The organism is Microbacterium sp. LWO13-1.2 (assembly GCF_038397725.1).
Lineage (GTDB): Bacteria > Actinomycetota > Actinomycetes > Actinomycetales > Microbacteriaceae > Microbacterium.
This window is the reverse complement of the sequence record NZ_CP151634.1, coordinates 2,260,034-2,317,704: the sequence shown is the minus strand read 5'-3', so window position 1 is coordinate 2,317,704 and position 57,671 is coordinate 2,260,034. Positions and strand designations below refer to the sequence as shown.

47 protein-coding genes, 1 tRNA gene, 3 rRNA genes and 1 pseudogene (2 of these 52 running past the window's edge) are annotated in these 57,671 nt (G+C 65.5%); 23 read left to right on the top strand and 29 right to left on the bottom strand.

Annotated elements, in window-relative coordinates; all coding sequences use genetic code 11:
- From MRBLWO13_RS10940 to MRBLWO13_RS10905, 8 genes are all read left to right on the top strand, one after another.
- A protein-coding gene (locus MRBLWO13_RS10940; RefSeq protein WP_341974017.1) for a S8 family serine peptidase crosses the window boundary here: on the top strand, positions 1-1,431 show its 3' portion. 393 nt of this gene lie to the left of the window's left edge; only the last 1,431 of its 1,824 coding nucleotides appear in the window; its start codon lies off the left edge, out of view; the stop codon is at positions 1,429-1,431.
- A gap of 130 nt (positions 1,432-1,561) precedes the next feature.
- Positions 1,562-3,250 carry a glucose-6-phosphate isomerase gene (gene pgi, locus MRBLWO13_RS10935; protein WP_341974016.1) on the top strand — a complete coding sequence of 563 codons (1,689 nt, stop codon included), beginning with the start codon at positions 1,562-1,564 and terminating at the stop codon, positions 3,248-3,250.
- A 147-nt stretch (positions 3,251-3,397) separates the two neighbouring features.
- Positions 3,398-3,595 (top strand): antitoxin VbhA family protein, encoded by a 198-nt coding sequence (locus tag MRBLWO13_RS10930; protein ID WP_341974014.1) that lies wholly within the window; start codon positions 3,398-3,400, stop codon positions 3,593-3,595.
- Positions 3,592-3,981: a hypothetical protein gene (locus MRBLWO13_RS10925; protein ID WP_341974013.1), complete on the top strand. Its 390-nt coding sequence runs from the start codon at positions 3,592-3,594 to the stop codon at positions 3,979-3,981. Before MRBLWO13_RS10930 ends, MRBLWO13_RS10925 begins: the two co-directional genes overlap by 4 nt.
- Before the next feature lie 393 nt (positions 3,982-4,374).
- Positions 4,375-4,980, top strand: a complete 606-nt coding sequence (locus tag MRBLWO13_RS10920; RefSeq protein ID WP_341974012.1) for a toll/interleukin-1 receptor domain-containing protein — start codon at positions 4,375-4,377, stop codon at positions 4,978-4,980.
- A 52-nt stretch (positions 4,981-5,032) separates the two neighbouring features.
- The gene (locus MRBLWO13_RS10915) at positions 5,033-5,569 is read left to right on the top strand and encodes a hypothetical protein (protein WP_341974011.1); all 537 of its coding nucleotides are present in this window, start codon (positions 5,033-5,035) and stop codon (positions 5,567-5,569) included.
- 111 nt (positions 5,570-5,680) lie between these two features.
- Positions 5,681-7,351: an SIR2 family protein gene (locus tag MRBLWO13_RS10910; protein ID WP_341974010.1), complete on the top strand. Its 1,671-nt coding sequence runs from the start codon at positions 5,681-5,683 to the stop codon at positions 7,349-7,351.
- A 140-nt stretch (positions 7,352-7,491) separates the two neighbouring features.
- Positions 7,492-8,781 carry an RES domain-containing protein gene (locus tag MRBLWO13_RS10905; protein WP_341974008.1) on the top strand — a complete coding sequence of 430 codons (1,290 nt, stop codon included), beginning with the start codon at positions 7,492-7,494 and terminating at the stop codon, positions 8,779-8,781.
- Positions 8,782-10,039: 1,258 nt separating this feature from the next.
- Here the strand turns inward: MRBLWO13_RS10905 and nrdF are convergent.
- Genes nrdF through nrdH form a run of 4 tightly spaced genes read right to left on the bottom strand, consistent with a single transcriptional unit; the run spans position 10,040 to position 13,873 of the window.
- Entirely contained in the window at positions 10,040-11,020 is a 981-nt protein-coding gene (gene nrdF, locus MRBLWO13_RS10900) for a class 1b ribonucleoside-diphosphate reductase subunit beta (RefSeq protein WP_341974007.1), read from the bottom strand.
- Positions 11,021-11,051: 31 nt separating this feature from the next.
- Positions 11,052-13,151 carry a class 1b ribonucleoside-diphosphate reductase subunit alpha gene (nrdE, locus tag MRBLWO13_RS10895; protein ID WP_341978354.1) on the bottom strand — a complete coding sequence of 700 codons (2,100 nt, stop codon included), beginning with the start codon at positions 13,149-13,151 and terminating at the stop codon, positions 11,052-11,054.
- Between the two features lie 41 nt (positions 13,152-13,192).
- Positions 13,193-13,633 carry a class Ib ribonucleoside-diphosphate reductase assembly flavoprotein NrdI gene (nrdI, locus tag MRBLWO13_RS10890; protein WP_341974006.1) on the bottom strand — a complete coding sequence of 147 codons (441 nt, stop codon included), beginning with the start codon at positions 13,631-13,633 and terminating at the stop codon, positions 13,193-13,195.
- Between the two features lie 6 nt (positions 13,634-13,639).
- On the bottom strand, positions 13,640-13,873 hold the full coding sequence (gene nrdH, locus MRBLWO13_RS10885) for a glutaredoxin-like protein NrdH (protein WP_102191535.1): 234 nt from the start codon (positions 13,871-13,873) through the stop codon (positions 13,640-13,642).
- Between the two features lie 367 nt (positions 13,874-14,240).
- On the opposite strand from nrdH, the gene MRBLWO13_RS10880 reads away from it, so the two are divergent.
- The 6 genes from MRBLWO13_RS10880 to MRBLWO13_RS10855 all read left to right on the top strand — a co-directional run bounded on the left by MRBLWO13_RS10880 (position 14,241) and on the right by MRBLWO13_RS10855 (position 20,268).
- The gene (locus MRBLWO13_RS10880; protein ID WP_341974005.1) at positions 14,241-15,452 is read left to right on the top strand and encodes an MFS transporter; all 1,212 of its coding nucleotides are present in this window, start codon (positions 14,241-14,243) and stop codon (positions 15,450-15,452) included.
- On the top strand, positions 15,449-16,357 hold the full coding sequence (locus MRBLWO13_RS10875) for a sugar kinase (RefSeq protein ID WP_341974004.1): 909 nt from the start codon (positions 15,449-15,451) through the stop codon (positions 16,355-16,357). The genes MRBLWO13_RS10880 and MRBLWO13_RS10875 overlap by 4 nt, the downstream gene beginning before the upstream one ends.
- A gap of 50 nt (positions 16,358-16,407) precedes the next feature.
- The gene (locus tag MRBLWO13_RS10870) at positions 16,408-17,166 is read left to right on the top strand and encodes an alpha/beta hydrolase (RefSeq protein WP_341974003.1); all 759 of its coding nucleotides are present in this window, start codon (positions 16,408-16,410) and stop codon (positions 17,164-17,166) included.
- Complete coding sequence (locus MRBLWO13_RS10865) at positions 17,163-18,323, top strand: acyl-CoA dehydrogenase family protein (RefSeq protein ID WP_341974001.1); 1,161 nt, start codon at positions 17,163-17,165, stop codon at positions 18,321-18,323. Before MRBLWO13_RS10870 ends, MRBLWO13_RS10865 begins: the two co-directional genes overlap by 4 nt.
- 86 nt (positions 18,324-18,409) lie before the next feature.
- Positions 18,410-18,877, top strand: coding sequence for an Lrp/AsnC family transcriptional regulator (locus MRBLWO13_RS10860; protein WP_341974000.1), 468 nt, complete (start codon positions 18,410-18,412; stop codon positions 18,875-18,877).
- A complete protein-coding gene (locus MRBLWO13_RS10855; RefSeq protein WP_341973999.1) occupies positions 18,874-20,268 on the top strand; it encodes an aspartate aminotransferase family protein in 1,395 nt (464 codons plus the stop codon). Before MRBLWO13_RS10860 ends, MRBLWO13_RS10855 begins: the two co-directional genes overlap by 4 nt.
- Positions 20,269-20,307: 39 nt before the next feature.
- Here MRBLWO13_RS10855 and MRBLWO13_RS10850 read toward each other — a convergent pair whose 3' ends face one another.
- The 10 genes from MRBLWO13_RS10850 to MRBLWO13_RS10805 form a co-directional block, all read right to left on the bottom strand.
- Positions 20,308-21,951 (bottom strand): amidohydrolase, encoded by a 1,644-nt coding sequence (locus tag MRBLWO13_RS10850; protein WP_341973998.1) that lies wholly within the window; start codon positions 21,949-21,951, stop codon positions 20,308-20,310.
- Positions 21,952-21,953: 2 nt separating this feature from the next.
- Positions 21,954-22,808 carry an ABC transporter permease gene (locus tag MRBLWO13_RS10845; RefSeq protein WP_341973997.1) on the bottom strand — a complete coding sequence of 285 codons (855 nt, stop codon included), beginning with the start codon at positions 22,806-22,808 and terminating at the stop codon, positions 21,954-21,956.
- The gene (locus MRBLWO13_RS10840) at positions 22,805-23,710 is read right to left on the bottom strand and encodes an ABC transporter permease (protein WP_341973995.1); all 906 of its coding nucleotides are present in this window, start codon (positions 23,708-23,710) and stop codon (positions 22,805-22,807) included. The genes MRBLWO13_RS10845 and MRBLWO13_RS10840 overlap by 4 nt, the downstream gene beginning before the upstream one ends.
- Positions 23,682-24,863: a spermidine/putrescine ABC transporter substrate-binding protein gene (locus MRBLWO13_RS10835; protein ID WP_341973993.1), complete on the bottom strand. Its 1,182-nt coding sequence runs from the start codon at positions 24,861-24,863 to the stop codon at positions 23,682-23,684. The genes MRBLWO13_RS10840 and MRBLWO13_RS10835 overlap by 29 nt, the downstream gene beginning before the upstream one ends.
- A gap of 50 nt (positions 24,864-24,913) precedes the next feature.
- Positions 24,914-26,074, bottom strand: coding sequence for an ABC transporter ATP-binding protein (locus MRBLWO13_RS10830; RefSeq protein WP_341973992.1), 1,161 nt, complete (start codon positions 26,072-26,074; stop codon positions 24,914-24,916).
- A 164-nt stretch (positions 26,075-26,238) separates the two neighbouring features.
- The gene (locus tag MRBLWO13_RS10825) at positions 26,239-26,976 is read right to left on the bottom strand and encodes an FCD domain-containing protein (RefSeq protein WP_341973991.1); all 738 of its coding nucleotides are present in this window, start codon (positions 26,974-26,976) and stop codon (positions 26,239-26,241) included.
- On the bottom strand, positions 26,973-27,752 hold the full coding sequence (locus tag MRBLWO13_RS10820; RefSeq protein WP_341973989.1) for a 3-oxoacyl-ACP reductase: 780 nt from the start codon (positions 27,750-27,752) through the stop codon (positions 26,973-26,975). The genes MRBLWO13_RS10825 and MRBLWO13_RS10820 overlap by 4 nt, the downstream gene beginning before the upstream one ends.
- A gap of 59 nt (positions 27,753-27,811) precedes the next feature.
- Positions 27,812-29,173, bottom strand: coding sequence for an aldehyde dehydrogenase family protein (locus MRBLWO13_RS10815; RefSeq protein ID WP_341973988.1), 1,362 nt, complete (start codon positions 29,171-29,173; stop codon positions 27,812-27,814).
- Positions 29,170-29,928 carry a gamma-glutamyl-gamma-aminobutyrate hydrolase family protein gene (locus tag MRBLWO13_RS10810; protein WP_341973987.1) on the bottom strand — a complete coding sequence of 253 codons (759 nt, stop codon included), beginning with the start codon at positions 29,926-29,928 and terminating at the stop codon, positions 29,170-29,172. The genes MRBLWO13_RS10815 and MRBLWO13_RS10810 overlap by 4 nt, the downstream gene beginning before the upstream one ends.
- Positions 29,909-31,264 carry a glutamine synthetase family protein gene (locus MRBLWO13_RS10805; RefSeq protein WP_341973984.1) on the bottom strand — a complete coding sequence of 452 codons (1,356 nt, stop codon included), beginning with the start codon at positions 31,262-31,264 and terminating at the stop codon, positions 29,909-29,911. Before MRBLWO13_RS10805 ends, MRBLWO13_RS10810 begins: the two co-directional genes overlap by 20 nt.
- A gap of 159 nt (positions 31,265-31,423) precedes the next feature.
- Here MRBLWO13_RS10805 and MRBLWO13_RS10800 point away from each other — a divergent pair, with 159 nt between their 5' ends.
- A complete protein-coding gene (locus MRBLWO13_RS10800) occupies positions 31,424-32,968 on the top strand; it encodes an amino acid permease (protein WP_341973983.1) in 1,545 nt (514 codons plus the stop codon).
- Between the two features lie 45 nt (positions 32,969-33,013).
- On the opposite strand, the gene MRBLWO13_RS10795 is transcribed toward MRBLWO13_RS10800, so the two are convergent.
- Positions 33,014-33,286: a metal-sensitive transcriptional regulator gene (locus MRBLWO13_RS10795; protein ID WP_102191548.1), complete on the bottom strand. Its 273-nt coding sequence runs from the start codon at positions 33,284-33,286 to the stop codon at positions 33,014-33,016.
- A gap of 34 nt (positions 33,287-33,320) precedes the next feature.
- On the opposite strand from MRBLWO13_RS10795, the gene MRBLWO13_RS10790 reads away from it, so the two are divergent.
- Together MRBLWO13_RS10790 and MRBLWO13_RS10785 are read left to right on the top strand one after the other, a co-directional pair.
- Complete coding sequence (locus tag MRBLWO13_RS10790) at positions 33,321-34,598, top strand: DUF445 domain-containing protein (protein ID WP_341973979.1); 1,278 nt, start codon at positions 33,321-33,323, stop codon at positions 34,596-34,598.
- A 1-nt stretch (position 34,599) separates the two neighbouring features.
- Positions 34,600-34,989, top strand: a complete 390-nt coding sequence (locus MRBLWO13_RS10785; RefSeq protein WP_341973978.1) for a YrdB family protein — start codon at positions 34,600-34,602, stop codon at positions 34,987-34,989.
- On the opposite strand, the gene hutI is transcribed toward MRBLWO13_RS10785, so the two are convergent.
- The 3 genes from hutI to hutH are packed head-to-tail and all read right to left on the bottom strand — an operon-like array spanning position 34,986 to position 39,332.
- Positions 34,986-36,149 carry an imidazolonepropionase gene (gene hutI, locus MRBLWO13_RS10780; RefSeq protein WP_341973977.1) on the bottom strand — a complete coding sequence of 388 codons (1,164 nt, stop codon included), beginning with the start codon at positions 36,147-36,149 and terminating at the stop codon, positions 34,986-34,988. The genes MRBLWO13_RS10785 and hutI overlap by 4 nt on opposite strands.
- Positions 36,149-37,798 carry a urocanate hydratase gene (hutU, locus tag MRBLWO13_RS10775; protein WP_341973976.1) on the bottom strand — a complete coding sequence of 550 codons (1,650 nt, stop codon included), beginning with the start codon at positions 37,796-37,798 and terminating at the stop codon, positions 36,149-36,151. The genes hutI and hutU overlap by 1 nt, the downstream gene beginning before the upstream one ends.
- Positions 37,791-39,332, bottom strand: coding sequence for a histidine ammonia-lyase (gene hutH, locus MRBLWO13_RS10770; RefSeq protein ID WP_341973975.1), 1,542 nt, complete (start codon positions 39,330-39,332; stop codon positions 37,791-37,793). The genes hutU and hutH overlap by 8 nt, the downstream gene beginning before the upstream one ends.
- A 58-nt stretch (positions 39,333-39,390) precedes the next feature.
- Between hutH and MRBLWO13_RS10765 the strand changes: the two genes are divergently transcribed.
- Complete coding sequence (locus MRBLWO13_RS10765) at positions 39,391-40,158, top strand: IclR family transcriptional regulator (RefSeq protein ID WP_341973973.1); 768 nt, start codon at positions 39,391-39,393, stop codon at positions 40,156-40,158.
- A gap of 112 nt (positions 40,159-40,270) precedes the next feature.
- Here MRBLWO13_RS10765 and rrf read toward each other — a convergent pair.
- From rrf to galU, 7 genes are all read right to left on the bottom strand, one after another.
- Positions 40,271-40,387, bottom strand: a 5S ribosomal RNA gene (gene rrf, locus MRBLWO13_RS10760).
- Positions 40,388-40,494: 107 nt separating this feature from the next.
- Positions 40,495-43,598: ribosomal RNA gene (locus MRBLWO13_RS10755) — 23S ribosomal RNA — on the bottom strand.
- A gap of 430 nt (positions 43,599-44,028) precedes the next feature.
- Positions 44,029-45,551, bottom strand: a 16S ribosomal RNA gene (locus MRBLWO13_RS10750).
- Together the 16S, 23S and 5S rRNA genes form the textbook arrangement of a ribosomal RNA operon.
- An 869-nt stretch (positions 45,552-46,420) precedes the next feature.
- Positions 46,421-46,493, bottom strand: a tRNA-Ala gene (locus MRBLWO13_RS10745).
- 49 nt (positions 46,494-46,542) lie between these two features.
- Complete coding sequence (locus MRBLWO13_RS10740) at positions 46,543-47,388, bottom strand: hypothetical protein (protein WP_341973972.1); 846 nt, start codon at positions 47,386-47,388, stop codon at positions 46,543-46,545.
- Between the two features lie 113 nt (positions 47,389-47,501).
- Positions 47,502-48,131 (bottom strand): GNAT family protein, encoded by a 630-nt coding sequence (locus tag MRBLWO13_RS10735; protein WP_341978352.1) that lies wholly within the window; start codon positions 48,129-48,131, stop codon positions 47,502-47,504.
- Between the two features lie 22 nt (positions 48,132-48,153).
- Positions 48,154-49,041, bottom strand: a complete 888-nt coding sequence (gene galU, locus MRBLWO13_RS10730) for a UTP--glucose-1-phosphate uridylyltransferase GalU (protein ID WP_341973971.1) — start codon at positions 49,039-49,041, stop codon at positions 48,154-48,156.
- A gap of 39 nt (positions 49,042-49,080) precedes the next feature.
- On the opposite strand from galU, the gene MRBLWO13_RS10725 reads away from it, so the two are divergent.
- Genes MRBLWO13_RS10725 through mscL form a run of 3 tightly spaced genes read left to right on the top strand, consistent with a single transcriptional unit; the run spans position 49,081 to position 50,400 of the window.
- Positions 49,081-49,677 (top strand): 5-formyltetrahydrofolate cyclo-ligase, encoded by a 597-nt coding sequence (locus tag MRBLWO13_RS10725; RefSeq protein ID WP_341973970.1) that lies wholly within the window; start codon positions 49,081-49,083, stop codon positions 49,675-49,677.
- Between the two features lie 14 nt (positions 49,678-49,691).
- Entirely contained in the window at positions 49,692-49,964 is a 273-nt protein-coding gene (locus MRBLWO13_RS10720; RefSeq protein ID WP_341973969.1) for an FmdB family zinc ribbon protein, read from the top strand.
- A 25-nt stretch (positions 49,965-49,989) separates the two neighbouring features.
- Positions 49,990-50,400 carry a large conductance mechanosensitive channel protein MscL gene (gene mscL, locus MRBLWO13_RS10715; protein WP_341978349.1) on the top strand — a complete coding sequence of 137 codons (411 nt, stop codon included), beginning with the start codon at positions 49,990-49,992 and terminating at the stop codon, positions 50,398-50,400.
- A gap of 66 nt (positions 50,401-50,466) precedes the next feature.
- Here mscL and MRBLWO13_RS10710 read toward each other — a convergent pair whose 3' ends face one another.
- Together MRBLWO13_RS10710 and MRBLWO13_RS10705 are read right to left on the bottom strand one after the other, a co-directional pair.
- Positions 50,467-50,664 carry a hypothetical protein gene (locus tag MRBLWO13_RS10710; RefSeq protein WP_341973968.1) on the bottom strand — a complete coding sequence of 66 codons (198 nt, stop codon included), beginning with the start codon at positions 50,662-50,664 and terminating at the stop codon, positions 50,467-50,469.
- Positions 50,657-54,322: an AAA family ATPase gene (locus tag MRBLWO13_RS10705; RefSeq protein WP_341973967.1), complete on the bottom strand. Its 3,666-nt coding sequence runs from the start codon at positions 54,320-54,322 to the stop codon at positions 50,657-50,659. The genes MRBLWO13_RS10710 and MRBLWO13_RS10705 overlap by 8 nt, the downstream gene beginning before the upstream one ends.
- Before the next feature lie 231 nt (positions 54,323-54,553).
- On the opposite strand from MRBLWO13_RS10705, the gene MRBLWO13_RS10700 reads away from it, so the two are divergent.
- A complete protein-coding gene (locus tag MRBLWO13_RS10700) occupies positions 54,554-55,081 on the top strand; it encodes a methylated-DNA--[protein]-cysteine S-methyltransferase (protein ID WP_341973965.1) in 528 nt (175 codons plus the stop codon).
- A gap of 72 nt (positions 55,082-55,153) precedes the next feature.
- On the opposite strand, the gene MRBLWO13_RS10695 is transcribed toward MRBLWO13_RS10700, so the two are convergent.
- Together MRBLWO13_RS10695 and MRBLWO13_RS10690 are read right to left on the bottom strand one after the other, a co-directional pair.
- Positions 55,154-56,788, bottom strand: a complete 1,635-nt coding sequence (locus MRBLWO13_RS10695; RefSeq protein WP_341973964.1) for a cation acetate symporter — start codon at positions 56,786-56,788, stop codon at positions 55,154-55,156.
- Positions 56,785-57,131: pseudogene (locus tag MRBLWO13_RS10690) on the bottom strand (DUF485 domain-containing protein). Before MRBLWO13_RS10690 ends, MRBLWO13_RS10695 begins: the two are co-directional and overlap by 4 nt.
- A 110-nt stretch (positions 57,132-57,241) precedes the next feature.
- Between MRBLWO13_RS10690 and MRBLWO13_RS10685 the strand changes: the two are divergent.
- Positions 57,242-57,671, top strand: partial view of a LuxR C-terminal-related transcriptional regulator gene (locus tag MRBLWO13_RS10685; RefSeq protein ID WP_341973963.1) — the 5' portion only. The gene runs 425 nt beyond the window's last position; only the first 430 of its 855 coding nucleotides appear in the window; it begins with the start codon at positions 57,242-57,244; its stop codon lies off the right edge, out of view.

Below are 57,671 nucleotides of genomic sequence, written 5' to 3'. Positions count from 1 at the left end.
GTCAGCCCGCCGAACTGGGGCGATGACCGCATCGATCAACGCGACCTGCCCCTCGATCAGAGCTACACCTACCCCGCTTCGGCAGGTGCGGGAGTGAACGTCTACATCGTCGACACCGGCATCCGCAGCTCCCACTCGGAGTTCACCGGGCGCATGAAGCCCGGCTTCGACGCGGTCACCCCGGGTGGAACCGCCCAGGACTGCAACGGTCACGGCACGCACGTCGCCGGCACTGCTGCGGGCAGCACATACGGCGTGGCCAAGAAGGCCACCGTCCACCCGGTGCGCGTGCTCGACTGCCAGGGATCCGGCTCCAGCGCCGACATCATCGAGGCGATCGAGTGGCTCACCGAGAACGCAGTGAAGCCCGCGACGGCGAACTACAGCATCGGCTGCCGCACCGCGTGCTCCAGCCCGGCAACCGATCAGGCCGTCAAGAACCTCGTCGCCTCCGGCGTCACCTGGGTTCAGGCAGCTGGCAACAGCAACGACGACGCGTGCCGCTACAGCCCGCAGCTCGTGCCGGAAGGCATCACCGTCGGCAACTCGACGCGCACTGACGCCAAGGCTGGAACGAGCAGCTGGGGCTCATGCCTCGACGTCTGGGCGCCAGGCACCGAGATCCTGTCGGCCTGGCCGACCGGCGATGACGCGACGAACACGATCTCCGGCACGTCGATGGCTTCGCCGCACACGACGGGTGCCACCGCCCTGTACCTCGGCGAGAACCCTGGCGCTACGCCGGCGCAGGTGCAGGCAGCCATCGTCGACAACGCGTCGACCGGCAAGCTCTCCGGCCTCACCTCCGCGTCGCCGAACCGCCTGCTGTACACCGGCTTCCTGAACTCCGGCGACCCGGAGCCGGTCGCGGTCGACCTCGCCGCAATCGGCGATCAGACCGGCAAGGTCGGCCAGGCCGTCGACCTCGCTGTTTCCGTCACGGGCGGCACCGCTCCGTATGCGTTCTCCGCGACCGGTCTTCCCGCGGGTCTCGCGATCGACGCCTCCACGGGCACGATTTCAGGGACGCCGACTGCGGCGGGCACGTCGAACGTGACGGTAACGGTGACGGATGCGTCTGCTCCCGTCTCGACGGACTCAGCGGCGTTCGCGTTCACGGTCACGGCTGTCGACCCTGGCGTCTGCTCTGGCGCGACCGTGTCGTCGGGCTCACTGAGCAACGGGCAGCAGGTGACATCGCCGACCTTCTCTCGCACCTCCGGCGCGCTTGAGGTCTGCCTCGACGGGCCGACCGGCGCGGACTTCGACGTCTACCTGCAGAAGCGGTACTCCTTCGGCTGGTACACCGTCGCCCAGGGCACCTCGGCTGACGCCGACGAGAAGTTCACGTACAACGCCTCGTCTGGCACCTACCGCCTCGTCGTGAAGTCGTACGCGGGATCGGGAGCGTACACCGCGACCGTGAAGTGACGACTGAGCCGGTGTGAAAGAGCGGATGCCGCGGGGGCGAACGAACCCCCGCGGCATCCGTCGCTCACTCCGGATGAGTGCCGCCGTCATCCGGCCGGAAGACCTCCCGCCGTGGGGGTACCTTGGACGCATGACCGCCCCGATCGATCCCACCCGCACCCCCGCCTGGGCCGAGCTCAGCGCTCTGCACGCGTCCTTCGAACCCGACCTCCGCGCCTGGTTCGCCGCAGATCCGTCCCGCGCCGAGCGGCTGTCCTTGCCCCTCGGCGATCTGCACGTCGATCTCTCGAAGAATCTCGTCACCGACGACGTGATCGCCGCGCTCCTCCGCCTCGCGGAGCAGACCGGAGTGGCCGACCGCTTCGCCGCGATGCTCGCAGGCGAGCACATCAACACCACGGAGGATCGCGCCGTACTGCACACCGCGCTGCGGCGCCCGGCCGGTGCCGCGCCCGCGCTGGTCGTCGACGGCCAGGACGTGGATACCGACGTGCACTCCGTGCTCGATGCGCTCTCCGCCTTCGCCGATCGCGTCCGCTCCGGAGACTGGCTCGGTGTGACCGGCAAGAAGGTCACGCATGTCGTCAACATCGGCATCGGCGGTTCCGACCTCGGGCCCGTCATGGTCTACGAAGCGCTCAAGCCGTACGCGGATGCAGGCATCCAGGCTCTCTTCGTCTCCAACATCGACCCGACCGACCTCGCGCAGAAGACCGCCGACCTCGACCCCGAGACCACACTGTTCATCGTGGCGTCGAAAACCTTCACGACTCTGGAGACGCTCACCAACGCGCGGCTCGCCCGCGACTGGCTGTGGGCCGGGTTGACGGCATCCGGAGCGATCTCGGGCGATGACGCATCGCGCGTCGACGCCGTGGCGCACCACTTCGTCGCCGTGTCGACCGCCCTCGACAAGGTGGCCGCCTTCGGCATCGACCCCGTGAACGCCTTCGGGTTCTGGGACTGGGTGGGCGGCCGCTACTCCGTCGACTCCGCGATCGGCCTTTCCTTGGCGATCACTCTCGGCCCCGACGCGTTCCGCGATCTGCTGGCTGGTTTCCACGCGGTCGATGAGCACGTGCGGACGACGCCGCTGGAGCGCAACGTGCCGGTGCTGATGGGGCTGCTGAACGTCTGGTACGTGAACTTCTTCGACGCGCAGTCGCACGCCGTGCTCCCCTACGCTCAGCAGCTCAGCCGATTCCCGGCCTACCTGCAGCAGCTGACGATGGAGTCCAACGGCAAGTCCGTGCGCTGGGACGGCAGCCCGGTGACCACTGACACCGGCGAGGTGTTCTGGGGAGAGCCGGGCACCAACGGACAGCACGCTTTCTACCAGCTGATCCATCAGGGAACCCGCCTGATCCCGGCGGACTTCATCGCGTTCGCCAACCCCGCGTACCCGCTGCAGGACGACGGCCGCGACGTGCACGGGCTGTTCCTGGCGAACTTCCTGGCTCAGACCAAGGCGCTCGCCTTCGGCAAGACCGCCGAAGAGGTCGAGGCCGAAGGCACCACCGGTGCCCTCGTCGCCGCCCGGACTTTCGCCGGCAACCGACCGACGACCTCGATCTTCGCGCCGGCTCTCACCCCGCAGGTGCTCGGTCAGCTCATCGCGCTGTACGAGCACATCACGTTCACGCAGGGCACGATCTGGGGGATCAACTCGTTCGACCAGTGGGGCGTCGAATTGGGCAAGCAGTTGGCGACGCAGATTGCTCCGGCGATCGAGGGTGATGCGGCGGCGATCGAGGCCCAGGATGCGTCGACGAAGGCGCTGCTGGCGTACTACCACGCGAACCGGAAGCAGCAGGAGTAACCGCTCCGCTACGCTCGCGGGAGCAGCCTGAACCGACCGACAAGGAAAGACTTCGTGTGACCTCACGCATCGGTCGTCCCGGGACTGAGCGGCGCGACCGCGATGGTTGGATCGGCGTATTCTGTGGCGGCCATAGGAACTACGGCGATGAACGACTTGGCTGACGAGGCGCGGCGACGGCGCGGCGTAGAGAATGCGTTCGCCGACCTGCGCCTGGACGGCCGGTCCCCAAGCCCCGGAGCGCTGCAAGACGCTGCGGACTACATCTACGGCCGCCGCACCCTCGACGAGATCATCGAAGATGTTCGGCGCCGTCATACCCGCCTACCGTTGGACGAGCAATGACCGACGAGTCACCGAACCCTTGGGCCGAAATCATCGGCCCGTGCTACACCGCGGCGTCGCTTGCCCGCGAACTTGGCTGGAGCGAATCAGACGTGGCCGAGGCGACTGCGTCGCTGACTGTGCTCGAAGTCAAGACAAGTGACGGCGTCCTGCTGTACCCGGCTTTTCAGGTGTGGAATGGCGCTCTAGTCGAGGGCCTCGATGCTGTCCTTCATATACTCAGCACGGGCACCGAATCGCGATGGACATGGGCGCAGTGGCTCAACGTCCGTGTCGATGACGAATCGGGCGAGGAGGCTTCGAGCGCCATCGAGCAGCTTCTGACCGGTCAACTGGACGCGGTACTCCGAGACGCCAGACACACCGCATGGGCGTGGAGCAACTGACCTCGAGGACCACCGGGCGTACCCGTGTTCGCAGTGGGTGTCGGATGTCGAAAGTAGAGTTGAACTACCGTTCGACGAACTTGAAAAGCGACCCGCGTCGGCGGAGCCGGGCGCAGGTCGCAGTTCTCTTGGCAGAGACCTACAGCCTAACTCGCTCTCGGCAACCTGGGTCGCGGATCGGAACAACCGTATGAGCGATCAGCTCACCTCGGGCGGCATGGGCCCGGCTTCGAGAGAGAGATCACACTGATGGGGCGCGGATACGGCCAGTGCACCGCCCCCGTCAGAGGACATATCCGCGGCGGCGGTGCGGATTGCCCAGTACACGGCAGAGGCGGTGGCTACGGTTACAGCTACTCGAGGCCGTCCTACCCGCAATACTCTCCCCCGCCTGTGACTCCGGCGGTGCGGAGCGGAGGCAGCGGTGGAGGTTCGCGCTCTGCCCGGCCGAGTTGGTCACCAAGCTCATCGACCGTCTCCTACACCGCGCAGCAGGTTCGCGATCTGCAGCCGGTCCGAAGCGCGGCGATCAGCCGGACCCAACCGCACGATGTGTTCCTTTGTCACGCCTGGCCCGACCGCAAGGAAGACGCGAAGGACCTTTACGACCTCCTGGTCGACGAGAGCGTCTCGGTGTGGTTCAGCGAGGTGAGCCTCAGGGTCGGAACGGATATGCGCGTCGCCATCGACCGGGGCCTCGTCAGTTCCCGAATCGGTATCGTGCTCGTGACTCCCGCGATGCTCGAGAAGCTGCTCACGGATCGAAGCATCGCCAGCAACGAGCTGAGCGCTTTGCTTCGCCGCAACCTCCTCATCCCCGTGATGCATGGCGTGACATTCGAGCAACTCGACCAGGTCAGCCCCACTCTCGCGTCCCGCGGTGGATTCAGCACCGCGGAAGAACCTCTTGAGGACATCGCTGTGAAGATCGCTGAACTCGTTGGCGAACTGAATGATGAAGAGGCTGACGAGCTCAGCATGAAGCGGGCATCCGAGTAGCGGACTAGAACGCTGGGCGCCGTGACTCGACTTCGAGTCACGGCGCCTTCTCGTGCTTCTCGGTGCCGCGCATAGGGCGGGTATGACCAGCCTGAACGCCACCCCCTTCCCCCTCTTCCTCACCTACGAAGAAGTCACCGCCCACATCGGCGATGTACCGCTCGATGACACGCTCACCTTCGCGGGCCGCCGCGTCGTGCCCGCGCCATTCCTCGCTCCCGGCATGGCCCCCGAGGATATCCACGAAGCCATCCGGCTCACGGAGCGAGACAACGTCGATTTTCTGAACACGACGGACGGTCGCCTCTCGTTCGAATACGCCGAAACGCACCTTCTCATCATCGTCGGGCTCGCAGAGCAGGAGGGCATCCGCGCTCTAGGCGCGGCAGCCTACATCGCCCAACAGATCTTCCCGCAGCTAACCGTCCTCGACTCGACGGGCACCGCCGTGACCACGCTCGACGCGCTGCCGAGGCACGAGGGAGTCGACCAGCGCTCGTTCCACTGGCTGTCAAACTTCCCGCTGAGCGTCGTGCCGCCGGCGTGGTTTCCGAGGGACGGGATGCCGAGCGTTACCTTCAGCGCTTAGCGCTAGCCTTGCAGATCCTTCCGCAGAAGCCGACGAACGTTGCGATCAAGCGCGTTGACGCACGAGCGACATGCAAAGCTAGCGATAGTGACAGACTGGTGCGGCTCCTCCATGGGCGCCGGCATCATCGGCGGGCAGATGGAGGCGCTCTTGAGCAGCGAGAGAACTGATTCGAAAGCGTCGATTGACGGCTCACGCGTCGTCGTGCTCTTGGGTGCGGGAGCCTCTGCTGATGCGGGATTATTGCTGACTTCCGCCCTCGCCAAAACCATCTTGGAGCGCGCCAATTCAGAGGTTGCTCGCGTAGAGCCAGACTGGGTGCGCGCGCTGAACGCCGTCTACGCCGGCATGGTCGGCCACTTGGGCGCGCGTGGACGGAACCCTCTGACGGCAGTAAACATAGAGACGCTGATCTCTGCTGTCAGACTGCTACGCGCACGCGAGGATCACGAGGTCGCCCCCTTCGTCGCGTCCTGGGTCCCGTCACTCAGCAATTTCGACTCGTCCGACCTCCCGGCGAACGCTGGCGAGAAGATCCTGAGGAGCATCGGCAAGTCGATGAAGGAGGGAGGACACTTCAGCAAGCGAGAGATCACAGAAGCGGTCGCTGAGATCGCTCGGGCTGCGGTCCGCCCCAACCTCGAGGCCCCTTTCCGCGACGCTGAGTCCTTCATCCTTCGATCTCTCGTCGAGCTCTTGGGAGACCACGGGGACGTCACTTACTTCAATCCGTTGCTCAAATTGGCGAGCACACAACCCGGCGGGCTTGACGTCATCACCCTGAACTACGACCTCACTGTCGAGACAGCTGCGGCCGAGGAGAACATCCCCGTCAACCGCGGAATCGACACGTGGGTACCGGGCGAGCCACTCCAATTCCCCGCGGTCGAAGGAACGCTTAACCTCCTGAAACTGCATGGCTCCCTGGACTGGCGTGCATCCAAGCCTGAGCAAGGGAAACACCGGCAGACTTCGCCGCGCCGTATTGCGGTTGTTCCCCTGCAAGCAACCGGTGACCGCCACCATGAGGAACTCCCGTGGATCGTCGTCGGTGACCGCGAAAAGCTAGCCACCGACGGACCGACCCTCGCATTGAACCTCGCAGCCCGATCAGCACTGCTGCGCGCCACCCACTTGGCCGTCGTCGGCTACTCATTCGGCGACGACCACATCAACGCGATGATTCGTGACTGGCTGGCCGCCGACGACAGTCGTACCACGTCGATTCTCGACCTCCATTGGCCTCGGGAACGCTACTACCGAGAGATCACCGACTTCCGCTCCGCGCTGATTGCCGGCTATGGAAGACAGCTAGATGTCCACGGCGAGCACCTCAAACCCCGCCTGATGCTGGTTGAGGGGCATGCGCGCGAAAAGCTCTCCGAAACGCTGACCATACGACCGGCGGACGTGCCGGCCCCGGCGGCTGAGGTCACCGTCCGGGCAATCCCGCGAGGTTATCGACTCGACGTCACCTGGTACGGACAGGACCTCACCGACGCGGATATCGAGGCGCGGCGCCCGACAGAAGGGAAGTCGGCGCACGCTACGGGCCTTCTTCAGCTCTACTCGGATCTCGAGCAGCTTCCTGAAACCTTGGACGTCAGTTCGTGGGCCCTCAGCCCGAAGTTCCCGAGCTGGCCGTCTGGTGAGACAAGAACAGTCTTCGCGACGGCTGACACGCAGCTCCCCGTCGACATCCGAATCGCTGGGGCGACCCCCGTCGGCACGCTTTGGTGGCGCGGGAACGTGAGCGTCGCAACTGAAACGACGACATCGTAAACGAGCCCGTCGACGCGCTGAGAATGACGGACCGTCCGCTCGTGCGGGCGCGTCGGCCATCTCCCACGACGCGTTCCGAATGTCCGCACTTGCTCTCTTGATCCTCGACGAGCGGCTCTCCTCGATGCGATGATCGGACCGTGGAACATCCCGACGGCTTCAGCAGCATTGACGCAACGCTTTGCATCAGCCACATCACGGACGACGTATTGAGGGGTCGCCTCGATCCTGATGTAGATAGGTTCGAGTGCAGCTTCTGTGGTCGAACCGAAGCCCCTGGCGAAACACCGTTCGCGGTTTCGATGGACCTCCTCGGCGAGTACGTCTGGGAAGCGGCCTCGTGGATGTACTCGAACCCCGGCTACATCGAGTACTACGACGGCGAACCGTGGTCTACGGAGGGCCTAACCGAGAACAACGAGGTCATGTATGACATCGCTGGCGATGCACTGGAGGAGGCCGTCGCGGATGACGTGCTCCTCGCTCTGACGGACGCAGTCAACGACCGCGAGTACTGGAGCTACAATGACCACGACTACAGATTCTCGCTTTCTTGGGCCGCCTTCCAGGACACCGTGAAGACACAGTCGAGATTCGTTTTCATCGGGACGTCCGCCAGACCGGGCCATGAGGACGAGCCGCCAGCACGCCTCGCCAAGTTCCTCAACGCGTTGCTCGCCTATGTCGAGTCCGACTTGCTCATTGATGTCCCTCCGGGCACCAAGTTGTACCGCGGGCGCATGGTGGATGAGCTCGACACCCATCGAGACGACATCGCCAAGGAGCCGAGCACGAGACTTGGTCCGGCTCCGTCGGAGAAAGCGGAGGCGGGACGCCTCAACAGCAAGGGCATCAGCTTGTTTTACGCTGCCGATGACGTCGACACCGCAGTAGGGGAAATCGCGCTCCACTCGCCATACGACGTGGCGATCATGGGTGGATTCGTGACGCAGCGCCACCTGAAGGTCCTCGACTTCACTCGACGTCTCACAACGCTGCCAAGCATCTTTGCGACCGATAAGGTGAGCCGAAACCGTTGGCTGTTCTCGCGGTTCGCGGAGCGATTCACGAACCACATCACGGCACCCGTGCTTCTCGATGGAAGACAGTTGGTTGACTACACACCGACTCAGGTCGTGGCGGAGTACCTGCGATACGTCCCAGAAACTCGCATCGACGGCATCGCCTGGCCCTCGCACGTCGGCGCAGGCAGAGGCAAAAACGTGGCGCTATTCCTTGGACCGGGCCCAGACTTCCAAACCGACCCGCCCACGGAGGCCGAGACGATGAGGCGCGCCTCGAAAGAGCCCACACTGAAGCTATCTAGAGACGACGTCACTGAGCACCGAGTTAAGCGCCGAGTCAAGGTCAAGAAGCTAGAGGTCCCCGGGCCCTGGGAGGACGAAGACCCGATGCACATGGACTTCTAGAACTATGCATTCTGAACGAGTCGCACCGGGGACTTGGCTAGAACGACGAGGACGGTCACTCAGCTTTGTCGGTTTGTCCAGCGGAAGCGGGACTAGCGTGTGTGCCTCTGACCACGCTGATCTCACCCGAAGACGACGCCCAGATTTACCTTTATCTCCCCCGGATGCGGACGTCACTCGAGTCCTCTCGCCACATCCATCCCTTGATCTTTACGAACCGTTCTTGACTCTGGGGCGACAGTGACTGACGAGAAAACTCCGGAACTCGAGGCGTACGTCGCCTTCCGCCTAAGCCAGTTGAGCAGCCGCAACGAGCATCATCGCTTTGAAGAGATAGCGACGCGCATTGCCCGCAAACGGATCAGTTCGAACATCCTCGTCGCGAATGGTCCCGTGAGCGCCGGCGGCGACCAGAGCCGTGATGCGGAGTCCTACTCCACCCGGATTCCGGACGAGCTTCCTCACGCCGCAGGGTTCTCTGCCTCGGCATCGACGTCGCCCGTTGTGCTCGCGTGCACCGTCCAGCAAAAGGGTCTCAAGTCCAAGGTGCTCGCCGATCTTGCTGGAATCTGTGCAAAACGCGCCGACCCCGTTGACCTCGTCGCCTTCTTCAGCGTGCACTCTCTTGGATCAAAGAGTTCGAGCGAGATCTGGTGCACGACCGCGCAGCGTCGGGCTTTGTCGCCGCACGCAAGGTGGGCGGGGAGGCGGCCGGCCCCGCAAGATCACCGCCGACCAGGAACGGATGGCCCTCCTGATGCGGGCTGGCGGCGATCTGAGTGTGACCCAGATTGCTACGGCTCTAGGCCTTGGGCGGTCGACTGTCTACCGAGCTATCAATCACGCCCGGATGTAACCGTCGGCCGCAGGGACACTCGCAGGCCATGCTCCAACTTGGCGATGGTGTACATGTCGAGCCAGACCTTACCCGTCAGGATTGTGTTCAGAGTCTGATGGTTGAGGCCGCAGTCAACTGCTACCGAGCGGACGCTCGTCTTCTCTTCTTCAGCCCTCTTCTTGTCAATGGCATCACGAAGCGCAATCGCGAAGGAAGCCGCAACGCGCCCAGCCGGATCTGATGTCCTACCCTTTGGCCAGGGGACACTAGATCGATTGGACGCGGTCGCGGGTCCCTAGCCACGGCTGTCCCAGGAAGACGACGTCGAGTCCCATCTCAAGAAGGAGCCCGATGTCTCAGATAGCAGCACGTTGTCCACGTTTAGCTTGCCTATCTCACCTTTCTGAGGCCCTACAACTCTCAGAAGTCCCAGTCGTCGTCTTCGGTGGCCTCGGCCTTGCCGATGACGTACGACGAGCCTGAACCGCTGAAGAAGTCATGGTTCTCATCGGCGTTAGGCGAGAGCGCCGACAGGATCGCCGGGTTCACGTTCGTCACGGACGACGGGAACATCGCCTCGTAGCCGAGGTTCATCAGCGCCTTGTTGGCGTTGTAGTGCAGGAACTTCTTGACGTCTTCGGTCAGGCCGACACCGTCGTAGAGATCCTGCGTGTACTGCACCTCGTTGTCGTACAGCTCGTACAGCAGGTTGAAGGTGTACTCCTTCAACTCGTCGCGGCGTTCCTGGGTCTCCTTCTCGAGCCCCTTCTGGAACTTGTAGCCGATGTAGTAACCGTGCACGGCCTCGTCGCGGATGATGAGACGGATGAGGTCGGCGGTGTTGGTGAGCTTGGCGCGGCTCGACCAGTGCATCGGCAGGTAGAAGCCCGAGTAGAACAGGAAGCTCTCCAGCAGGGTCGAGGCGACCTTGCGCTTGAGCGGGTCATCGCCCTGGTAGTAGTCCATGACGATCTGAGCCTTCTTCTGAAGGTTCGGGTTCTCCTGCGACCACCGGAACGCCTCGTCGATCTCCTTCGTCGACGCGAGCGTCGAGAAGATCGAGGAGTAGCTCTTGGCGTGCACCGACTCCATGAACGCGATGTTCGTGTAGACGGCTTCCTCGTGCGGGGTGATCGCGTCGGGGATCAGCGAGACGGCACCGACAGTGGCCTGCACCGTGTCGAGGAGGGTGAGCCCGGTGAAGACGCGCATCGTGAGCAACTGCTCGTCGGGGGTGAGGGTGTTCCACGACTGGATGTCGTTGGACAGCGGGATCTTCTCGGGCAACCAGAAGTTGTTCACGAGGCGATTCCACACCTCGACATCCTTGTCGTCCTGGATGCGGTTCCAGTTGATCGCCTGCACGTGGTCGACCAGCTTGAGTTTTTCGGGAGGGGTCATCATCTTTTCCTGTTCGAGAATCCCTGGAGCGTCAGAGCATGCAGCTGACGCACTCGGACATGTCGGTGCCCTCGAGCGCCATCTGACGAAGGCGAATGTAGTAGATCGTCTTGATGCCCTTGCGCCATGCGTAGATCTGCGCCTTGTTGATGTCGCGCGTCGACGCGGTGTCCTTGAAGAACAGCGTCAGCGACAGGCCCTGGTCGACGTGCTGCGTCGCGGCGGCGTACGTGTCGATGACCTTCTCGTAGCCGATCTCATACGCGTCCTGGTAGTACTCCAGGTTGTCGTTCGTCATGAACGCGGCCGGGTAGTACACGCGACCGAGCTTGCCTTCCTTGCGGATCTCGATCTTCGACGCGATCGGGTGGATCGACGACGTCGAGTTGTTGATGTACGAGATCGAGCCGGTCGGCGGCACCGCCTGCAGGTTCTGGTTGTAGATGCCGTGCTTCTGGATGGACGCCTTCAGCTCGGTCCAGTCCTCCTGCGTGGGGATGTGCTTGCCGGCGAAGAGTTCCTTGACCTTGTCGGTCTCGGGCACCCAGGCACGCTCGATGTACTTGTCGAAGAACTCCCCCGACGCGTAGGTGGAGTCCGCGAAGCCGTCGAAGGCCTGCTTGCGCTCGATCGCGAGGTTGTTCGACGCGCGCAGCGCGTGGAACAGCACCGTGTAGAAGTAGATGTTCGTGAAGTCGATGCCCTCTTCGGACCCGTAGAACACGTGCTCGCGGGCCAGGTAGCCGTGCAGGTTCATCTGCCCGAGGCCGATCGCGTGCGAACGGTCGTTGCCGTCCTCGATCGAACGCACCGAGCCGATGTGACTCTGGTCGCTCACCGCGGAGAGAGCACGGATCGCCGTCTCGACGGTCTGGCCGAGGTCATCCGCATCCATCGACAGCGCGATGTTCATCGAGCCGAGGTTGCAGGAGATGTCCTTGCCGATCTCCTTGTACGAGAGGTCCTCGTTGTAGGTGGTCGGCGTGTTCACCTGCAGGATCTCGCTGCAGAGGTTCGACATGTTGATCCGACCCTTGATCGGGTTGGCCTTGTTCACCGTGTCCTCGAACATGATGTACGGGTAGCCCGACTCGAACTGGATCTCAGCGACGGTCTGGAAGAACTCGCGGGCGTTGATCTTGGTCTTCTTGATGCGAGCATCGTCGACCATCTCGCGATACTTCTCGGTGACCGAGATGTCGCCGAAGGGAACGCCGTAGACCTTCTCGACGTCGTACGGCGAGAACAGGTACATGTCCTCGTCGTTCTTCGCGAGCTCGAAGGTGATGTCGGGCACGACGACACCCAGCGAAAGCGTCTTGATGCGGATCTTCTCGTCAGCGTTCTCGCGCTTGGTGTCGAGGAAGCGCATGATGTCGGGGTGGTGCGCGTTGAGGTACACCGCTCCCGCGCCCTGACGGGCACCGAGCTGGTTGGCGTAGCTGAAGCTGTCTTCGAGGAGCTTCATCACGGGGATGATGCCGGAGGACTGGTTCTCGATCTGCTTGATCGGCGCACCCGACTCGCGGATGTTCGACAGCAGGAGCGCCACGCCGCCGCCACGCTTGCTCAGCTGCAGGGCGGAGTTGATGCCGCGGGCGATCGACTCCATGTTGTCCTCGATGCGCAGCAGGAAGCAGCTGACGAGCTCGCCGCGCTGTGCCTTGCCGGAATTGAGGAAGGTCGGGGTGGCCGGCTGGAAACGGCCGGAGATGATCTCCTCGACCAGGTTGATCGCGAGCTCCTCGTCGCCGTCGGCGAGACCGAGAGCGGTCATCACGACACGGTCCTCGAACCGCTCGAGGTAGCGCTTGCCGTCGAACGTCTTCAGCGTGTAGCTGGTGTAGTACTTGAAGGCGCCGAGGAAGGTCGCGAAGCGGAACTTCTTCGAGTAGGCGAGGTCGTTGAGCTTCTGGATGAAGTCGAAGGAGTACTTCTCGATGACCGCACCCTCGTAGTACTCCTTCTCCACGAGGTAGTCCAGCCGCTCCTTGAGCGAGTGGAAGAACACGGTGTTCTGGTTCACGTGCTGCAGGAAGTACTCCCGTGCGGCGCGCTTGTCGGCGTCGAACTGGATCTTGCCGTCGGCGTCGTACAGATTCAGCATCGCGTTGAGGGCGTGATAGTCCATGCCCTCGAATGCCGGGTTGCCCTTGAATGCCACCTGCTCGGTCACTGCTGTTCCAGCTTCCACCGTCGCTCCAATCCGTCGCTCACGCGATCCACGTCGTCTTGCGTGCCGAAGATTTCGAGCCGGTACAAGTGCGGCACCTGACACTTGCGGCTGATGATGTCACCGGCGAGACAGAAGGACTCGCCGAAGTTGGTATTGCCCGCGGAGATCACTCCGCGGATGTGGCGCCGGTTGCGCTCGTCGTTGAGGAACCGGATCACCTGTTTGGGCACGGCTCCTCGTTCGACGCCGCGCCCCTCACCCCCGCCGTAGGTGGGAGTGACCAGCACGAAGGGCTCGTCGATGACGAGATCACCCTCCTGCCGGTGGAGCGGGATGCGCGACGCCGGAAGCCCGAGCTTCTCGACGAAGCGCGCCGTGTTGCCGGACACGCTCGAGAAGTACACCAGGAGCGGCGCGGCTGTCGCGACGGCGCTCATGGTGCGTCACGCCAGGCGGGAGGCGAGGGCGTCGATCTTGTCGGGACGGAAGCCCGACCAGTGGTCCTCGTCGGTGACGACGACCGGCGCCTGCATGTAGCCGAGCGCCTTGACCTGCTCCAGAGCCGTCGGGTCCTCCGACAGGTCGTGGATTTCATACTCGATGCCCTTGGCATCCAGCGCGCGGTACGTCGCGTTGCACTGAACACAGGACGGCTTGGTGTAGACCGTGATCGACATCTCATCCCCTCAAATTCTTTGATTTCCGGCAGACCCCCCGCCGGGACTTCAATACTACATATGGGTACGGACATTGGGGGCGACCACAAGGGGTAGTAGTTACATCCCTGTAGTTTTCCACCGCTCTCCACTGCTACAACACAGGTTCTCCACCGTTTCTTCCACAGGCGCAGGCACCCTCTGAAGGGTCGCGAAGCGCGGAATCATGCGGCTTCGCATCCCCTCATCCAGATCCATCCACAGGGGGCACGATACGGGGGACATCCGACATTCGTTTTCCTGTGGAAAGCACCCTCCGGCGTGTCATCGGCGTGTCGCATCCGCTCGAACATCCACCGCCGACGCCGGTCACCGGTACCGTTGTCTGGTGGCGGGATATCGGGATCTTCTTCGCACGCCCGGCGTGGCGCGCATGATCGCAGCTCAGCTGACCGCACGCTTCCCCAACGGGATGGCATCGCTGGCGATCCTGCTGCACGTGGAGCAGCAGACCGGCTCCTACGGCGCGGCCGGTCTCGTGCTCGCCGCCACCTCGGTCGGGCAGGCCGTCGCCGGCCCGATCACGAGCCGGTGGATGGGCGTCTGGGGGATGCGGCGCGTCATCACCCTCACCCTCAGCGTCTGCGTCGTCGCTGTGCTCGCCCTGGCCCTGCTCCCGCTGAACGTGCCGGGGTACATGGCGCTCGGCATGATCGCCGGCCTTTCGACCCCGCCGATCCAGTCGGCGGCGCGCACCATCTACCCGAAGCTGGTCAATTCGTCGCAGCTGACCCCGCTGTTCTCGCTGGATGCGTCGCTGCAGGAGATCATCTGGATCATCGCGCCGGTGGTCATCACCCTCGTCTCCACCCAGGTCGGCACGGTGCAGGGGCTGCTCCTGGTCGCGATCATCCTCGTCGGCGGCGGTGCCTGGTTCATCCTCTCCCCCGAGGTCGGACGAGTGCGCATCCCGCGCAGTCGGAATGCGTTCGGCAAGGTCGTGCTGAAGCCTCCTGTGATGCTCGCGACCGTCATCGGCTTCCTCCTCATCGGGGCGTGCGCGGCCGTCGAGGTCGGCGTCGTGGCGACGTTCGAGCACGGCAGCCTCGCCGCCGGCCTCGTCCTCGCGGTGTTCTCCGTCGGCAGCCTCGCCGGCGGCCTCGCGTTCGGTCACATTCCGATCGGACCATGGGCGATGGCCCGCCGGTTCGTCATCGTCACCATCGGCCTCTCGTTGACGATGGTCTCGCTCGACGCCTTCTGGCTCGGCGGTACGCTGATCCTCGCCGGCATCGGCATCGCCCCGGCCCTCGCCGTGCTCTTCGCGATCACGACGGCGAGCGTGAAGTTCAGCGAGACGGCCGAGGCGTTCGGCTGGGCAGGCACCGGGCAGCTCATCGGCGCCGCAGCCGGATCCGCCATCGGCGGCTTCCTGGTCGACGCCACCGGCGGAGCGCGCGGTGCGTACCTCGCCGCCGCACTGTTCGCCGCCGTGGGCCTGATCGTCTCCGTCGTCTTCGTCCGTTCCTTCCCCGATCTGCGGCACCGCGATCCCAGTCCCTATCCAGACACCGAACCTGTGGCGGTCACCCCTTCATGAGCATCCATCCCCCTGTCAGCCCGCCCGCGATCGTCTGCGTCGGCGAGACGATGGCGCTGATCACTCCAACCGGAGCCGCGCTGGCGGACGCCGATGCCGCGACGCTCGGACTCGCCGGCGCGGAGTCCAACGTCGCCGCGGGAATCGTCGCCGCTGGGCACCGTTCGGCGTGGGCCTCCCGGCTGGGCGATGACCCCCTCGGTTCGCGGATCGCGTCGGAGCTCTCGGACCGCGGGATCGAGCTCTGGGTGCAGCGCGATGCGGATGCCCCCACCGGCGTGATGTTCAAGGACCCCGGAGTCGAGGGCTCCACGGTCTACTACTACCGGGCTGGATCCGCCGCGGCGTCGATGGCGCCGGGATTCCTGACCGCCGACCAGCTCGCCGGTGTCCGCATCGTGCACACCACCGGGATCACGCCCGCACTGTCCGCATCCTGCCGTGCGATGGTGGACGAGCTCTTCACCGAGGCACGCGCCGCGGGCGCACTGGTCTCCTTCGACGTCAACGACCGTCGGCCGCTGTGGAGCATGGCGGATGCCGCCGCCACCCTCGCTCGCCTGGCCGACGCCGCGGACATCTGCTTCGTCGGACGCGATGAGGCCGAGCGGATCTGGGGCACGCGGACGGCGGCGGAGATCCGCGCGCATCTACCCGGATGCGATCTGCTCGTGGTGAAGGACGGCGAGATCGGCGCCACCGCGTTCCACGGCGACGCGGAGCCGGTCTTCGTCCCCGCTCCGCAGGTCGATGTCGTCGAGCCGGTCGGCGCCGGCGACGCCTTCGCGTCCGGCTTCCTCGCGGCGACCCTCGAGGATCGCCCGCTCTCCGAGCGCCTTGCCGCCGGGCACGCCGCGGCGGCGAGAGTGCTCACGATCGCCGCGGACATGCCGCCGATCCGCTGAAGCCGCTCACCCCACGCCGCGGACACCGCACGTCGTCCTAGGCTGAACACATGTCTGCGCCGCTCACCCTCCCCCGCATCGCCTGGGGCGATCCCGCCGCTTCGCGCCGTGCCCTGCTCGTCCATGGGCTGGGCTCGTCCGGGGCTCTCATGTGGCGACTCGGCACCGCGCTGGCCGACGACGGCTGGCAGGCGACGGCAGTGGATCTGCGCGGCCACGGCGATGCCCCACGGGCGCTGGACTACACGGTCGCCGCCTATGGCGCCGACCTCGCGCAGACCAGACCAGACGACAGCTCGTCCTGGGACGCCGTCATCGGCCACTCCCTCGGCGGCGCGGCGAGCATCGTCGCGGCGGCATCCGATCCGGGGTGGACACGACGACTCGTGCTCATCGACCCGGCGATCCATGTCGACGGGCGCGACGCGAACGTCATCCGCAAGAGCCAGGAGCGCGCTTTCACCGATCCCCGGCTCGACGTCGTGCAGGCAGAGCATCCGCACTGGCATCCGCAGGACCAGGAATTGAAGGTGGATGCCGTGCTGCGCACGAGCCGCTGGGCGGTCGAGCAGACCAGCGCGCAGAACAAGCCGTGGGATGTGCGAGCGGATGCCGCCAGGCTGAGCGTGCCGACCCACGTGATCGGCGCCGACCCCGCCGTCTACAGCCTCTTCACCGGCACGCTGGCCGACGAGGTCATCGCGAGCAACCCGCACATCACGATGTCCGTCGTCTCGGGAGCCGGGCATTCCCTGCATCGCGACAAGCCGGACGAATCCATCCGCCAATTGCTGGAGGCTCTGGCATGAGTACGTTCGATCCCACCGCGTTCCTCCCGGACGGCCTGCTGGAGCGGATCCGCGAGCGCGCACCGAAGCACGACAGGGAGAACACCTTCCCGCAGCAGGATCTCGACGAACTGCGCGACGCCGGTTACCTGTCGATCCTGGTACCGACCTCGCGCGGCGGCGCCGGTCTCGGCCTCGCCGAGGCCGCCATCCTGCAGCAGCGGCTGGCGACGGCCGCACCGGCCACCGCGCTGGCGATCAACATGCACCTCGTCTGGACCGGTGTCGCCAAGGTCTTCTCCGATCGGGGCGTGCCCGGGTTGGAGTTCGTGCAGGACGGCGCGGCCGAGGGCGAGGTGTTCGCCTTCGGCATCAGCGAGGGCGGCAACGATCTCGTGCTGTTCGGCAGCGATACCGATGCCGCGCCACTCCCCGACGGCGGTTATGCGTTCACGGGCACGAAGATCTTCACCTCGCTCGCCCCGGTGTGGACGAAGCTCGGCCTGCACGGCCTGGACACCACGGGCGAGGATGCGCCGAAACTCGTCTTCGCCTTCATCGAACGCACCGATGAGGTCGTCACCGGTGACGATTGGGACACGCTCGGCATGCGAGGCACGCAGAGCCGGACGACGCGCCTGAACGGAGCCGTCGCCCGGCCTGAGCATGTCGTGCGCCGCATCGATCCCGGTCCGAACCCCGACCCGATCGTCTTCGGCATCTTCGCGGTCTTCGAGATCCTGCTCGCGTCCGTGTACACCGGGATCGCGCGGCGGGCGCTGGAGCTCGCCGTGGAGACGGCGCAGAAGCGCCGCTCGAAGAAGACCGGCGCGACCTACAGCCAGGATCCAGACATCCGCTGGCGGATCGCCGAGATGGGGCTCGCCTATGACGCCCTGCCGCCGCAGATCGCTGCCCTCGCCCGCGATGTCGACGGACTCGTCGACAACGGCGCCCGGTGGTTCCCGCAGCTCGCCGGCGTCAAGCATCGCGCCGTCATGATGGCGAAGAAGGTCGTCGACGAGGCGATGCTGGTCGCCGGCGGCGGCTCCTACTTCACCTCGAACGAACTCTCCCGGCTCTACCGTGATGTCCTCGCGGGTGCGTTCCATCCCTCCGACCCGGAGTCTGCTCATGCGACAGTGGCGACCGGGTGGCTGGGGCCTTTGGAACAGTGACCGAATTCGGTCGAATTCGGAAGTAGATCCAGATTCGACCAACGATTTCCATTGAATCAAGCCCCGAAGAGTGCGAGGATCGCACCATGGGCACGAAGAAGAAGCACTCCCCTCTCGACGATGTGTCGAAGACCATCATCGAACTGCTGCAGGAGGACGGGCGGCGTTCGTATTCCGACATCGGGCGGGTCGTCGGACTCAGCGAGGCCGCGGTGCGCCAGCGCGTGCAGAAGCTGACGGAATCCGGGGTCATGCAGATCGTCGCCGTCACCGATCCGATGCAGCTGGGCTTTCGCCGTCAGGCGATGATCGGGATCCGAGTGTCGGGTGACGCGCGCCTCGTCGCCGAAGCGGTGGCCGCGATCCCGGCGATCGACTACGTCGTGATCACCGTCGGATCCTTCGACGTCCTCGCCGAGGTCGTGTGCGAGGACGATGAGGACCTGCTCGCACTGCTGAACGACAGCATCCGCCCCATCGACGGCGTGCTCTCCACTGAGACCTTCATCTACGCCAAGCTGCAGAAGCAGCTCTACAACTGGGGGACCAGATGACCACGTCACGCCCGCGCGCATCCGAACCCGAGCTCCAGCAGATGGCGAAGGATCATCTCTGGATGCATTTCACCCGCCAGTCCACGATGGCCGAGAACGGTGTGCCGATCATCGTCAAGGGCGATGGGCACCACATCTGGGATGCGAAGGGCAAGCGCTACTTCGACGGACTGGCCGGGTTGTTCGTGGTCAACGCCGGCCATGGCCGCCGTCGCCTTGCGGAGGCCGCTGCCCAGCAGGCATCCGAGTTGTCCTTCTTCCCGCTGTGGTCGTACGCGCATCCTGCGGCGATCGAGCTGGCCGATCGGCTCGCCGACGAGGCGCCGGGCGATCTCAACCGCGTGTTCTTCTCCACCGGCGGCGGTGAAGCGGTCGAGACAGCACTGAAGCTCGCGAAGCACTACTGGAAACTGATGGGCAAGCCCACCAAGCACAAGGTCATCTCGCGCTCGGTCGCGTACCACGGCACCCCGCACGGCGCCCTGGCGATCACCGGCATCCCGGCGATGAAGTCGATGTTCGAGCCGGTCGCCCCCGGCGGCTTCCGGGTGCCGAACACGAACTTCTACCGCGCGGCGGAGATGGGCGCGCCCGCAGACGATGAAGAGGCATTCGGCCGCTGGGCCGCGGACCGCATCGAGGAGATGATCCTGTTCGAGGGTGCCGACACCGTCGCCGCCGTCTTCCTGGAACCAGTGCAGAACTCGGGCGGATGCTTCCCTCCTCCCCCTGGCTATTTCGCCCGAGTACGCGAGATCTGCGACCGACACGACGTGCTCCTCGTCTCCGACGAGGTCATCTGCGCATTCGGCCGTCTCGGCCACACCTTCGCCTGCACCGGGTACGGCTATGTCCCCGACATGATCACGTGCGCGAAGGGGATGACCAGCGGCTACTCCCCGATCGGCGCGACCATCATCAGCGACCGGATCTACGAGCCGTTCTCGCACGGGCAGATGTCGTTCCCGCACGGCTACACCTTCGGCGGCCATCCCGTCTCGGCAGCGGTCGCGTTGGAGAACCTCGCCATCTTCGATGAGGAGAGGCTCAACGAGCGCGTCCGCGAGAACTCCCCGCTGTTCCGCGCGGAACTGGAGAAACTGCTCGACCTCCCGATCGTGGGCGATGTGCGCGGCGACGGCTACTTCTTCGGCATCGAACTGGTGAAGGACAAGGCGACCAGGGAGACATTCGACGACGCCGAGTCGGAGCGACTGCTGCGCGGCTTCCTCTCCCCCGCCCTCTTCGAAGCAGGTCTCTACTGCCGTGCGGACGACCGAGGCGACCCCGTGATCCAGCTCGCCCCGCCGCTGACCGTCGGCCCCGCCGAGTTCGCGGAGATCGAGCAGATCCTCCGCGGAGTGCTCACCCGCGCGGAAGGCGTGCTCTGACCGCCCTCGATCGTTGAGCGAGGGAGCGCAGCGACCGAGTCACGCCTCGTAGACGCGCTCCCCTTCGACCCAGGTGCCCAGCACCTCGGTCAGGCCGATCTCCTCGGCGGGATGCTCGAAGGGATCGCGATCGAGCAGCGCGAGATCGGCGAGCATGCCGACGGCGATCGTGCCGGTCTCTTCCAGGTGGTTCACCCGCGCGGAGCCTGCCGTGTAGGCGGCGAGCGCGGTGCCGAGGTCGATCGCCTGCTCGGGCAGGAAAGGGTCGTAGTCGCCCTCCCACTCGGTCGGCGCCGACCGGCGATTGACGGCGACGTGGATCGCCGCAAGCGGATTCGGCGTGCTGACCGACCAATCGCTCCCCGCGGCGAGCGCGGCCCCGGAGCGGAGGAGGTCCCCGAAGGGGTACTGCCAGGCCGATCGCGTGTCGCCGAGGAACGGGATCGTGAGGTCGACCATCTGCGGCTCGAGCGTCGCCCACAGCATCTGCATGTTGGCCGTCACGTCGAGGGCACGGAAACGCGGGATGTCGTCAGGATGCACGACCTGGATGTGCGAGATGTGATGACGGTTGCCGCGCGGGCCGTTCCTGTGCAGCGACGCCTCGACGGCATCCAGGCACTCGCGCACGGCACGGTCGCCGATCGCGTGGAAATGCAGAGCGAAGCCGAGTGCGTCCAGGCGGCTGGCAGCCTCCTTCAGCAGTTCCGGCTCGACGAAGGAGATGCCGGAGTCTTCACGCGGATGCCCATGACCGTCGCAGTACGGCTCGAGCATCGCCGCGGTGAAGTTCTCGGCGACGCCGTCCTGCATGATCTTGACGCTGCGCGCGGAGAACCGCCCCGCGGTGCTGGCGGCGCGCCGCGCCACGATGTCGTCGATCTGCTCGAGACCGCGCGAGCGGTCCCACCAGAGCGCGCCGACGACGCGCCCGGTCAGGGCACCGGATGACCCGGCTGCGACGTAGGCAGGCAGGGGGTCTCCGGCGTCACCGTACTCGGTCCCGACGATCGCGTCCTGCCAGGCGGTGACACCGTAGGAATGCAGGTACTGCTGCCCCTTGAGGAGCGCCTCCTGCAGCCGCGAAAGAGGCTCAGGCGGAAGCAGCCGGTTGACGAGCCCCATGGCTCCCTCATGCAGGGTCCCGCTGGGGTTGCCTGCGGCATCCCGCTCGATCCGCCCGTCGGCGGGGTCCGGGGTCTCCCGCGTGATCCCCGCCAGCTCCAGGGCGCGGAAATTCACCCAGGCCCCGTGCCCGTCGCGGTTCGGGAGGAATGCGGGGCGGTCAGGCACGACCGTATCGAGGTCAGCCGCGTTCGGCGTGCCGCCGGGGAAGGCGGACATCTGCCAACCGCCGCCCAGGATCCAGTCGTCATCCGGATGCGCACCCGCGTACTCGGCGATACGAGCGAGGTACTCGTCTCGGGTCGCGAGCGGGGCGAGATCGCAGCGGAGCATGTCGAGGCCGCCCCAGACCGGGTGCACATGGGCATCCTGGAACCCGGGGACCAGCAGACGGCCGGCGAGATCGATCACCTCGGTGCGCGGGCCGATCAGCGCGGACAGGTCGTGACCGACGGCGCTGATGCGTCCACCGGTGACGGCCACAGCTCGAGCGGTCGAGCGCGCGGCGTCCGACAGGAACGCCCTGCCGCCGTGGAAGACGAGGTCTGCGTGGGTCATGGTCAGCCTCCGGCCATCGTGCGGGCGATCTGCGTCGCGGAGTCGCCCGCACGCTTGAGGACGAGTGCCACCAGGGCGAGCGAGATCAGCGTGAGCACGAGCATGATCGTCGACACCGCGGCGATCTCTGGTCGCAATCCGCTGCGCAGCGCGGAGAGGACGTAGACCGGCCACGGCGTCGTGCCGGAGACCTGCACGAACGCCGAGACCACGGTGTTGTCCAGGCTCAGGGTGAACGAGAGCAGGAAGCCGGCCAGCACCGCAGGCATCGCCAGCGGCAGCGTGATCTTCATGAAGGTCCGCAGCGGTGTGGCGTACAGGTCTGCGGATGCCTCTTCGAGACGAGCATCCTGCCCGACCAGACGCGCCCGCACGATGTAGGAGACGATCGCGACCGAGAACAGCGAATGGCCGACGACGAGGCGGGCCGTGCCGTCGCTGAACAGGCTGATCCCGAGGTCCTGTCCGAGGAAGACGAGCCATGGCAGCAGCGCCACGGCATCCACGATCTCCGGAGTCACGGACACCAGCAGGAGCAGCCCGAGGAACCACCACACCCAGCGCCCGGGCCGCCGCGCCATGGCGATACCGGCCAGCGTGCCCAGCAGCGACGCGAGGACCGCGGCGATGAGTCCGGTGCGGATCGACACCATCACCGCGTCACGGATCACCGGCTTCTCGAAGATCGCGGCGAACGGGGCCAGGCTGAACCCCTCCCAGGCGACGAGGAGACGCCCGGAGTTGAACGAGTAGGCGATGATCACGATGATCGGCAGGAACAGGAACGCGAAGACGATCACCGACCACACCGCGAGCAGGCGATTGCCGAGTTGCCCTCGCCGGGCATTGCGAGTCATGATCCCTCCCCCAGGATGAGCCGGCTGCGCGATCGGAACGGCAGCGTCGCCGCCCAGATCAGCGCGGCCGCGATGCCGATCGACAGCATGATGACGATGATCAGCAGCACCGCCATCGCCGAGCCCAGCGCCCAGTTCTGCGCGGTGCCGAACTGGCTCGCGACGAGCTGCCCGATCATGTTGCCCTGCGCGCCGCCGAGAACCGTCGCGGTGATGTAATCGCCCATCAGCGGGATGTACACCAGCAGCACGCCGGCGATGATGCCGGGGCGGGCGAGCGGCACGGTGACGCGGAGGAAGGTGCTCACCGCATTCGCTCCGAGGTCCTTGCTCGCCTCCCGCAGCGGCGTGCTCACCCGATCGAAGGCGACGAACAGCGGCAGGATCATCAGCGGCAGGTAGTTGTACACGACGCCGATGAGCACGGCGGCGCGGGTGTAGAGCACTTCGAGGGGACCATCGGTGACACCGATGCCCTGCAGCAGGGTCGACAGCCAGCCTTCCGGGGCGAGGATGACCTGCCAGCCGAGCGTGCGCACCAGGAAGTTCGTCCAGAAGGGCACCATGACCAGCGCGAGCAGCAGCCCCCGGCGCTCGGGCGGCGCCTTCACCGCCATCCAATACGCCACCGGCATCCCGATGATCAGGCACAGCAGTGTGCCGAGCACACCGACCCAGAGCGTGTTCTGGAACGTGGTGAAGAACGTCGGAGAGAGCGCTTCGACGTAGCGGTCGAAGGAGAGGACGTCATTGGCGTGGGTGCCGAAGATGCCCGGTTTGTAGCCGAAGCTGAACCAGACGACCATTCCGATGGGAGCGACGAAGAACGCCAGCAGCCACGCCCATGCGGGAACGGCGAGCACGAACCGGGGGCTACGCACCCGCGGCGGCCTTTGTGGCATTCCAGATCTCGACGACCCGTGCCTGCGCCTCGCCGACCTTGCCCTCGTGCATGGTCTCGATCTGCGCCTCGTCGAAGAAGACCATGTCGAGCCGCTCGAACCCGGCTGCCTCTGCCGCTGCTCTGATGCCGGCCGCTCCGGTGTCATAGCCGATGTAGTCGACCTGGGCGAGTTGCGATTCCGGGGTGAGGATGAAATCGAGGAAGGCGTGCGCGGCCTCCGGATGCGGCGCCCCCGTGACCAGTGCCCAGTTGTCCATCCACAGTTCGGTGTCCGGCGCGCCCAGGACCCACTGCCAGCGGTCGGGGTCCGGTGACTCCATGATGCCGATGCGCGCATCGCCGTTCCACGCCTGCATCAGCACATGAGACGCCTGCGGGATCGCAGCCCCACCGGGGTAGGAGTCAAAGGCGGAGATATGCGGGGCGAGCTCGCCGACCAGGAACGCCTCGCAGGCGTCGAGGTCGGCCGGGTCCGTCGTGGTCCAGTCGATCCCGTTCGCCCAGTAGTAGATGCCGCACAGCGGGCTCGGATCGTCGAGGACGGAGGTCTTGCCCGACGCTTCGTTCTGGGCCGCGTCGATGAAGTCGCTCCAGGTCGTGAGCGGACGGGTGATGACGGTCTTGTCGTAGACGAAGCCGGTCGTGCCCCAGGCCTTGCAGATCGAGTACTCGTTCTTCGGGTCCCATTCCCGCCCGAGGAACGCAGGATCCATGTGCTCGATGTTCGGGATGAGATCGAGGTTCAGCTTCGCCAGCAGACCGTTCTCGATCATCTGCGGAATGAACACCCCCGTCGGCACGACGAGGTCGTAGCCGCTGGTGCCCTTCGCGGCGACCAGCTTCGCGATCATCTCCTCATTGGAGGCGAACGTGTCCATGACGACCTTGGCGCCGTGCTCATTCGTGAACGCCTCGACGACCTCGGGGGCGTCGTACTCGCCCCAACTGTAGATCGAGAGCGAATCCTCCAGGGTGCCGCCCGTCGCCTGCGCGGCCGGCTTGCCCTGTCCGCCGGGCGCGCAGGCGGTCAGAAGGCCCGCGGCACCGAGCGCCATCATCGTTCCCATGAAACCTCGGCGCGAGAGCTCGCGGCGAAGAAGAGGCGCCGCGTTGCTGTCGGCGAGGATGCGGATGCTGTTGAAGTCGTTCATGGCACTCCCCTGTGTGGGTCGGTTGTCTCGGGTCAAGGAGTCGGATGCGGTCAGGCGGGCGCGGGCAGGTTGATCACGTGCGTCGCCGTACTCGGTGCGCCTTCGGCGGCGAACAGGCGCACGTCGGCGGCATTCCAGACGCAGCGGATGTCGTCACCGGGCTGAAGGACCGGGGCGGCGGGTGCCGGCGTGCGCACGAGCACCTTCTGCTCCAGGCCGACGTCGACGAGCACCTGAAGGGTCTCCCCGAGGTGGGAGACGCCGAGGACGTTTCCCCGGACGCCGTCACCCTGTCTCAGCGGATCCTCGAGGCGGATGAACTCGGGGCGGATCGCCGCCACCGCCGCCCGGCCGGCCGCGACCACCTCACCGCCCCATCGCCCGGAAAGCACGCCGAGCGCCGTGTCGACGGCGGCGCCGTCCTGATGCACGGTGCCGGGGATGAAGTTCTGCTGTCCGATGAACGAGGCGACGTACGCGGAAGCCGGCTCGGCGTAGATCGCGGCCGGAGCGTCGAGTTGTTCGATGCGTCCCGCCCGCATCACGGCGATCCGGTCGCTCATCGACAGCGCCTCCGCCTGATCGTGCGTGACGAAGACGAAGGTCGTGCCCAGCCGCGCCTGCAGCAGCTTGAGCTCGAGCTGCATCTCCTCGCGCAGCTGACGGTCGAGAGCGGCGAGCGGCTCATCCAGCAGGAGGACGCTCGGCCGGTTGATGAGCGCACGGGAGAGGGCGATGCGCTGTTGCTGGCCGCCCGAGAGCTGGGTCGGCTTGCGGTCGGCGAACGAGCGCAGTTGCACCATGTCGAGCGCCTCGCCGACCCTGATGCGCTGCTCGGCCTTCGGCACGCGGCGCTGCTGGAGACCGTAGGCGACGTTCTCGGCGACGGTCAGGTGTGGGAACAGCGCGTATGCCTGGAAGACCGTGTTCACCTCGCGACGGTGGGGCGGTAGATTCAGCACACTGCGGCCGGAGATGCGGATGTCACCGGCGTCCGGATACTCGAAGCCGGCGATCATCCGCAGCGTCGTCGTCTTCCCGCAGCCGGATGGCCCCAGGAGCGAGAGGAACTCGCCCGGTCGGACGTCGAGCGTGAGGTCGTCGACCGCTTTGGCGCTGCCGTAGAGCTTGGTGACGCCTTCGATGCTGACGCCACCCGCGCCTGTCGCCGCATCGCGCGTCATGGTCGACGCTGGCACTGTGCCGGTCATGGAACCTCCGCCGTCGGAATCGTTGGCCGCAGTCTGACACAGGATCCGTGCGGCGCATAGCGAAAACAGAAGAGAGTTAACATGATCGCAACGGTTTTCGTCGCCTAATCGGTAGTGCACCTCCGATTAGGACCGAGTTTGCCCGATCTCACACCCGCTGGACTTCAGATCAGGAACCCTCTCAGCAGCGCTTCAGACCCGGCGAGATGATCACGCATCGCCGACTCCGCGGCGTCGGGGCGACCGGCGAGGATCGCCGTGACGATGCGCTCGTGCTGCTCTCCGGAATGCTGGATGTTGCGGGGCATCAGCGGAAAGGTGTCGAGCCAGGCGTTGACGCCGGCCCGGTTCTCGGCGACGAGCGCGACCAGCGACGGCACCCCGGCCGCCTCGGCGATCGCCAGATGGAACAGCGTGTCCAGGCGCCGATACTCCTCCGGCCCCGCAGGCAGTGCGGCTTCGTGCCGTGCCCACAGCTCGGCCCTGGTCGCGGCATCCAGAGTCCTGCTCGCAGCCGCGTGCGCCGACCCGGCCTCCAGCACGAGACGGAGCCCGAGGACGTCATCGAGCTCGACGGGCGTCACGGCTCCCGCGACCGACGGCTGCGGGAGCGGATCCGCGACGAATGTGCCGCCGTAGCGACCTCGCTTCGGCAGCAGGTAACCGGTGTCGGCCAGTTCACGGATCGCGTCGCGCACGGTGTCACGGCTCACCCCGAACGACGCCGCGAGTTCCCGCTCGGGCGGCAACGAGTCCCCCGGAGCGACGACGCCGAGGCGGATGGTCTGCACGAGGCGGGCCACCGTGTCCTCCAGGGCGTTCCCACGGCGAAGCGGTCGATACACCGCCCGACGCACCTCGGCGAGGTCGCCGCCGTCTGCACCCGGAGGATCGATGCTCATAGCGGGGTCACGTAGGCGTTGCTGATTCCGCCGTCCACGACGAAGGCGCTGGCGGTGATGAAGGACGAGTCATCGGAGGCGAGGAACGCCACGGCAGCCGCCATCTCCTCGGGCTCGGCGAAACGGCCCATCGGCACGTGCACGAGACGACGCTGCGCGCGCTCCGGATCCTTGGCGAAGAGCTCCTGGAGCAACGGCGTGTTGACCGGCCCAGGGCAGAGTGCGTTCACCCGGATGCCCTGGCGAGCGAACTGCACACCGAGCTCACGCGACATCGCCAGCACGCCGCCCTTCGAGGCCGTGTAGCTGATCTGCGAGGTCGCGGATCCCAGCAGCGCGACGAATGAGGCGGTGTTGATGATCGACCCTCGACCGGCCGGAACCATGTGCCGGAGCGCGGCCCGGCTGCACAGGTACACGCTCTTCAGGTTCACATCCTGGACGCGGTCCCACGCCGGCAGCTCCGTCGTCTCGATCGAGTCGTCGTCGGCCGGCGAGATGCCGGCGTTGTTGAAGGCGATGTCGATCCGGCCGAACTCGGCGGCGACGCCGTCGAACAGCGCGTTCACCTTGACTTCGTCGGCGACGTCGACGGAACGGAACGCTCCGCCGATCTCGGTCGCGGCCGCCTCTCCGGTGGTCGGATCGACGTCTGCGATGACGACGAACGCCCCCTCGGCGGCGAACCGCTTGGCGGTCGCGAAGCCGATACCGCTCGCCCCGCCGGTGATGATGGCGACGCGATCCTTGAGTCGCTGGGTCAGATCAATGCTCATGTGTGTTCTCCGGTTGAGAGGTTCGGGTGAGAGGTTCGAGTGATGGGCAGGCGACGCGATCAGAGGGCATCGGTCGCGAAGAAGACGTTCTTGGTCTCGGTGAAATGCTCGGCGGCATCCGGTCCCAGTTCGCGCCCGAGACCCGACGCCTTCATGCCGCCGAACGGTGTCGCGTAGCGCACCGAGGAGTGGGAGTTCACCGACAGCACGCCGCTCTGCACGCCGCGCGCGACCCGGACCGCGCGGCCGAGGTTCTCGGTCCACACGGATCCGGCGAGCCCGTAGACGGTGTCATTGGCGAGACGGATCGCGTCGGCCTCGTCCTCGAACGGCATCACCGCGACGACGGGTCCGAACACCTCCTGCTGCGCGATCCGGTCGGCGGGGTCCGCCAGCACCACGGTCGGCGCGAACCAGAAGCCGTCGCCTTCGGGTGCGGACCCTCGGAAGGCGATGTTCGCGTCGTCGAGGAACGACGACACGGTGTCGCGGTGATTCGCCGAGATGAGGGGTCCCATGTCGTTGTCCGCGCTGCCGGGGTCGCCGACCCGCCACGATGCCACCGCGGGTTCGAGCATCTCCAGGAAGCGGTCGTACACCGATCGCTGCACGAGCAGACGGCTGCGGGCGCAGCAGTCCTGCCCCGCGTTGTCGAACACCGACCCGGGAACAGCGGCCACAGCGCGCTCGAGGTCGGCGTCGGCGAAGACGATGTTGGCGCTCTTGCCACCGAGCTCGAGCGTCACGGGCTTCAGCGCCCTGGCGCATCCGGCCGCCACATCGATCCCGACCTCAGTCGACCCGGTGAAGACCACCTTGCGCACATCCGGGTGCTCGACCAGCCGCTGCCCGACGACCGACCCGGATCCGGTGACGACCTCGAGCAGTCCCGCGGGCAGCCCGGCTTCGACGGCCAGTTCGCCCAGCCGGATGGCCGTCAGTGGCGTGAGCTCGGCCGGCTTCAGCACAACGGCGTTGCCCGCGGCGAGCGCCGGCGCGAACGCCCAGGAGGCGATCGTCATCGGGAAGTTCCACGGCACGATGACACCGACGACGCCGTACGGATCATGGAAGGTCACATCGAGGCCACCCGCGACAGGGATCTGTCGTCCGGACAGCCGCTCGGGATCGGCGGAGTAGTAGTTGAGGACCTGGGCGACATGCGCAGCCTCCCACCGCGCCGAGGATATCGGATGCCCCGAGTTCAGCACTTCCAGCTGCGCCAGCTCCTCCACCGCACCTTCGACGGCGCGGGCGAACGCACGCAGGGCATCAGCCCGCGCGAGCGGCGCGAGGGCCGCCCAGCGACGCTGCGCGGCGACGGCGCGTGCGATCGCGGCATCCGTCTCGTCGACGCCGGCGCGCGTGATGTCGCGGATCGGCGCGCCGGTGGACGGGTTGATGACAGTGAACGCGCTCATCGCGTTTCCTCCTTCTGCCGCGCAGCGAACGCGCGAGCCTGTGAGACGAGATCTTCGAAGAGCCGCCGGTCGTCGGTGTTCTCCTCCGGATGCCACTGAACGCCGACGAGGTATCCGTCGCCGACGCCCTCGAACGCCTGCACGAGACCGTCGTCGGATCGTGCGCTGACGGCAAGGCCGTCGCCGAGTCGCCCGATGCCCTGATGGTGGTAGCTGTGCACCGGGTAGGTTTCGTCTCCGAGGATCTGCGAGAGCGTCGACTCCGCCTCGATGGCCACCTCGTTCTCGGCGAACACGCCGCCGCCGATTCGATAGCGATCGGTGCCGAGGGACTCCGGCAGATGCTGCTGCAGCGTTCCACCCCTGGCCACATTCACCAGCTGCAGGCCGCGGCAGATCGCGAGCACGGGGAGCCGCCGGCGCTCAGCGGCGCGGAACAGCGCCAGTTCCCAGGCGTCACGGTCGATTCGCGCCGCATCCGTCTGCGGATGACGCTCGGCCCCGTAGAGCTCCGGCTGCACGTCGGCACCGCCGGTGAGGATCAGACCATCCAGACCCGCCACCGCGATGTCGGCGACCTGCTCGGCCTGTGGAGGCAGCAGCAGGGCGACGCCACCGGATGCGGTGACCGCGTTGAGATACACATCGGGTAGGAACGCCGCGCGCACATCCCAGACACCCTGCTGGGCGCGTTCCAGATACGTGCTGACGCCGATGCGAGGCGCGGATCGCACGTCAGAGTCGCTCGAAGCCACGGACGCGCTCCCAGTCGGTGACGGCGGCATCATAGGCTTCGACCTCGATACGCGCCTGGTTCAGATAGTGCTCCACCATGTCGTCGCCGAACGCATCGCGTGCGATCCACGATTCGCTGAACAGCTGCGCGGCCTCGCGCAGCGTCGTCGGCAGGTGATCGACGCCCGCCTCGTAGGCGTTGCCGGTGAAGCGCTCGGGCAGCGCCAGTTCGTTCTCGATGCCGTGCAGTCCGCCGGCGATGATCGCCGAGATTCCGAGGTACGGGTTCACATCGCCGCCCGGCACCCGGTTCTCGACGCGGAGCGCGGAGCCGCTCCCGATCACCCGCAGCGCACAGGTGCGGTTGTCGATCCCCCAGGCCACCCCGGTCGGGGCGAAGCTGCCCTTCGCGAATCGCTTGTACGAGTTGATGTTCGGCGCGTACAGCAGGGTGAATTCGCGCAGGGTCGCCAGGATGCCGGCGATCCAGTGCTCCATGATCGGGCTGAACCCGTGCTCGCCATCGCCCGCCATCACCGGCGTTCCGTCCTGGTCGCGGAGGGAGAGGTGGATGTGGCAGCTGTTGCCTTCGCGCTCGTTGAACTTGGCCATGAACGTCAGCGCCTGTCCATGCTGCTCGGCGATCTCCTTCGCGCCGTTCTTGTAGATCGCGTGCTGATCGGCGGTCTCCCGCACCTCCGCGTAGCGGAACGCGATCTCCTGCTGACCGAAGTTGCACTCCCCCTTGACGCCCTCGCAATACATCCCCGCACCGTCCATGCCGTTGCGGATGTCGCGCAGCAGCGGCTCCATGCGGGTCGAGGCGAGGAGGTTGTAGTCGACGTTGTAGTCCGTCGCGGGCGTCAGCCCCTCGTACTTGCGTGCCCAGGCATCGCGGTAGGTGTTCTCGAACACGATGAACTCGAGCTCGGTACCGGAGAAGGCGGTCCAGCCGCGCTCGGCCAGGCGGTCGCGCTGCCGATCGAGGATCGCGCGCGGCGATGGGCCGACCGGTTCGCCGTTCTGCCAGACGAGGTCTGCCATCACGAGCGCGGTACCGGGCAGCCAGGGCATGCGGCGGAGAGTCTCGGCATCCGGGCGCAGCACCATGTCCCCGTATCCGCGATCCCAGCCCGACATCGCGTAGCCGTCGACCGTGTTCATGTCGACGTCGACCGAGAGCAGGTAGTCGCACGCCTCGGCGCCGTGGTGAAGGATGTCCTCCTGGAACAGTCGAGCAGAGACCCGCTTGCCCACCAGCCGCCCCTGGGCGTCGGCGAAGGCCACGATCACGGTATCGATCTCGCCGGCTCCGATGCCGGCATCCAGCTGCTCGATGCTCAGGTTTCCCGACATCTGACGCTCCTGTCCTGTGTGCGGTGGAGCGATCAGCCGACCGGCTCCGCCCTCAGAGTAGAACACCTTCCGGGTTTAAAGGTAGACGAATCCACCATTGGATGCCACAATCGGGCGCTAGGTGCAGTCGGCGCCTGACTGCATGCGAATGGAGACCGGATGTCTGAGCAGAAAACTGGGTCGCGCAAGGTCGGTGGGGCGACCTATACCCGCGCCGGCAGCGATTACTTCGAGAAGCGGACGCTGAAGCGATCCGCAGGAGTGTGGGGGCTGTGGGGTCTCGCGGTCGCCGCAGTCATTTCCGGAGACTTCTCCGGATGGAACTTCGGCATCGACTTCGCCGGCTTCGGCGGAATGCTCATCGCCTTCGCGATCCTGGTGCTCATGTACTACGGCATGATCTTCTCGATCGGAGAGATGGCCGCCGCGATGCCGCACACCGGCGGCGCCTATTCGTTCGCGCGCTCGGCCATGGGCCCGTGGGGCGGCCTCGTCACCGGCGCCGCCGAGACGATCGAATACGTCGCCACGACGGCGGTGATCGTCTACTTCTCCGCCTCCTACGCCAACGGCATCACCAGCGAACTGTTCGACTTCACCTTGCCGGGATGGGCGTGGTACATCATCCTCTACGTCGTCTTCATCGCCCTGAACTCGGCCGGAGCCGCGATCTCGTTCCGCTTCGCGATCATCGTCTCCATCATCTCGATCGGCATCATCCTCGTCTTCTCGGTGATGGCCGCCTTCTCCGGCGCCTTCTCCTGGGATTCGCTCTGGAACATCGCGCCCGATCCCGGACAGACGGCGTTCCTCCCGCACGGCGTACTCCCGATCCTGTTCGCGCTCCCGTTCGCGATGTGGTTCTTCCTCGGAATCGAGGAGCTGCCCCTCGCCGCCGAAGAGTCGCACAACCCCACCCGCGACATTCCCAAGGCCGGGTTCTGGGCCCGCGGCACGCTCATCGTGACCGGCCTCCTCGTCCTGTTCCTGAACACCGGCATCCTCGGTGCCGAGGCGACCAGCGTGGCCGGCGAACCTCTCCTCGACGGCTTCCGCGCGATCGTCGGCGATCAGATGGCCGCCGTCCTCGCCCTGTTCGCCCTGATCGGTCTGCTCGCCTCGCTCCAGGGGATCATGTTCGCCTACGGCCGCAACATGTACTCGCTGTCCCGGGCCGGCTACTACCCTCGGTTCCTCTCGCTCACCGGTAAGCGCCAGACACCGTGGGTCGCTCTGGTCGTCGGCGCGGCGATCGGGTTCGTCGCCCTGATCGTGCTGGATGTCCTCGCCGCCGTCGACGCCGAAGGCGCCGGATCCGTGGCAGGTGCGATCGTTCTGAACATCGCGGTGTGGGGAGCGGTGCTCGCCTATGCGCTTCAGCTGGTGTCGTTCATGGTGCTGCGCAAGAAGTACCCGAACGCCGACCGCCCGTATCGCAGCCCCTGGGGCATCCCCGGAGCCGTCATCGCCCTGGTGATCGCCGCGCTCATCTTCGTCGGCTTCCTGCTGAACCCGACGTTCGGGCCCGCGATCATCGCCATCGCGATCGTCTACGTCATCATCCTGGTCGGGTTCGGACTGTTCTTCCGTCACCGTCTGGTGCTCTCCCCCGAGGAGGAGTACGCCCTCTCCGGTGGAACGCACGGCGACCCGCAGGCCGAGGGCTACGACGCGATGGAGGGCGAGGTCTTCGGTACGAAGTAGGCCGACCGTCTTCGATTCGAAGTGGGCCCCACGCGGGGGCGCGGCCTACTTCGAATCGAAGTCGAACGCCTTCAACAACTCGAGCACCGCCTTGTCGCGCTCCTCGCCGCCATGCTCGAACATGTGCGTGACATGGGTGCGGAGGTGGTTCTCCAGGAGCAGACGGTTCAACGATTCCAGAGACCGCTGGATCGCACGCGACTGCGTGATGATGTCCATGCAGTACTCCTCGTTCTCGATCATCCGCGCGACTCCGCGCATCTGGCCCTCGAGAATGCTGGTGCGGTGCAATGCACGCTTCTTGATGTCTTCGATCACGGTTCGAGGTTAGTCGCCATGAAAGGATGACGTCATGCCGCGAACCCCGATGACGCAGCTCTCCCCCGCCGACCAGGTGCGCCTCCGCGCCCTGCGCCGCATGAAAGCGGTCGCGCTCGGCGCGCTCGTGTTCATGGCGGTCGTCTTCGTCGTGGCGTTCTGGCTGCAAGAGCGACAGCCGTGGCTGAGTTACGTGCGCGCTGCTGCCGAGGGCGGCATGGTCGGCGCGCTCGCGGACTGGTTCGCCGTCACCGCCCTGTTCCGCAGGCCGCTGGGCCTGCCGATCCCCCACACCGCGATCATTCCGAGTCGCAAGGATGAGATCGGCCGCAGCCTCGGGGAGTTCGTCGAGACGAACTTCCTCGAAGCATCCGTCGTACGCACGAAGCTCTCCAGCACCGCCATCGCGCTGCGCGCCGGCGAATGGCTCCGCCAAGCACCCCACGCCGAACGTGTGGCCACCGAGGGCGCAGCCGTCGCCACCGCGGTACTGAACGCGCTCAGCGACGACGACGTCCGCGATCTGATCACCGACCTCGCCCGCGAGCACCTGGTCTCCCCGGAATGGGGGCCGCCGGCCGGGGTCTGGCTCGGCAAGATCGTCGAGGCCGATGCGCACCACGGCGCCGTCGACCTCGCGGTGGACAGTATCGCGACCTGGCTCGACGCCAATGCCGTGGCCTTCCACGGCCTCATCTCCCGGCGCCTCCCCTCGTGGGTCCCCAAGCTCGCACACCGCTTCGTCGACGAAACTGCCTACAACGAAGCGCTGCGCTTCGTGCATGCGGTGCAGGCCGACCGCCAGCATCCGGCCCGTCTCGCCGTCGACGGGTACCTCACCCGCCTCGCCTACAACCTGCAGCATGACCCCGTGACCCGGGCGAAGCTCGAGAACGCCAAGTCCACGTTGTTCGACAGCCCTCGGGTCGGCGCTCTGGCCGCCGAAGCATGGAACACCGCGAAGGCCGGGCTGCTCACTGCTCTCGCCGATCCCGAGAGCGGGTTGCGACGCCGCGCAACGCAGGCGCTGCAGGAGATCGGCGCACGCCTCACGACGGATGACGGGCTGCAGCGCCGTGTCGACACCTGGGTCGCCGATGCGGCCGTGTTCCTCGTCGACCGGTACCGGCACGACATCGCCTCGATCATCACCGACACCGTGGAACGCTGGGATCCGGCCGAGACGACGGAGAAGATCGAGCTCATGGTCGGCCGTGACCTGCAGTACATCCGGCTCAACGGCACCTTCGTCGGCGCCCTCGCCGGCCTCGCCATCTTCGCGATCGCCCACGCACTGATCCCCGGCGTCTGACGTGACCCCGCCGGTGAACCCCCTCGACAACGCGTCGCCGCTCCTCGCGACGGCCCTCGTCGCGAGGTTCCTCATCGAACTCGCCCTTCTCGCAGGCGCAGCTGTCGCAGCGTGGCGACTGCTTCCCGGTCCGTGGGGATGGGTCGCGGCCGTCGTGGCCCCGGTCTCCGTCGCCGTCGTCTGGGGCCTCTTGCTCTCGCCGCGGGCGCGGTTCGTCCTTCCGGAGCCGATGAAGCTCGCACTCGAGACCGTGCTCTTCGTCGGCGTCGCCCTGGCGCTGTCCCTGACGGGACTCGGTGTCCCGGCGATCATCGGTTTCGTGGTCTGGGCCGTCGACCGCATCGCCATCGCCGTACTCGCACCGCGCAGAGGGGCGCAACGCGTCACCTAGCGGATCGCGACGCCGTCCTTCCACACGTGGGACACGAGCGGCACGCCGGGCCGGTAGGCGAGGTGGATGCGCGTCGGCGCGTCCAGCAGTACCAGATCGGCGCGCGCACCAGGGACGATGACGCCGATGTCGTCGCGTCGCAGGGCCCGTGCTCCACCGGCCGTCGCGGCCCATACGGCTTCGGCGGGCGTCATGCCCATGTCGCGCACCGCGACGGCGATGCAGAACGGCATCGACGAGGTGAAGCTCGATCCCGGATTCGTGTCGCAGGCCAGCGCGACCGTCACGCCGGCGTCGATGAGGCGACGGGCATCGGGATACGGCTGGCGGGTCGAGAATTCGACACCGGGCAGCAGCGTGAGCACGGTGTCGGACGCGGCGAGAGCCGCCACATCGGTGTCCGTCAGGTACGTGCCGTGATCGATGGATGCGGCGCCCAGATCGACGGCGAGCTGCACGCCCTCCCCCGGGCCCAGCTGGCTCGCATGCACGCGCGGCGCCAGTCCGCGAGCGATGCCCGCCTCCAGCACCCGGCGCGACTGCTCGACGGTGAAAGCCCCGGTCTCGCAGAAGACGTCGATCCACTTCGCATGCGGAGCGCAGGCATCCAGCATCCGCCCCGTCACGAGATCGACGTACTCGTCCGCACGATCGGCATACTCAGCCGGAACCACATGCGCGCCGAGGAATGTCACCTCGGGCGTCACCTCGGCGGCGAGGCGCACCAGCCGCTCCTCCGTCTCGACGTCCAGCCCGTAGCCGCTCTTGATCTCCACCGTCGTGGTGCCCTGGGCGAGCATCTCGTCGAGGAAGCCGCGCAACCGCCCGCGCAGTTCCTCCTCCGAGGCGGCACGCGTCGCCGCGACGGTCGAGCGGATGCCGCCGGCAGCATACTTCTGCCCCGCCATCCGCGACTCGAACTCGACAGCGCGGTCCCCGGCGAAGACGAGGTGGCTGTGACTGTCGACGAAGCCCGGGATCATCGCCCGCCCGTCGGCGTCGACGATCTCTGCGGCCGCCGGCGCCTGGGCGGCTGGGCCTACCCAGGCGATCCGCCCGTCCTCGATGAGCACCGCCGCGTCACGCAGCGTGCCGCAGAGGTCGCCGTCGGCTGCGACGTTGGTCGTCAGCTCCCCGATGTTCGTGATCAGCGTGCTCATCACAACATCGGCACCTTGAGGCCGCGCTCGCGGGCGACGTCCTTGGCGTGCTCGTAGCCGGCATCGACGTGACGCATGACCCCGGTACCCGGATCGTTCGTGAGCACCCGCTCGAGCTTCTCCGCGGCAAGCGCGGAGCCGTCGGCGACCGATACCTGACCGGCGTGGATGCTGCGGCCGATGCCCACACCTCCGCCGTGGTGCAGGGACACCCAGGAAGCTCCGGAGGCGGTGTTCAACAGCGCGTTCAGCAGCGGCCAGTCGGCGATCGCGTCGGAGCCGTCCTTCATGGACTCGGTCTCGCGGTACGGCGAGGCGACGGATCCGGAGTCGAGGTGGTCACGGCCGATCACGATCGGCGCCTTCAGTTCACCGGATGCCACCATCTCGTTGAACTTGAGGCCGGCGAGGTGCCGTTCCTTGTAGCCGAGCCAGCAGATGCGGGCGGGCAGGCCCTCGAAGTGCACCTTCTCGCCTGCCTTCTCCAGCCACCGATGCAGCGCCTTGTCTTCGGGGAACAGTTCGGCGATCGCGCGATCGGTCTTGTAGATGTCTTCCGGGTCGCCGGAGAGCGCCGCCCACCGGAACGGCCCACGGCCCTCCTCGAACTGCGGCCGGATGTAGGCCGGCACGAACCCGGGGAACTCGAAGGCGCGGTCGAAGCCGCCCAGAACCGCTTCGGCGCGGATCGAGTTGCCGTAGTCGAAGACAGCAGCACCGGCATCCTTGAAGGCCACCATCGCGGCGACCTGCGCGGCCATGGACTCCCGCGAACGGCGGGTGAACTCCTCGGCGTCGCGCTCGGCCTCGGCCTTCCAGTCGGCGACCGAGATCCCGACGGGCAGGTACGCGAGCGGGTCGTGCGCGCTGGTCTGATCGGTCACGATGTCGATCGGCACACCGCGGCGGAGCAGTTCGGGGAACAGCTCTGCCGCGTTGCCGACGACACCCACCGAGAGCGCTTCGCCCGCGTCCTTGGCGGCGACGACGCGGGCCACCGCGGCGTCGAGGTCGGTGGTGTACTCGTCGAGGTAGCCGTGCTCGACGCGGCGCGAGAGACGCGACTCGTCGACGTCGACGATCAGCACGACGCCGTCGTTCAACGTCACAGCCAGCGGCTGGGCGCCGCCCATGCCACCGGCTCCACCGGTGAGGGTGAGCGTGCCCGTGAGGGAGTCACGCCCGAGCGAACGGGCGACGGCCGCGAAGGTCTCGTAGGTACCCTGCAGGATGCCCTGGGTGCCGATGTAGATCCATGATCCGGCGGTCATCTGCCCGTACATGATCAGACCCAGCTCTTCGAGCTTGCGGAACTCAGGCCAGGTCGCCCAGTCGCCGACGAGGTTGGAATTGGCGATGAGGACGCGCGGTGCCCACTCATGCGTACGGAAGACACCGACGGGTTTGCCGGACTGCACGAGCAGCGTCTCGTCGGGTTCCAGCTCGTCGAGGGTACGGATGATCGCGTCGTACGCCTCCCAGCTGCGCGCGGCCTTCCCCGTGCCGCCGTAGACCACGAGGTCCTCGGGGTGCTCGGCGACCTCGGCATCGAGGTTGTTCATCAGCATGCGCTTGGCAGCCTCTGCGCCCCAGCTCTTCGCGGTGCGCACGTTGCCGCGCGCTGCGCGGATGTTGCGTGGTTCAGACATTCACGTACTCCTTTGCGGTGCGGGCGACAGCGCCCGACTGGACGAGTTCGGTGACGGCTTCCATCTCCGGGGACAGGAAGCGATCGGGGCCAGGACCGGCGGCGACGGTGCGGACGAGGTCGCGGACCGCGCCGGTGGCCGGCCCTGCCTCGAGCGGTGCGCGCAGGTCGAGTGCGCGGGCCGCAGTGAGGATCTCGATGGCGAGCACCCGGCCGAGACCGTCGATCGCGCGACGGAGCTTGCGAGCCGCTGCCCACCCCATCGACACGTGGTCCTCCTGCATCGCGGACGAGGGAATCGAGTCGACGGATGCCGGAACGGCGAGGCGCTTCAGCTCCGAGACGATGCCGGCCGCGGCGTACTGAGCGATCATGAGACCGGAGTCGACACCCACCTCGTCGGCGAGGAACGGCGGAAGTCCGTGGCTGCGCGCGGGGTCGAGCGCACGGTCGGTACGTCGCTCGGAGACCGAGGCGACATCGGCGACCGAGATGGCCAGGAAGTCGAGGACGGCGGCGACCGGTGCGCCATGGAAGTTCCCGTTCGACTCGATCCGTCCGTCCACGGTGATCACCGGGTTGTCGATGACGCTGGCGAGTTCGCGGCCGGCGATCATCGCGGCGTAGCCCATGGTGTCGCGGGCGGTGCCGTGCACCTGCGGCGAGCAGCGCAGCGAGTACGCATCCTGAACACGTCCGTCATCCGGGCCCTTGTGGCTGGCGACCATGGGCGAATTCGAGAGGAACGCGCGCAGGTTCGCGGCCGACGTCGACTGCCCTTCCTGTGGACGCAGAGCCATCAGGTCGGCGGCGAACACCGCATCGGTGCCGAGCTGCGATTCGACCGACATCGCGGCGGCGATATCGGCCGTGACGAGCAGCGCCTCCAGGTCGTGCAGCGCGAGCACGAGCATTCCGAGCATGCCGTCGGTGCCGTTGATGAGCGCGAGCCCCTCCTTCTCGACCAGCGTGACCGGCTCGATGCCGGCGGCGGTCAGTGCCTCGGATGCCGGACGCAGTGCACCGGCGGCGTCCCTGACCTCACCCTCCCCCATCGCGGCGAGGGCGATGTGCGCGAGAGGCGCGAGGTCACCGGAGCACCCGAGTGAACCGTACTCACGCACCACCGGGGTCACTCCGGCGTTGAGCATCGCGGCGTAGGTCTCCACGACGATCGGACGCACACCGGTGCGCCCTGAGGCAAGAGTCTGCAGGCGGAGCAGTTGCAGCCCGCGGATGACCTCGCGCTCGACTTCGGCACCCGTGCCGGCGGCGTGCGACCGGATCAGGCTGGCCTGCAGCTGCAGCCGGCGATCGGGGGCGATGAACGTGGTCGCCAGCGCGCCGAAGCCGGTGGAGACGCCGTAGTGCGGGTGCGGATCAGCGGCAAGGCCGTCGATGACGTTGCGCGTGTGCGCGACGCGGTCGAGCGCCTCGGCGGCAATGACCACGGGTGCGCCGTCGCGGGCCACCGCGACGACATCGGCGGGGGCCAGCGGCTGGTGGCCGACGAGAACGGAAGGCAGATCACTCATGCTTCGATTCCACACCCGACAGCTCGACGCCGACAGCGGTTCATGACATCCTGTGTCTGTGATCCCAGACAAAGCCGAGACCGCTCAGGTCCCCGCGGCCGACGGCACGCTTCGCATTCTCCGATACCTGGCCGGCCGCCCCGCACCGGTGGCCGCATCGGCGATCGCCCGTGAGCTCGGACTGCCCCGCTCGACCGTCTACCACCTGCTGTCGACACTGTCGGCGCACGGGTTCGTGCTGCACCTGAGCGAGGAGCGTCGATGGGGCCTCGGTACCTCAGCGTTCGAACTCGCCAGCGGATACGCACGCCAGCAACCACTGGCGCGACTCGGCCGCACGCTGGTCGGGGCCCTCTCGGATCGACTCGGAGAAAGCGCACACCTCGCCGTCATGAGCGGCGGTGACGTGCTGTACATCGTCGAGGAACGCGCGCCCCGACGACCGGCGCTGGTGACGGAGGTGGGCGTCCGTCTGCCGGCGCACCTCACGGCCAGCGGACGGGCGATGCTCGCCGTGCTTCCGAGGGAGCAGGTCAGAGCGCTCTATCCGAATGCCTCTGCGTTTCCGGATCGTACTGGCCGTGGACCTCGCACACCGGGTGAGTTGCGTGAGCTGCTCCGTGAAGTGCGAGCCCGTGGCTTCGCCGTCGAGGACAGCGAAGTCGCCGACGGACTTCGATCGGTCGGTGCCGCCGTGCGCGACCACTCCGGCTGGCCGGTGGCCGCGGTGGCCGTCACCTGGGGCGGAGACGACGTAGACGAACAGCAGCTGGCTGAGTCCGTCAAAGAGACGGCCGCGCTTCTGGAATCCCGGTTGAAGCGGTGACGGGCGTGCTGCGACGTTAACGCAGGAGAGCCACCCTCTCGGGTCGCTCTCCTGGTTGTGTTGTTAACGCGAAATGGCCACCCAACGATGGGTGGCCATTTGCTTAAAAGAAGTCCGGCGGTGTCCTACTCTCCCACAGGGTCCCCCCTGCAGTACCATCGGCGCTGTGAGGCTTAGCTTCCGGGTTCGGAATGTAACCGGGCGTTTCCCTCACGCTATGGCCGCCGAAACACTATTGATGTTTCAATCAAAACACATAACAAAGTCATTGTTATGTGGTTCTCGACCGTACATCGAGAACCACTCAGTGGACGCGTAGCACCAACAAACGGGTGTGTTATCAAGTCATCGGCTTATTAGTACCAGTCAGCTGCACACGTTACCGTGCTTCCACATCTGGCCTATCAACCCAGTAGTCTGGCTGGGAGCCTCTCACCCGAAGGTATGGAAATCTCATCTTGAGGCCGGCTTCCCGCTTAGATGCTTTCAGCGGTTATCCATCCCGAACGTAGCTAATCAGCGGTGCTCCTGGCGGAACAACTGACACACCAGAGGTTCGTCCAACCCGGTCCTCTCGTACTAGGGTCAGATCCTCTCAAATTTCCTACGCGCGCAGCGGATAGGGACCGAACTGTCTCACGACGTTCTAAACCCAGCTCGCGTACCGCTTTAATGGGCGAACAGCCCAACCCTTGGGACCTACTCCAGCCCCAGGATGCGACGAGCCGACATCGAGGTGCCAAACCATGCCGTCGATATGGACTCTTGGGCAAGATCAGCCTGTTATCCCCGAGGTACCTTTTATCCGTTGAGCGACAGCGCTTCCACAAGCCACTGCCGGATCACTAGTCCCGACTTTCGTCCCTGCTCGACCTGTCAGTCTCACAGTCAAGCTCCCTTGTGCACTTACACTCGACACCTGATTACCAACCAGGTTGAGGGAACCTTTGGGCGCCTCCGTTACTTTTTGGGAGGCAACCGCCCCAGTTAAACTACCCACCAGGCACTGTCCCTGAACCGGATTACGGTTCGAAGTTAGATATCCAGAGTGACCAGAGTGGTATTTCAACAATGACTCCACATGAACTAGCGTCCACGCTTCAAAGTCTCCCACCTATCCTACACAAGCCACACCGAACACCAATACCAAGCTGTAGTAAAGGTCACGGGGTCTTTCCGTCCTGCTGCGCGTAACGAGCATCTTTACTCGTAATGCAATTTCGCCGAGTTCGCGGTTGAGACAGTTGGGAAGTCGTTACGCCATTCGTGCAGGTCGGAACTTACCCGACAAGGAATTTCGCTACCTTAGGATGGTTATAGTTACCACCGCCGTTTACTGGGGCTTAAATTCTCAGCTTCGCCTTGCGGCTAACCGGTCCTCTTAACCTTCCAGCACCGGGCAGGCGTCAGTCCGTATACATCGTCTTGCGACTTAGCACGGACCTGTGTTTTTAGTAAACAGTCGCTACCCACTAGTCTCTGCGGCCTCCAAACGCTTTTGGGAGTAAATCCCTATACGCCGAAGGCCCCCCTTCTCCCGAAGTTACGGGGGCATTTTGCCGAGTTCCTTAACCACGATTCTCTCGATCTCCTTGGTATTCTCTACCTGACCACCTGAGTCGGTTTGGGGTACGGGCGGCTTGAACCTCGCGTCGATGCTTTTCTTGGCAGCATAGGATCATCCACTTTTTATCCGCATCGTGTCTCAGCCTATGTGAGTCGCGGATTTGCCTACGACTCGGCCTACGCACTTGCACCAGGACTACCATCGCCCGGCTGGACTACCTTCCTGCGTCACACCTGTTAATACGCTAACCGCACCAGAATGGGGTCGTGCGCTAGGCCCAGAGCGTCACCCCGAAGGGATCAGTCACTGGGATTCAGACACTTAGCACTACTGGATTAGCTTGGGCGGTTCTTCGCCGGTACGGGAATATCAACCCGTTGTCCATCGACTACGCCTGTCGGCCTCGCCTTAGGTCCCGACTTACCCAGGGAAGATTAGCTTGACCCTGGAACCCTTGGTCTTTCGGAGGACGTGTTTCTCACACGTCATTCGCTACTCATGCCTGCATTCTCACTCGTGTAGCCTCCACGGCTGGTTCACACCGCCGCTTCGCTGGCCACACGACGCTCTCCTACCCATCAACACGGCTGGACCACGAAGGCCTACCAATAATGTCAATGCCACAACTTCGGTGGCGTGCTTGAGCCCCGTTACATTGTCGGCGCGGAATCACTTGACCAGTGAGCTATTACGCACTCTTTCAAGGGTGGCTGCTTCTAAGCCAACCTCCTGGTTGTCACAGCAACTCCACATCCTTTCCCACTTAGCACGCGCTTTGGGACCTTAGTTGGTGGTCTGGGTTGTTTCCCTCTCGACTATGAAGCTTATCCCCCACAGTCTCACTGCTGCGCTCTCACTTACCGGCATTCGGAGTTTGGCTGACGTCAGTAACCTTGTAGGGCCCATCGGCCATCCAGTAGCTCTACCTCCGGCAAGAAACACGCAACGCTGCACCTAAATGCATTTCGGAGAGAACCAGCTATCACGAAGTTTGATTGGCCTTTCACCCCTATCCACAGCTCATCCCCTCAGTTTTCAACCTAAGTGGGTTCGGTCCTCCACGACGTCTTACCGTCGCTTCAACCTGGCCATGGATAGATCACTTCGCTTCGGGTCTAGGACATGCGACTGAATCGCCCTATTCAGACTCGCTTTCGCTACGGCTACCCCACACGGGTTAACCTCGCCACATATCGCTAACTCGCAGGCTCATTCTTCAAAAGGCACGCTGTCACCCCTACTAAGGAGGCTCCAACGGTTTGTAAGCAAACGGTTTCAGGTACTATTTCACTCCCCTCCCGGGGTACTTTTCACCTTTCCCTCACGGTACTTGTCCGCTATCGGTCATCTGGGAGTATTTAGGCTTATCAGGTGGTCCTGACAGATTCACACGGGATTTCTCGGGCCCCGTGCTACTTGGGATACTCTTCGCGCCAAGAGAGGCATTTCGACTACGGGGTTGGCACCCTCTATGACCGGCCTTTCAAGACCGTTCGTCTATACCTTCTTGTAACGCCGCCATCTCGGCAGAAATGACTGAAAAGTCCCACAACCCCCAACGTGCAACACCTGCCGGCTATCACACACGCTAGGTTTAGCCTGTTCCGGTTTCGCTCGCCACTACTAACGGAATCGCGGTTGCTTTCTCTTCCTGTGGGTACTGAGATGTTTCACTTCCCCACGTTCCCTCTACCCGCCCTATATATTCAGGCGGGAGTCACTAGGTCGGCACGCCGCCCAGCGGGGTTTCCCCATTCGGACACCCTCGGATCAAAACTTGCTTATCAGTTCCCCGAGGCTTATCGCAGATTGCTACGTCCTTCTTCGGCTCCAGATGCCAAGGCATCCACCGTTTGCTCTTAAAGACTTGAAATCACATGAGTTTGAATCAAAAACTCGACCCAGTCACTAAAACTGGATCTGAAATTGACTAATGATCTTTAAGATCATCTTGTGCAACACACTCAAAGAGTGCATTGCAAGATGCTCGCGTCCACTGTGTAGTTCTCAAAGTACGGGCGGTGCCCCAATCCACAACCCCACAAAACCGGGGGAAACAGAAAGAGGCCCAGAGTAACCGACTGCGCTCACAACCCCGAAAGGTCAAAGCTCATCCGGTCCCTCAGGACCCAACAGCGTGCAGGCACGACATCCGAAACCCTCCCCGTTCCAACCGCAAGCGGTGTACTAGAAGAAACTCTCATCGATCGCACCATGTCAAATGTTCCACCCATGAGCTCCCAGCGAAGAACAGACGCCTTCGAACTGGGGTCTGGACAGCAAAGCTGCCAGTTGCTCCTTAGAAAGGAGGTGATCCAGCCGCACCTTCCGGTACGGCTACCTTGTTACGACTTAGTCCTAATTACCGATCCCACCTTCGACGGCTCCCTCCACAAGGGTTAGGCCACCGGCTTCAGGTGTTACCGACTTTCATGACTTGACGGGCGGTGTGTACAAGACCCGGGAACGTATTCACCGCAGCGTTGCTGATCTGCGATTACTAGCGACTCCGACTTCATGAGGTCGAGTTGCAGACCTCAATCCGAACTGGGACCGGCTTTTTGGGATTCGCTCCACCTCGCGGTATTGCAGCCCTTTGTACCGGCCATTGTAGCATGCGTGAAGCCCAAGACATAAGGGGCATGATGATTTGACGTCATCCCCACCTTCCTCCGAGTTGACCCCGGCAGTATCCCATGAGTTCCCACCATTACGTGCTGGCAACATAGAACGAGGGTTGCGCTCGTTGCGGGACTTAACCCAACATCTCACGACACGAGCTGACGACAACCATGCACCACCTGTTTACGAGTGTCCAAAGAGTTGACCATTTCTGGCCCGTTCTCGTATATGTCAAGCCTTGGTAAGGTTCTTCGCGTTGCATCGAATTAATCCGCATGCTCCGCCGCTTGTGCGGGTCCCCGTCAATTCCTTTGAGTTTTAGCCTTGCGGCCGTACTCCCCAGGCGGGGAACTTAATGCGTTAGCTGCGTCACGGAATCCGTGGAATGGACCCCACAACTAGTTCCCAACGTTTACGGGGTGGACTACCAGGGTATCTAAGCCTGTTTGCTCCCCACCCTTTCGCTCCTCAGCGTCAGTTACGGCCCAGAGATCTGCCTTCGCCATCGGTGTTCCTCCTGATATCTGCGCATTCCACCGCTACACCAGGAATTCCAATCTCCCCTACCGCACTCTAGTCTGCCCGTACCCACTGCAGGCTGGGGGTTGAGCCCCCAGATTTCACAGCAGACGCGACAAACCGCCTACGAGCTCTTTACGCCCAATAATTCCGGATAACGCTTGCGCCCTACGTATTACCGCGGCTGCTGGCACGTAGTTAGCCGGCGCTTTTTCTGCAGGTACCGTCACTTTCGCTTCTTCCCTGCTAAAAGAGGTTTACAACCCGAAGGCCGTCATCCCTCACGCGGCGTTGCTGCATCAGGCTTCCGCCCATTGTGCAATATTCCCCACTGCTGCCTCCCGTAGGAGTCTGGGCCGTGTCTCAGTCCCAGTGTGGCCGGTCACCCTCTCAGGCCGGCTACCCGTCGACGCCTTGGTGAGCCATTACCTCACCAACAAGCTGATAGGCCGCGAGCCCATCCCCAACCGAAAAATCTTTCCAAACGTTGACCATGCGGTCACGTCTCGTATCCAGTATTAGACGCCGTTTCCAGCGCTTATCCCAGAGTCAGGGGCAGGTTGCTCACGTGTTACTCACCCGTTCGCCACTGATCCACCCAGCAAGCTGGGCTTCACCGTTCGACTTGCATGTGTTAAGCACGCCGCCAGCGTTCATCCTGAGCCAGGATCAAACTCTCCATAAAAAGAAATTGCATACCCCACCGGGAAAACGGTGACGCAGCGAGTTTGATACCGACCAAAGAGACAAATTCATTGCTGACTTCATCCGAATGCCAACCCCCAACAAAGGGGATTGGTCTTTGATCCAAAGGAATTCTCAACCAAACCAAAAGGCTTGGACGAGGATAATTTGGCATTTGACAAGTGCACGCTGTTGAGTTCTCAAGGATCGGATGCTCCCACGACCCAGCCATCACGACCAGGCCCGAAGGGCAACTTCTCTATCTTATCTTCGCTATTCGGCCTGTCAAATCGACGCGCCGAGTGGCTTAGAACCAGATCTGCTGTCCGGCGCTCAAGGCGCCGAGGCAACTTCACTAGCTTATCCGTTCCGGCGAGCTTGTCAATTCGACGACCGCCGGGGTGGATTCTCCAGCTTGGACAGAAGTCTGTCCCGATCCGCTCCGAGGAGAAGATCTTGGTGGAGGTGGTTCTCCGCTTGAGGGGGGTAAGGCTCTCGGCCTCTCCGCTTCCCTGTGGGGCGAACAAGTAATAAGTTACGCGGATCCCGGGGTTTGGGCAAATCAGGACGGACCGCCGGGCGTGTCGCCCGGACTTCGCGGATCTCTCAGCCCTGCGGCGGCCTCCTCGTCCCCCAGGGCGGACGCAGGTGCATCGCCTCCGCACTCCCCCCGGCGGCGGCGCTCTCGAGGAAGTCGACAGCAGCACCGGGGCCGCCTTCACGCAGTGCATCCTGCGCACGTGCGAACAGCGCCTCGGACGCTTACGGATTCGTGCCGTCGTCCATGACGCTCACACCATGACCAGTGCCCGAAGACACAGAAAAGGCCCCGCCGGAGCGGAGCCTCTTCGTCACTGTCTCAACACAGTGTGGACCTAAGGGGATTCGAACCCCTGACCTCCTCGATGCGAACGAGGCGCGCTACCAACTGCGCCATAGGCCCGTGTGATCGTCAACTACGTTATCACGCCACGACCGGACCGAAGATCCGTTCAGCCTGCGGCCCGACGAGCGAGCATCTCGCGGACATGCGATTCGATCTCCGCGTCATCTACGAAGCCCATCCGCGCATAAGGAGACGTCGCCGCCGGGATCTGGGGCGGTGCAGGTCGCGCCATGCGTTCCGCCCGCTCGCGGAGTTCCGCCAGCCGCGCCGCCTTACGACGCTCGTCCTGCGCATCCATCTCAGCGCGGGCTGCCTGAGCTCGAGAACCTGCAACCGATACCAGCGGCTCCGGCAAGGGCCGCGGCGTCCAGCTCGCCCGTCCCTGGTCGTGCAACGGCGGCGCGACGCGGGGAGCGGCCGCGATGGGCCTGGGCACCGACCGACGGGCTGCACGTGACGCGACCGCCGCCATCTGCTGGAGTGCGACGCCGGCCAGCACCACGGTGCAACCGCCGATCCAGAGCAGCATCTGCGCTCCGGTTGCGACGACCTGCCAGACGCCGAGCCCCACCAGTGACGCTCCGACGAGCAGCGTGGTGGTCGCTGCCACCCGAACGCGCCGTCTGACTCGCGCCTGTCGCACCGCAGGATCGGCTCGCGTCGCCGCGAGTTCGCGGCGCAATTCCTCGAGCTCGGCTGATTCCTTCTCCGCCTGCACGCGCTTGGCGAGCTTCTGCTGGGCGAGCGCCGTGCGCGCGTTGAGTTCGAGCCGCACCTCGCCGGGAGTCTCGCTCGTCTCGGCGAGCACGCGCAGCGCCTGATTCAGGCGTACGGCGTTGCGCTCCGCCGCGTTGTATTGAAAGCGTCCACGCCACGAAGGCAGCAGGTACAGCATCCAGAGGAGCACAGCGACGAGCACGATCACTCCCCCGCTCAGCACCGGCCCATCCATACGGTCAACGGTAAGCGACCGGACCCCGCCTGCCCGGTCAGTCCCGGCGCGTGTCGCGGCCAGAACCCGTATTCGGGCCGATGCGCGTGAGTGAACGCGTCGGTCGATCCCGCTCAGCGAGCCAGGCGATCGGTGGGCGGGATGGTCGCCGCGTCGGCCGGCACCTGCCCGTTCAGCCATCGGGCGAGGACTCCCTGCGGAACGTCCTCGCGAGTCAGCGCGAACGCATAGTGATCGCGCCAGTCACCGTCGATGTGGATGAAGCGGCGACGAAGACCCTCGTAACGGAAGCCGAGCTTCTGGACGATGCGCAGACTCGCGACGTTCTCCGGGCGGATGCAGATCTCCATCCGGTGCAGGCCGTACTCGACGAAGCACGCATCCGTCGCCAGAGCGACCGCGGTCGGAGTGATCCCCTTGCCCGCGAACCTCTCGCTCACCCAGTAGCCGATCGTCGCCGACGCCAGTGAACCGCGGGCGATGCCCCAGACGTTCAACTGCCCGGCGATCTCTCCTTCGTACTCCATCACGAAGGGATACCCGGCGCCGTCCCGGTACTGCTGGAGCAGACGACGGATGCTGAGTCGCATGTCGAAGGACACGGACCCGTAGGGAATCGTCGCCTCCCAAGGCTGCAGCCAGGAACGGTTGCTCAGCAGCTCATGCTGGAGCGCGCGTGCGTCACGGGTGCGCACGAGACGCAGCTCTACCGGACCGTGCCGCATTCCCACCGCCAGATCCATCAGCATGACGCCGTTGGGCCGCCTAGAGGCGTTCCGCGAATTCCTTGAGCCACGGCCGCAGCTCCGGCCCGAGGTCTTCCCGGTCGGATGCGAGCTGCACGATCGCCTTGATGTAGTCGACTCGGTCACCCGTGTCGTAGCGCCGCCCCCCGAAGATGACGCCGACGACGCCGGGGCCGTTCGGGTCCGCCGCAAGCTCCTGCAGCGCGTCGGTGAGCTGGATCTCGCCGCCCTTGCCCGGCTCGGTGCGCTCCAGGATGTCGAACACCGAAGCAGGCAGCACGTAGCGGCCGATGATGGCGAGGTTCGAAGGCGCGTCCTCGGGAGCCGGCTTCTCGACGAGCCCCGTGACGCGCACCGCATCACTGCCCTCGATCGGCTCGACCGCTGCAGCACCGTACATCTGGATGTTGGCGGGGTCGACCTCCATCAGCGCGATGACCGCAGCGCCGGTGCGCTCATGCTCCTCGATCATCGTGGTGAGCAGCGGGTCGCGCTCGTCGATGAGGTCGTCGCCGAGGAGGACCGCGAAGGGATTGTCGCCGACGTGACTGCGCGCACGGAGCACGGCGTGGCCGAGGCCCTTGGGCTCGCCCTGACGGACGAAGTGGATGTCGGCGAGGTCGCTCGACTTCATCACGCGCTCGAGCCGGCCGGTGTCGCCCTTCTCCAAGAGCTTCACCTCGAGCTCGGGGACCGCGTCGAAGTGGTTCGAGATCGCGTTCTTGTTGCGCCCGATGATGATGAGGATGTCGTTGATGCCGGCATCCGCCGCTTCCTCGACGACGTACTGGATCGCCGGCTTGTCGACGACGGGCAGCATCTCCTTCGGCATCGCCTTCGTCGCCGGGAGGAATCGTGTTCCGAGGCCGGCCGCGGGAATGACTGCCTTCATCTTCTGGACTCGCATCCACTCAGCCTACCGGGACCGCCGCGTAGACTCGGGGGCATGTCGAACGACGTTGAGAATGCCAAGCGCGCACTGCGTGCTGAACTCCGCGAACGACGCCAGCTCCTCTCCGCCGCCCAGCGCGATGCCGCGGCAGCCGCGATCGGCGAACGGCTCGACGCGCTCGTGGACGACGCCGATGCCCGCTCTATCTCCTGCTTCCTGTCGACGACGAACGAGCCGAGCACCCGGGAGTTCGTCGCGCGAACGGTGCGACGCGGCATCCGCGTGCTGCTTCCGGTGACCCGGGCCGACGGCCTGCTGGACTGGGCGATCGCGACGGACGACGGCGAGATCGCAGAGGGCATGTTCGGTCTGCCGGAGCCGGCCGGCGAGGTTCTCGGCCCGATCGCCGTGAACGATGTGGACCTCATGATCATCCCCGCTGCGGCCGTGGATCGCAGCGGCATGCGACTCGGCTGGGGGCGCGGATACTTCGACAAGACCATCGGCTCGATGGAGAAGTGCCCACCCGTGTACGCCGTCATCTATGATTCCGAGATACTCGACTCGCTGCCGCGGGAGGTGCACGACCAGCCGGTGACCGGCGTCGTGACCCCGTCGCAGACCCTGATCCTGTCGCCGTCGCGACACTGAACCGCGAGGACACCATGCCCACCTATGCCTATGCCTGCACGTCGTGCGGACACAAGTTCGACGCCGTGCAGAGCTTCGCGGAGAACGCGCTGACCATCTGCCCCGAGTGCGGCGGTGCGCTGCGCAAGCAGTACGGGTCGATCGGAGTGACCTTCAACGGCTCCGGCTTCTATCGCACGGACTCGCGCAGCAATACCGGCGGATCGAAGGATGCTTCGGCATCATCGAAGTCGGAATCGTCGACGAGCGCCAAACCGGCGCCCGCATCGGCTCCGGCCTCTTCCTGAGGTCACGATCTTCATGGGGGTTTCCGTGTTCCAGGGATTCAAAGAGTTCATCACCAAGGGCAATGTCATCGACTTGGCCGTCGCCGTGGTCATCGGCGGCGCTTTCACCGCGATCGTGAACGCCGTGGTGTCTGCGATCATCACGCCGTTCGTCTCGCTGTTCTTCAACGCGGATGCGACGGGCAAGGTCGGCATCATCATGAAGGGCATCTACGGGCAGGATGTCACGTTCCCTGTCGGCGAGCTGATCAGCGCGATCATCAGCTTCCTCGCCGTCGCACTCGTCGTGTACTTCGTCTTCGTCATCCCGATGAACAAGTACAAGGAGCGTCAGGCCGCAAAGAACCCCGCCGTCGAGGAGGAGACCCTGCCGACCGAGCAGGAGCTGCTCATCGAGATCCGCGACGCGCTGCGCAAGAACACCGCGTCGAGCTGACGCGTACGGAATCTGGCCTCGAGGCCCTCGGCTCCTTCGGGAGTCGGGGGCTTTTCCGTTCCCCGCTCAGTAGTGCGGGGGGATGTCCTGGATCAGGCGATCGTCGTTCGGACCCTTCGCGGCACGAGAAGCGGATGCCGCCGCATCCTTCGCGGTCGAATCGGTCGCGACATCCGGAGCGGGGTCCGTCCCCGGCGCCGGTGTGAGGCGAGCACGTCGCGAACCGGGCACCCGGACGATCCGCTGACGGGACTCGTCACCCATCGCGCGGATCGAGGTCGATCGGCTGCGTGTCCGTGTCGGCACGCTGCGCCTGGGCCGAGATGCCGAGGATGCCGGCGATCCGCGTCGCCGCCGTGGCCGGATCGCTGTACAGGTCGAAGGCGTGCACCCGGACGTAATGCCAGCCGAGTCGACGCAGAACCTGCGGGCGCAGCCGCAGCGTCTCCCGCAGGGATTCGCCGCGCGATTCCGGATCGGACTCGATCACCACGGCCTTGCCCTTGTGCTGGGCGACCAGCGGAAGCAGACCGCGGTAGTCCACATCGACCGAGGCGCCCAGGCGGCGCAGTTCCCGCGCGAGTGCGAGCGTGAGGGGATCGGCGAGATCCTCCAGGCGCGCCTCCCGCCCGCGCGTGGCCAGGCCGCCGAGGATCGACATCAGCGTCGCGGCGCCGTGCTCGAGGCGTCCATCGTCGAACGACGAGGGGCGGATCGACGACACCAGCACCATGGAGCGGCGCGCGCGTGTCATCCCGACGGTGAGGAGTCGCTCGCCGTCTGGAGTGGACAGATCCCCGAAGTCGCTGAGCACTCGGCCGTGCTTCGTCAGACCGTAGCCGAGCGAGAAGATCACTCGATCGCGGCTCTCTGCGACGGACTCCTCCAGCGTGAGCACCGCGAACGGTTCAGCGGTGTCGCGGGAGACGAACTCGGCGACATCCGAACGACCGGCGAACGCGGAGGTGACAGCGGCACGCACCCGCTCGGCATGGCGGATGCTGGCCGTGACCACCATCAGCGATTCGGCAGGCCGGTGCACGGCGTGCTCGACGACGAGCGTGACGACACGCGCGACCTCGGCATCCGGGCTCTCCACCGCGCCTGAGATCGGATCGGGTGCTCCGACGCCGCGCTCCACGTAGTCGACGGTCAGGCTGCCTCGCCCGAGATAGGAACCCGCCCACGGGAGCGAGACGATCTCGCCGCCGTAGAAGGCGTCGTTGATGAGCTCGGCGAGATCTTCGCCGCCGGCGCGATAGCTGCGCGTGAGCGTCATCACCGGCAGCAACTCGGAGAGCCGCTCGAACACCGAGACCTCGTCGAAGGGGACTTCGTGCTCCCAGTCCTCCCCCGGATCGACCGCGACGTCGAACCGGGACGGCCGCTGGGTCACCGGATCGCCGAAAGCGACGACCTGACGTGCACGCCGGATCGCCGGAGCAGCCTCGGCGAGGTTGATCGCGGCGGCATCCACGAGCAGGACCGTATCGAATTCGACGGAGTCCGGGATCTCCGGCAGGAGATACGGCGAAGAGATCCAGACGGGAGCGAGCACGTCCACCAACGTCGGCGCCGACGCGACGATCTGCGCGGTGCTGGCGTCGGGCTGGGTGAGCGCCCGACGAAGATGCTGGGACTCCTGCGGCTCGTCGACGATCGCGATCTTCCACTGGCTCGCCAGCTGCCAGGCGAGCAGCGGACCCGACATCGCCGCATGGGCTTCATCGACGAGGCGGTAGTCGCGCTCGAGTCGATCGACCACGGCCGTGTTGGCGCCGAGAAGAGCTCGATTGTCCTGCAGCGCCCGTTCGAGGAGCGACTGCCACCACGCGAACTCCAGCTCATCCCCGACCCGCGTCTCGGAGACGTGACGGATCGAGAGTTCGGCGAGCAACGGCTCCAGACCGAGCAGGGCCAGCTGTTCGCGCAGCTCCGAGCGCTCGACGAGGTTGTCGAAGACATCCGACTTGGCGGCGAGCCCCGCGAGCGTCCGTACCAGGCGAGCGACCGGCAGCGAGGCGAGCGGCTCCCGCCGTCCGAGCGCCGCATCCAGCTCAGCGAGTTCCGCCTCGACACGCTGCCAGGCCACGTACACATCGGCGAGGCCGAGCGGCACCTCCGGCGCGACGCCAGCGTCGACACAGCGCTGCCACTGCGTGCGCTGGGTCTGGATGCGCAGCAGCGCCTCGTGCATCTCGGTGATGTGCACGCCCGGGCGGACATACTCCTTGGCGAGACGGCGCAGCCTGCGCCGGTTCGCTCCGGACATGCCAGGGGCATCCCGGCGTGAGCCATGAGCCTGGATGAGTTCGCCGAGTGGACGTTCGAACACCGTCGGGCTGAACCGGTCGAGCGAATCCCGGATTCCCTGCAGCAACCGCAGGTACTCCCCCAGTTCGTCGACGGTGGCGAAAGGGCGCATGCGCGTCTGCGCGATGAGCTCGTAGCCGCGCTCGAGGAGGGCGGGAACGCTGTCCGAGTGCAGACGTGCGGCCAGATCGTGAGCCGCACGCGCCGCCTCCGTGCTGGCGAACGACACCCCGTACCAGGGGGAATCGTCGGGCCCGAACCGGAACTCCCCGAGGCGTGCGGCCTGGGCGAGCATCCCGGCTGCGGCGCTCCGATCACCGGCGAGACGCTGCAGCGCATGCGTTCCCAGCCGAGCGGTCGTGGACGGCGGGGTCGGCAACGAGGCGAGCCTGGTGAGCTGCCTGGTCGCCTCCAGGACCGAGGCGTTCAGACCCGGCACGGGAGCCGTGAGAGCGCTCCGATAGTCGCGGAGCACCGTGCGCAGGCGCACCAGCGCATCATCGACCTCGCCGACCTTCGGGGCGGTGGCCTTCTCGTTCCGGACGATCGCCCGGACCAGATCACGGCGAACGCTCGCCGGCGAGACCGCCAGGCTGTCCAGCCCGATGCCGGCCAGGCGGTGCCGCACGCCGTCGAGCGTCGAGCGCCGCGCGGAGACCACGAGCACTCGCTTGCCCCCGCGCACGAGTTCACCGAGTGCGTTGATCACGGTCTGCGTGCCGCCGGTGCCTGGCAGCGTCGCCACGGTCAGCGAGTGGCCGGCCGCGATCCGCGACAGCACCGCCTCCTGCTCGGCGTCGGCATCGAGCAGCAGATTGTCGGATGCCGGAGCGCGGTCATCAGGCCCGGTGTAGTGCGGTTCGGCGCGGGGCGCCGACACCTGTTCGCGGTCGTCGACGTGGCCGGCGAGGGCATTGAGAACGGTGGAATCCAGGCTCCCGCTGTCTCGCGCCATCGCGCCGCCCACGTCGGCGAACGTCGAGACGACCAGACGCGGCTGCACGGAGAAGGTGTCGATCGAGCGCGTGGTCCCACGCAGGCTGTCGATCACCGGCTGCGGCTTGAAGATTCCGCCGTCGTAGGCGAGCGCCGCAAGAGATGCGGCATCGATCGTGATCCCGAAGTGCTCGCGGGCGATCCGGATGAGTTCGGGGTTGACCTCGAAGGCTCCTTGCAGCTTGAGCTCGAAGTCGGAATGATGACGGCGGATCGCCAGCGGTCGCAGCAGCACCGGTGCGGCGAAATCCGCGCCGCCGATGCGCCACTGCGCCACGCCGACCGCGAGGTGCACGGCCTCGATCCCGCGCACGGTGCGCAGCTCGGTGTTCTTGGCGGTGATCCGCTCTGCCGCGAGGCGCGCCGTGCGCAGACCGACCTCATCCCGGAAGAGGTTCGACAGCAGAGTCGACTTGCCCGTGATGAATTGCGGCAGGCTTCCGGGGTGCGCCTTGGAGATGTCGATCCCGGACTCCGGGCTGTCGCGGTAGGTGATCAGCGGAGAAGGGCCGCCCAGATCGGCGGCCTCCGCGCGCAGGCGGGTACGCTCGGCCTCGGCTGCGTGCGCGACACCGACGCCTGTCGGCGACCCGTGCAGCTCGCCGAGAGTCACCGCGGCCTCCGTCGCTGCACCATCCGCAGACTTTTCTTCACGTCGCCACACACCACACACCCTAGGCGCGCAAGCCAGGGTGAAGCTGTATCCCTGGCGGGTTTCTCCCGGATTCATGCCGCTGAACAGCCTCTCCGCACTCTTCCTGCACGACAACGCCCGAAGCGAGGTTGTCCCCGGTTCCCGCCTTCGCCGCTCCGAGGAGTCGGTGCAGGCGGTCAGTATGGGGGCATGACATTCCGCTACGACTTCGCACCGACCCCGTTCGGTGATGCCCTTGCGGTGTTCTCGGACGAGGGGATCGTGCGCTTCGATCTCTCCGAGTCGGAGGACCCATCGGTGCCGTGGCTGCTGGAGGACGTCTCCCGCCAGTTGCACGCGGTGCCACAGGCAGACCCCGGTGCCGCCGATGAGCTCGCGCATCTGCTCGACGACTACTTCGAGGGAGTGCCCGTCCGCTTCGACGAGCATCTCCGCCTGGATTGGCGGCTCGTTGAGGGATTCCCGCTGGCCGCGCTGCGGGTCATCTCCGAGATTCCGTGGGGCGAGACCATGAGCTACGGCGAGGTGGCGATCGTGGCGGGCCATCCCGGGGCCGCCCGCGCCGTCGGTACCGCATGCCGGCTCACCCCGTTCTCGATCATCGTGCCGGTGCACCGGGTCGTGCGCTCCGACGGCACCCCCGGACACTACGGCGCGCACCCGGAGCGCAAGAAGTACCTCCTCGATCTGGAGGCGGCCACCACGCCCAGTCGCTGATCCCGAGACGACGCGGACCCCGGCGGGTAGGCCGCCGGGGTCCGCGTGCTCGTTCTCAAGCCGCGGCGCGGATCAGTGATCCACCGCCTTCTCCGCGCCGAAGCCGGTGAGCGAGCGCACCTCCATCTCGGCAGCGAGCTGTGGAGACTCCTTCACCGTGCTGGTGACCGTCCCCAGCCAGCCCAGGAAGAACCCGAGCGGGATCGACACGATGCCCGGATTGTTCAACGGCCAGATCGCGAAGTCGACCCCGGGGATCATCGAGGTGGGCGTCCCGGAGAACACCGGCGAGAGGACGATCAGCAGGATCGCCGAGCCCAGGCCGCCGTACATGCTCCACACCGCACCGCGGGTCGTGAAGCGCCGCCAGAACAGCGAGTACAGGATGGTCGGCAGGTTCGACGATGCCGCCACCGCGAACGCCAGCGCCACGAGGAACGCGATGTTCTGCCCCTGCGCGCCGATACCGCCGAGGATCGCGAGGATGCCGATCACGATGACCGTGCGGCGGGCGACCTTCACTTCTCCGTTCGGGTCTGCCTCGACGGGGTTGCCTGCGGCATCCTTCCTGCCCTTCTGGATGACGTTCGCATAGATGTCGTGCGCGAACGACGCCGCGGCCGTGATCGTCAGTCCCGCGACGACCGCCAGGATCGTGGCGAACGCGACGGCCGAGATGAATCCGAGCAGCAGCGGACCACCCAGGTGCAGTGCCAGCAACGGAGCGGCCGAGTTCACCCCGCCCGGCGCATTCGCGATGACCTCTGCGCCGACAAGTGCTCCAGCGCCGTACCCGAGCACGAGGGTGAGCAGGTAGAACCCGCCGATCAGCCAGATCGCCCAGACCACCGACCGACGCGCTTCCTTCGCCGTCGGCACCGTATAGAAGCGCATCAGCACGTGCGGGAGCCCCGCCGTTCCGAGCACGAGCGCCATGCCGAGCGAAAGGAAGTCCCAGGGGTTCGCACCGTACTGCAACCCGGGCGCGAGGATCGCATCGCCCTTGTCGGAATTCGCGACAGCGGCCTCGAGGAGCGTGTTCAGGCTGAACCCGTTGATGGCCAGGACCCAGATCGTCATCACGATCGCGCCGCCGATGAGCAGGAAGGCCTTCACGATCTGCACCCAGGTCGTGCCCTTCATGCCGCCGATGAGCACGTAGACGATCATCAGGACGCCCACGACGGCGATCACGATGGACTGCCCCACGCGACCGTCGATTCCGAGGAGAAGCGAGACCAGCCCTCCTGCGCCCGCCATCTGAGCCAGCAGGTAGAAGAAGCACACGGCGAGAGTGGTGATCGCGGCCGCCACGCGTACCGGGCGCTGCTTGAGTCGGAACGACAGCACGTCGGCCATCGTGAACTTGCCGGTGTTGCGCATCAGCTCGGCGACGAGCAGCAGCGCGACGAGCCAGGCGACGAGGAAGCCGATCGAGTAGAGGAACCCGTCGTAGCCGTTGATCGCGATCGCGCCGCAGATCCCGAGGAAGGATGCGGCAGACAGATAGTCGCCCGCGATCGCGAAGCCGTTCTGCGGGCCGGTGAATGAACGGCCCGCCGCGTAGTAATCGGCCGCCGTCTTGTTGTTACGGCTGGCGCGAATGACGATGAACAGCGTCACGGCGACGAACGCGAGGAAGATCGAGATGTTCAGAACGGGGTTGCTCTCGGCGACGACGGTCGTGGCGGTGTGGATGATGTTCATGCTCCGGCCTGCGCCTTCTCGAGGTCTTCACGGATCTCCTGCGCCAGGGGATCGAGCTTCCTGTTCGCGAAAGCCACATATCCCATCGTGATGGCGAAGGTCGTCACGAACTGCCCCAGACCGAGCAGCAACCCGATGGTGATATCGCCCACACTCGCTGCCCCATGAATTCCGGCGCGAATGCCGCCAGAAGGACATACGCGAAATACCAGATCAGGAAGAATGCGGCCAGCGGAAAGATGAATGAACGCTGCGTGCGTTTGAGGGACTTGAATCTCGATGATTCTTCGACGGCGATGTAATCGATCTCGCCTGCCGATTCGGCGATGCTTCGGTCGCTCATGGGGCCTCCTTGCCACATGTTCGGAGCTCGTACGGCACAGTTCCGCACGAGTGGTAGGGTCGACGCTACGAAACGGGGGGCAATGCCGTCACCCCCGAAAGTAGGTAGCCGTGAGCACGACCAGCGCTGGGGAATCAGAGACCGACCTCGTCGACCGTGCGGTGCGGGAACTCTCCCGGCGCACGCGCTTTCCCGTGACCTTCGGCGGCCTCATCGACGAGGGCGTGGTGAGCATCACGAGCATCGTCGGAAACCGCACCCATAGCCTGGACGGATTGCGTGTGAGGCCGGAACGCGGCCTCGGCGGTCGGGCGATGATGGAGCTGCGCCCACGGATGACGAGCGACTACCGCTCCTCGCAGCAGATCACCCATGACTATGACGTCTTCGTCCTCGGCGAGGGGCTGAGCACGCTGCTGGCTGTTCCGATCATCGTCGCGGGTCGTCCTCGTGGAGTGCTCTACGCGGGCACCTGGGAGCAGGCTCCCCCCGGCGGGGTGACGACCGCACCGGCCATGCAGGTCGCCCAGTCCGTCGCCG

Bases quoted from the DNA above. Each gene is read 5' to 3' on its own strand.
- MRBLWO13_RS10720 (WP_341973969.1), top strand. From the start codon at position 49,692: ATGCCCACCTATGCCTATGCCTGCACGTCGTGCGGACACAAGTTCGAC.
- MRBLWO13_RS10820 (WP_341973989.1), bottom strand. From the start codon at position 27,752: ATGAGCATTGATCTGACCCAGCGACTCAAGGATCGCGTCGCCATCATC.
- MRBLWO13_RS10735 (WP_341978352.1), bottom strand. From the start codon at position 48,131: ATGGATCTGGCGGTGGGAATGCGGCACGGTCCGGTAGAGCTGCGTCTC.
- hutU (WP_341973976.1), bottom strand. From the start codon at position 37,798: ATGTCTGAACCACGCAACATCCGCGCAGCGCGCGGCAACGTGCGCACC.
- MRBLWO13_RS10740 (WP_341973972.1), bottom strand. From the start codon at position 47,388: ATGGATGGGCCGGTGCTGAGCGGGGGAGTGATCGTGCTCGTCGCTGTG.
- MRBLWO13_RS10865 (WP_341974001.1), top strand. From the start codon at position 17,163: ATGAGTACGTTCGATCCCACCGCGTTCCTCCCGGACGGCCTGCTGGAG.
- MRBLWO13_RS10925 (WP_341974013.1), top strand. From the start codon at position 3,592: ATGACCGACGAGTCACCGAACCCTTGGGCCGAAATCATCGGCCCGTGC.
- MRBLWO13_RS10725 (WP_341973970.1), top strand. From the start codon at position 49,081: ATGTCGAACGACGTTGAGAATGCCAAGCGCGCACTGCGTGCTGAACTC.
- MRBLWO13_RS10860 (WP_341974000.1), top strand. From the start codon at position 18,410: ATGGGCACGAAGAAGAAGCACTCCCCTCTCGACGATGTGTCGAAGACC.
- nrdE (WP_341978354.1), bottom strand. From the start codon at position 13,151: ATGGACTATCACGCCCTCAACGCGATGCTGAATCTGTACGACGCCGAC.
- MRBLWO13_RS10835 (WP_341973993.1), bottom strand. From the start codon at position 24,863: ATGAACGACTTCAACAGCATCCGCATCCTCGCCGACAGCAACGCGGCG.
- MRBLWO13_RS10870 (WP_341974003.1), top strand. From the start codon at position 16,408: ATGTCTGCGCCGCTCACCCTCCCCCGCATCGCCTGGGGCGATCCCGCC.
- MRBLWO13_RS10790 (WP_341973979.1), top strand. From the start codon at position 33,321: ATGCCGCGAACCCCGATGACGCAGCTCTCCCCCGCCGACCAGGTGCGC.
- MRBLWO13_RS10710 (WP_341973968.1), bottom strand. From the start codon at position 50,664: ATGGGTGACGAGTCCCGTCAGCGGATCGTCCGGGTGCCCGGTTCGCGA.
- MRBLWO13_RS10850 (WP_341973998.1), bottom strand. From the start codon at position 21,951: ATGACCCACGCAGACCTCGTCTTCCACGGCGGCAGGGCGTTCCTGTCG.
- MRBLWO13_RS10875 (WP_341974004.1), top strand. From the start codon at position 15,449: ATGAGCATCCATCCCCCTGTCAGCCCGCCCGCGATCGTCTGCGTCGGC.
- MRBLWO13_RS10805 (WP_341973984.1), bottom strand. From the start codon at position 31,264: ATGTCGGGAAACCTGAGCATCGAGCAGCTGGATGCCGGCATCGGAGCC.
- nrdH (WP_102191535.1), bottom strand. From the start codon at position 13,873: ATGTCGATCACGGTCTACACCAAGCCGTCCTGTGTTCAGTGCAACGCG.
- pgi (WP_341974016.1), top strand. From the start codon at position 1,562: ATGACCGCCCCGATCGATCCCACCCGCACCCCCGCCTGGGCCGAGCTC.
- MRBLWO13_RS10695 (WP_341973964.1), bottom strand. From the start codon at position 56,788: ATGAACATCATCCACACCGCCACGACCGTCGTCGCCGAGAGCAACCCC.
- MRBLWO13_RS10815 (WP_341973988.1), bottom strand. From the start codon at position 29,173: ATGAGCGCGTTCACTGTCATCAACCCGTCCACCGGCGCGCCGATCCGC.
- nrdF (WP_341974007.1), bottom strand. From the start codon at position 11,020: ATGACCCCTCCCGAAAAACTCAAGCTGGTCGACCACGTGCAGGCGATC.
- MRBLWO13_RS10930 (WP_341974014.1), top strand. From the start codon at position 3,398: ATGAACGACTTGGCTGACGAGGCGCGGCGACGGCGCGGCGTAGAGAAT.
- MRBLWO13_RS10845 (WP_341973997.1), bottom strand. From the start codon at position 22,808: ATGACTCGCAATGCCCGGCGAGGGCAACTCGGCAATCGCCTGCTCGCG.
- MRBLWO13_RS10855 (WP_341973999.1), top strand. From the start codon at position 18,874: ATGACCACGTCACGCCCGCGCGCATCCGAACCCGAGCTCCAGCAGATG.
- hutH (WP_341973975.1), bottom strand. From the start codon at position 39,332: ATGAGTGATCTGCCTTCCGTTCTCGTCGGCCACCAGCCGCTGGCCCCC.
- galU (WP_341973971.1), bottom strand. From the start codon at position 49,041: ATGCGAGTCCAGAAGATGAAGGCAGTCATTCCCGCGGCCGGCCTCGGA.
- MRBLWO13_RS10700 (WP_341973965.1), top strand. From the start codon at position 54,554: ATGACATTCCGCTACGACTTCGCACCGACCCCGTTCGGTGATGCCCTT.
- MRBLWO13_RS10825 (WP_341973991.1), bottom strand. From the start codon at position 26,976: ATGAGCATCGATCCTCCGGGTGCAGACGGCGGCGACCTCGCCGAGGTG.
- MRBLWO13_RS10910 (WP_341974010.1), top strand. From the start codon at position 5,681: ATGGGCGCCGGCATCATCGGCGGGCAGATGGAGGCGCTCTTGAGCAGC.
- hutI (WP_341973977.1), bottom strand. From the start codon at position 36,149: ATGAGCACGCTGATCACGAACATCGGGGAGCTGACGACCAACGTCGCA.
- MRBLWO13_RS10840 (WP_341973995.1), bottom strand. From the start codon at position 23,710: ATGCCACAAAGGCCGCCGCGGGTGCGTAGCCCCCGGTTCGTGCTCGCC.
- MRBLWO13_RS10830 (WP_341973992.1), bottom strand. From the start codon at position 26,074: ATGACCGGCACAGTGCCAGCGTCGACCATGACGCGCGATGCGGCGACA.
- nrdI (WP_341974006.1), bottom strand. From the start codon at position 13,633: ATGAGCGCCGTCGCGACAGCCGCGCCGCTCCTGGTGTACTTCTCGAGC.
- MRBLWO13_RS10800 (WP_341973983.1), top strand. From the start codon at position 31,424: ATGTCTGAGCAGAAAACTGGGTCGCGCAAGGTCGGTGGGGCGACCTAT.